The 57671-nt window shown below is 72.8% G+C and carries 55 protein-coding genes and 1 riboswitch; of the genes, 4 read left to right on the top strand and 51 right to left on the bottom strand.

The genetic code is table 11. From position 1 onward, the window contains the following. Positions 1–365 precede the first annotated feature (365 nt). The 8 genes from AC1DZC_RS02785 to AC1DZC_RS02750 are packed head-to-tail and all read right to left on the bottom strand — an operon-like array spanning position 366 to position 9365. Positions 366–2003, bottom strand: coding sequence for an amidohydrolase (locus tag AC1DZC_RS02785; RefSeq protein WP_477042174.1), 1638 nt, complete (start codon positions 2001–2003; stop codon positions 366–368). A gap of 17 nt (positions 2004–2020) precedes the next feature. Beyond that, a complete protein-coding gene (locus AC1DZC_RS02780) occupies positions 2021–4882 on the bottom strand; it encodes a DEAD/DEAH box helicase (protein WP_477042173.1) in 2862 nt (953 codons plus the stop codon). 48 nt (positions 4883–4930) lie between these two features. After that, complete coding sequence (locus tag AC1DZC_RS02775; protein WP_477042172.1) at positions 4931–5848, bottom strand: diacylglycerol/lipid kinase family protein; 918 nt, start codon at positions 5846–5848, stop codon at positions 4931–4933. After that, complete coding sequence (gene tatC / locus AC1DZC_RS02770) at positions 5845–6633, bottom strand: twin-arginine translocase subunit TatC (RefSeq protein ID WP_477039461.1); 789 nt, start codon at positions 6631–6633, stop codon at positions 5845–5847. Before tatC ends, AC1DZC_RS02775 begins: the two co-directional genes overlap by 4 nt. Positions 6634–6676: 43 nt before the next feature. Next, the gene (gene tatA, locus AC1DZC_RS02765) at positions 6677–6967 is read right to left on the bottom strand and encodes a Sec-independent protein translocase subunit TatA (RefSeq protein WP_477039389.1); all 291 of its coding nucleotides are present in this window, start codon (positions 6965–6967) and stop codon (positions 6677–6679) included. Between the two features lie 58 nt (positions 6968–7025). Continuing rightward, the gene (locus AC1DZC_RS02760) at positions 7026–7361 is read right to left on the bottom strand and encodes a hypothetical protein (RefSeq protein WP_477042171.1); all 336 of its coding nucleotides are present in this window, start codon (positions 7359–7361) and stop codon (positions 7026–7028) included. Further along, a complete protein-coding gene (locus AC1DZC_RS02755; protein ID WP_477042170.1) occupies positions 7358–8332 on the bottom strand; it encodes a helix-turn-helix transcriptional regulator in 975 nt (324 codons plus the stop codon). The genes AC1DZC_RS02760 and AC1DZC_RS02755 overlap by 4 nt, the downstream gene beginning before the upstream one ends. Further along, positions 8325–9365, bottom strand: coding sequence for a helix-turn-helix transcriptional regulator (locus AC1DZC_RS02750; protein WP_477042169.1), 1041 nt, complete (start codon positions 9363–9365; stop codon positions 8325–8327). The genes AC1DZC_RS02755 and AC1DZC_RS02750 overlap by 8 nt, the downstream gene beginning before the upstream one ends. A gap of 34 nt (positions 9366–9399) precedes the next feature. Between AC1DZC_RS02750 and AC1DZC_RS02745 the strand changes: the two genes are divergently transcribed. Beyond that, entirely contained in the window at positions 9400–10524 is a 1125-nt protein-coding gene (locus AC1DZC_RS02745; protein ID WP_477042168.1) for a DUF3866 family protein, read from the top strand. On the opposite strand, the gene AC1DZC_RS02740 is transcribed toward AC1DZC_RS02745, so the two are convergent. The 19 genes from AC1DZC_RS02740 to mihF form a co-directional block, all read right to left on the bottom strand. Then, a complete protein-coding gene (locus AC1DZC_RS02740; RefSeq protein WP_477042167.1) occupies positions 10517–11437 on the bottom strand; it encodes a 2-phosphosulfolactate phosphatase in 921 nt (306 codons plus the stop codon). The two genes, AC1DZC_RS02745 and AC1DZC_RS02740, sit on opposite strands and share 8 nt — an antisense overlap. A gap of 1 nt (position 11438) precedes the next feature. After that, positions 11439–11876, bottom strand: coding sequence for a PH domain-containing protein (locus AC1DZC_RS02735; RefSeq protein ID WP_477042166.1), 438 nt, complete (start codon positions 11874–11876; stop codon positions 11439–11441). 8 nt (positions 11877–11884) lie between these two features. Then, complete coding sequence (gene hisG / locus AC1DZC_RS02730; RefSeq protein ID WP_477039396.1) at positions 11885–12733, bottom strand: ATP phosphoribosyltransferase; 849 nt, start codon at positions 12731–12733, stop codon at positions 11885–11887. Between the two features lie 17 nt (positions 12734–12750). After that, positions 12751–13014, bottom strand: a complete 264-nt coding sequence (locus tag AC1DZC_RS02725; RefSeq protein ID WP_477039397.1) for a phosphoribosyl-ATP diphosphatase — start codon at positions 13012–13014, stop codon at positions 12751–12753. Further along, complete coding sequence (gene pnuC, locus AC1DZC_RS02720) at positions 13011–13718, bottom strand: nicotinamide riboside transporter PnuC (protein ID WP_477039398.1); 708 nt, start codon at positions 13716–13718, stop codon at positions 13011–13013. Before pnuC ends, AC1DZC_RS02725 begins: the two co-directional genes overlap by 4 nt. Beyond that, a complete protein-coding gene (gene ribH / locus AC1DZC_RS02715; RefSeq protein ID WP_477042165.1) occupies positions 13718–14185 on the bottom strand; it encodes a 6,7-dimethyl-8-ribityllumazine synthase in 468 nt (155 codons plus the stop codon). Before ribH ends, pnuC begins: the two co-directional genes overlap by 1 nt. Then, a complete protein-coding gene (gene ribB / locus AC1DZC_RS02710) occupies positions 14182–15537 on the bottom strand; it encodes a 3,4-dihydroxy-2-butanone-4-phosphate synthase (protein ID WP_477039400.1) in 1356 nt (451 codons plus the stop codon). Before ribB ends, ribH begins: the two co-directional genes overlap by 4 nt. After that, positions 15534–16139, bottom strand: coding sequence for a riboflavin synthase (locus AC1DZC_RS02705; protein ID WP_477042164.1), 606 nt, complete (start codon positions 16137–16139; stop codon positions 15534–15536). Before AC1DZC_RS02705 ends, ribB begins: the two co-directional genes overlap by 4 nt. Continuing rightward, entirely contained in the window at positions 16139–17206 is a 1068-nt protein-coding gene (ribD, locus tag AC1DZC_RS02700) for a bifunctional diaminohydroxyphosphoribosylaminopyrimidine deaminase/5-amino-6-(5-phosphoribosylamino)uracil reductase RibD (protein ID WP_477042163.1), read from the bottom strand. Before ribD ends, AC1DZC_RS02705 begins: the two co-directional genes overlap by 1 nt. A gap of 75 nt (positions 17207–17281) precedes the next feature. Beyond that, positions 17282–17414, bottom strand: a riboswitch (FMN riboswitch). An 80-nt stretch (positions 17415–17494) separates the two neighbouring features. After that, complete coding sequence (rpe, locus tag AC1DZC_RS02695) at positions 17495–18157, bottom strand: ribulose-phosphate 3-epimerase (RefSeq protein ID WP_477039403.1); 663 nt, start codon at positions 18155–18157, stop codon at positions 17495–17497. A gap of 31 nt (positions 18158–18188) precedes the next feature. Further along, entirely contained in the window at positions 18189–19688 is a 1500-nt protein-coding gene (locus AC1DZC_RS02690) for an RsmB/NOP family class I SAM-dependent RNA methyltransferase (protein ID WP_477042162.1), read from the bottom strand. Continuing rightward, complete coding sequence (locus AC1DZC_RS02685) at positions 19685–20623, bottom strand: methionyl-tRNA formyltransferase (protein WP_477042161.1); 939 nt, start codon at positions 20621–20623, stop codon at positions 19685–19687. Before AC1DZC_RS02685 ends, AC1DZC_RS02690 begins: the two co-directional genes overlap by 4 nt. 10 nt (positions 20624–20633) lie before the next feature. Then, entirely contained in the window at positions 20634–21248 is a 615-nt protein-coding gene (locus AC1DZC_RS02680; RefSeq protein ID WP_477042160.1) for an HAD family hydrolase, read from the bottom strand. Then, positions 21245–23323 carry a primosomal protein N' gene (locus AC1DZC_RS02675; RefSeq protein WP_477042159.1) on the bottom strand — a complete coding sequence of 693 codons (2079 nt, stop codon included), beginning with the start codon at positions 23321–23323 and terminating at the stop codon, positions 21245–21247. Before AC1DZC_RS02675 ends, AC1DZC_RS02680 begins: the two co-directional genes overlap by 4 nt. Before the next feature lie 77 nt (positions 23324–23400). Beyond that, entirely contained in the window at positions 23401–24603 is a 1203-nt protein-coding gene (gene metK / locus AC1DZC_RS02670) for a methionine adenosyltransferase (RefSeq protein ID WP_477039408.1), read from the bottom strand. Between the two features lie 37 nt (positions 24604–24640). Next, positions 24641–25837: a bifunctional phosphopantothenoylcysteine decarboxylase/phosphopantothenate--cysteine ligase CoaBC gene (gene coaBC, locus AC1DZC_RS02665; protein ID WP_477042158.1), complete on the bottom strand. Its 1197-nt coding sequence runs from the start codon at positions 25835–25837 to the stop codon at positions 24641–24643. Between the two features lie 9 nt (positions 25838–25846). After that, positions 25847–26110 (bottom strand): DNA-directed RNA polymerase subunit omega, encoded by a 264-nt coding sequence (gene rpoZ, locus AC1DZC_RS02660; RefSeq protein WP_028046344.1) that lies wholly within the window; start codon positions 26108–26110, stop codon positions 25847–25849. Between the two features lie 40 nt (positions 26111–26150). Beyond that, complete coding sequence (gene gmk / locus AC1DZC_RS02655) at positions 26151–26720, bottom strand: guanylate kinase (protein WP_477042157.1); 570 nt, start codon at positions 26718–26720, stop codon at positions 26151–26153. A 67-nt stretch (positions 26721–26787) separates the two neighbouring features. Continuing rightward, complete coding sequence (gene mihF / locus AC1DZC_RS02650; protein WP_028046342.1) at positions 26788–27099, bottom strand: integration host factor, actinobacterial type; 312 nt, start codon at positions 27097–27099, stop codon at positions 26788–26790. A gap of 189 nt (positions 27100–27288) precedes the next feature. On the opposite strand from mihF, the gene AC1DZC_RS02645 reads away from it, so the two are divergent. Further along, positions 27289–28911 (top strand): helix-turn-helix transcriptional regulator, encoded by a 1623-nt coding sequence (locus tag AC1DZC_RS02645; RefSeq protein ID WP_477042156.1) that lies wholly within the window; start codon positions 27289–27291, stop codon positions 28909–28911. Positions 28912–29028: 117 nt separating this feature from the next. After that, positions 29029–30123, top strand: coding sequence for a flavin-containing monooxygenase (locus AC1DZC_RS02640; protein ID WP_477042155.1), 1095 nt, complete (start codon positions 29029–29031; stop codon positions 30121–30123). Between the two features lie 5 nt (positions 30124–30128). Here the strand turns inward: AC1DZC_RS02640 and pyrF are convergent, their stop codons facing one another. The 9 genes from pyrF to AC1DZC_RS02595 all read right to left on the bottom strand — a co-directional run bounded on the left by pyrF (position 30129) and on the right by AC1DZC_RS02595 (position 41808). Then, a complete protein-coding gene (gene pyrF / locus AC1DZC_RS02635; protein WP_477042154.1) occupies positions 30129–30974 on the bottom strand; it encodes an orotidine-5'-phosphate decarboxylase in 846 nt (281 codons plus the stop codon). Continuing rightward, positions 30971–34312 carry a carbamoyl-phosphate synthase large subunit gene (gene carB / locus AC1DZC_RS02630; RefSeq protein WP_477042153.1) on the bottom strand — a complete coding sequence of 1114 codons (3342 nt, stop codon included), beginning with the start codon at positions 34310–34312 and terminating at the stop codon, positions 30971–30973. Before carB ends, pyrF begins: the two co-directional genes overlap by 4 nt. Then, positions 34312–35490, bottom strand: a complete 1179-nt coding sequence (gene carA, locus AC1DZC_RS02625) for a glutamine-hydrolyzing carbamoyl-phosphate synthase small subunit (RefSeq protein WP_477042152.1) — start codon at positions 35488–35490, stop codon at positions 34312–34314. The genes carB and carA overlap by 1 nt, the downstream gene beginning before the upstream one ends. Continuing rightward, complete coding sequence (locus AC1DZC_RS02620; RefSeq protein WP_477042151.1) at positions 35487–36032, bottom strand: PH-like domain-containing protein; 546 nt, start codon at positions 36030–36032, stop codon at positions 35487–35489. Before AC1DZC_RS02620 ends, carA begins: the two co-directional genes overlap by 4 nt. Beyond that, complete coding sequence (locus AC1DZC_RS02615; protein WP_477042150.1) at positions 36029–37348, bottom strand: dihydroorotase; 1320 nt, start codon at positions 37346–37348, stop codon at positions 36029–36031. Before AC1DZC_RS02615 ends, AC1DZC_RS02620 begins: the two co-directional genes overlap by 4 nt. Beyond that, on the bottom strand, positions 37345–38346 hold the full coding sequence (locus AC1DZC_RS02610) for an aspartate carbamoyltransferase catalytic subunit (protein ID WP_477042149.1): 1002 nt from the start codon (positions 38344–38346) through the stop codon (positions 37345–37347). Before AC1DZC_RS02610 ends, AC1DZC_RS02615 begins: the two co-directional genes overlap by 4 nt. After that, positions 38343–38939: a bifunctional pyr operon transcriptional regulator/uracil phosphoribosyltransferase PyrR gene (gene pyrR / locus AC1DZC_RS02605; RefSeq protein ID WP_477039419.1), complete on the bottom strand. Its 597-nt coding sequence runs from the start codon at positions 38937–38939 to the stop codon at positions 38343–38345. Before pyrR ends, AC1DZC_RS02610 begins: the two co-directional genes overlap by 4 nt. Positions 38940–39001: 62 nt before the next feature. After that, complete coding sequence (locus AC1DZC_RS02600) at positions 39002–40414, bottom strand: pyridoxal phosphate-dependent decarboxylase family protein (RefSeq protein WP_477042148.1); 1413 nt, start codon at positions 40412–40414, stop codon at positions 39002–39004. Next, complete coding sequence (locus AC1DZC_RS02595) at positions 40411–41808, bottom strand: MFS transporter (RefSeq protein WP_477039421.1); 1398 nt, start codon at positions 41806–41808, stop codon at positions 40411–40413. Before AC1DZC_RS02595 ends, AC1DZC_RS02600 begins: the two co-directional genes overlap by 4 nt. 189 nt (positions 41809–41997) lie before the next feature. On the opposite strand from AC1DZC_RS02595, the gene AC1DZC_RS02590 reads away from it, so the two are divergent. Further along, positions 41998–44211, top strand: a complete 2214-nt coding sequence (locus tag AC1DZC_RS02590) for a putative bifunctional diguanylate cyclase/phosphodiesterase (protein ID WP_477042147.1) — start codon at positions 41998–42000, stop codon at positions 44209–44211. A gap of 51 nt (positions 44212–44262) precedes the next feature. Here AC1DZC_RS02590 and nusB read toward each other — a convergent pair whose 3' ends face one another. The 15 genes from nusB to AC1DZC_RS02515 form a co-directional block, all read right to left on the bottom strand. Beyond that, on the bottom strand, positions 44263–44679 hold the full coding sequence (gene nusB / locus AC1DZC_RS02585; protein WP_477042146.1) for a transcription antitermination factor NusB: 417 nt from the start codon (positions 44677–44679) through the stop codon (positions 44263–44265). A 1-nt stretch (position 44680) separates the two neighbouring features. Further along, positions 44681–45244, bottom strand: coding sequence for an elongation factor P (efp, locus tag AC1DZC_RS02580; RefSeq protein WP_477039424.1), 564 nt, complete (start codon positions 45242–45244; stop codon positions 44681–44683). A 138-nt stretch (positions 45245–45382) separates the two neighbouring features. Beyond that, on the bottom strand, positions 45383–45823 hold the full coding sequence (gene aroQ, locus AC1DZC_RS02575) for a type II 3-dehydroquinate dehydratase (RefSeq protein ID WP_477039425.1): 441 nt from the start codon (positions 45821–45823) through the stop codon (positions 45383–45385). A 51-nt stretch (positions 45824–45874) separates the two neighbouring features. Then, a complete protein-coding gene (aroB, locus tag AC1DZC_RS02570) occupies positions 45875–46999 on the bottom strand; it encodes a 3-dehydroquinate synthase (RefSeq protein ID WP_477042145.1) in 1125 nt (374 codons plus the stop codon). Continuing rightward, positions 46996–47571, bottom strand: coding sequence for a shikimate kinase (locus tag AC1DZC_RS02565; protein WP_477039427.1), 576 nt, complete (start codon positions 47569–47571; stop codon positions 46996–46998). Before AC1DZC_RS02565 ends, aroB begins: the two co-directional genes overlap by 4 nt. Then, positions 47568–48758 carry a chorismate synthase gene (aroC, locus tag AC1DZC_RS02560; RefSeq protein ID WP_477042144.1) on the bottom strand — a complete coding sequence of 397 codons (1191 nt, stop codon included), beginning with the start codon at positions 48756–48758 and terminating at the stop codon, positions 47568–47570. The genes AC1DZC_RS02565 and aroC overlap by 4 nt, the downstream gene beginning before the upstream one ends. 121 nt (positions 48759–48879) lie before the next feature. Further along, on the bottom strand, positions 48880–49680 hold the full coding sequence (locus AC1DZC_RS02555) for a hypothetical protein (RefSeq protein WP_477042143.1): 801 nt from the start codon (positions 49678–49680) through the stop codon (positions 48880–48882). 1 nt (position 49681) lies between these two features. Then, complete coding sequence (locus AC1DZC_RS02550) at positions 49682–50386, bottom strand: PilN domain-containing protein (RefSeq protein WP_477042142.1); 705 nt, start codon at positions 50384–50386, stop codon at positions 49682–49684. Continuing rightward, complete coding sequence (pilM, locus tag AC1DZC_RS02545) at positions 50383–51450, bottom strand: type IV pilus assembly protein PilM (RefSeq protein WP_477042141.1); 1068 nt, start codon at positions 51448–51450, stop codon at positions 50383–50385. Before pilM ends, AC1DZC_RS02550 begins: the two co-directional genes overlap by 4 nt. A gap of 96 nt (positions 51451–51546) precedes the next feature. After that, on the bottom strand, positions 51547–52320 hold the full coding sequence (locus tag AC1DZC_RS02540) for a prepilin peptidase (RefSeq protein ID WP_477042140.1): 774 nt from the start codon (positions 52318–52320) through the stop codon (positions 51547–51549). Between the two features lie 14 nt (positions 52321–52334). Continuing rightward, positions 52335–53903 (bottom strand): hypothetical protein, encoded by a 1569-nt coding sequence (locus AC1DZC_RS02535; protein WP_477042139.1) that lies wholly within the window; start codon positions 53901–53903, stop codon positions 52335–52337. Then, entirely contained in the window at positions 53903–54583 is a 681-nt protein-coding gene (locus AC1DZC_RS02530; RefSeq protein WP_477042138.1) for a hypothetical protein, read from the bottom strand. Before AC1DZC_RS02530 ends, AC1DZC_RS02535 begins: the two co-directional genes overlap by 1 nt. Further along, positions 54580–56394, bottom strand: a complete 1815-nt coding sequence (locus AC1DZC_RS02525; RefSeq protein ID WP_477042137.1) for an Ig-like domain-containing protein — start codon at positions 56392–56394, stop codon at positions 54580–54582. The genes AC1DZC_RS02530 and AC1DZC_RS02525 overlap by 4 nt, the downstream gene beginning before the upstream one ends. A gap of 130 nt (positions 56395–56524) precedes the next feature. After that, complete coding sequence (locus AC1DZC_RS02520) at positions 56525–56980, bottom strand: prepilin-type N-terminal cleavage/methylation domain-containing protein (RefSeq protein ID WP_477042136.1); 456 nt, start codon at positions 56978–56980, stop codon at positions 56525–56527. Positions 56981–57258: 278 nt separating this feature from the next. Beyond that, on the bottom strand, positions 57259–57671 hold a 413-nt coding region (locus AC1DZC_RS02515; protein ID WP_477042135.1), incomplete at its 5' end, for a prepilin-type N-terminal cleavage/methylation domain-containing protein.

The following is a 57671-nucleotide window of genomic DNA, read 5'->3' as shown; positions in this document are numbered from 1 at the left end:
ACCGGTCGGCGTGCAGGCGCACGGACCGTTGTCTACTGAACACGCGGGCCCGGTCGGAGCCCTAGCTCTCCACCTTTGCCCCCCATGGCCCGACGTCGTCGTGGGCATGTCGCTCAGGTGGATCCCCTGAAACCTACCCAGTTCCCCGGGTGTGTCAAGGCCGCGACGGTGCAGGTGAGAGCCGTACCCGCAGGTCACCAGAGCCCCCCGCGTACGGTCTGTACCGTTCGGTTCGGCGTGTCGGTCCGCGTGTCGCGGGATCAGGCGGAATCGGACTGCGCTGTCCACCATCGGGCTCGGTTTTTTTCACCCGGTCAGTTGTCCAGGTTCTCCCGCGTGTCTCGGATCGCGGCGTCCGGCGTGTCTCAGAACGTGTCGTGCAGGACGGTCCCGCCGCGCACGGTGCGCAGACACTCCGGCAGCGGGGCGTCCTGCGACATGTCCGGCAGCAGCGGGATCCCCGCGCGCGCGTCGGCGCTCCACGACGAGAAGCGGCCGTCCGCCGACTGCACGGTCAGATGCTCCGCACGCCACACCGCGAGGTGGGCCGGCGACCCCACCCGCAGCTCGCCGGCGCCGGTGTGGTCGAGGCCCGCGAGCCGCCAACCGCCACGGGTCGAGGCCCGGAACGCGGCCCGCGCCGAGATCCGCTGGTCGGCGGAGCGGTGCTGGACCGCGGCACGGACCGCCGCCCACGGCGAGATCGGCGTGACGGGCGAGTCCGAGCCGAACGCGAGCGGGATCCCGGCCGCGGCGAGGTCGGCCAGCGGGTTGAGGGCGGCGGCGCGGCCGGCGCCGAGACGGGCGGCGTACATGCCGTCCGGACCGCCCCACGCGGCGTCGAACCCGGGCTGGACGCTCAGCTGGACGCCCAGGAGGACGAACGCGGCCAACGTCGGGGCGTCGACGAGCTCGGCGTGCTCGAGCCGGTGCCCGCGTCGCGCGATCGCCTCCACACCCTCCACGTCGACGGCGGCCCGCAGCCCGATCAGCAGCTCGTCCATCGCCCGGTCGCCGATGACGTGGAAGCCGCCCTGGACGCCCGCACGGGTGACCGCGGTGAGGTGGTTGCAGACCTGCTCGGCGGTCAGGTACAACGCGCCGTCGCTCGACGGGGCGTCCGTGTAGGGCGCCCGCAGCGCGGCGGTCCGCGAGCCGAGCGAGCCGTCGATGTTCAGGTCGCCACCGATCCCGGTGAGGCCGGGGATCGCCGCCAGGATCTCGCGCGCGTCGTCGACCGTGACGCACTGCTCGCCGCGGTAGCCCACGAGGTGCGGCAGGCCGCGCTCCTCGTCGGCGGTCAGCTCGAGCAGCTCGATCAGACCCTCGCGCGTGTCGATGAAGGGCGCCGACTGCTCGTGCACGGAGACGACGCCCCGGGCCGCGGCGTGCTCCAGCGCCTGGCGGTACAACCGGGTCCGCCGGTCCGGCGCGACCGTGCGCGCCGCGTCCCGGGCGGCGTGGTGCGCGTCCCGCTCGACGCGCCCGTCGAAGCTCCAGCCCGGCAGCACGTCGAGGCCGGCGCTCGCGGTCAGGGCGCTCGAGACGACCGCCGAGTGCACGTCGACGCGGGCCAGGTACACCGGAGCGCCACCCGCGGCCGAGTCGAGCTCCTCGCGGGTGGGCGGCCGCCCCTCGGGCCAGCGCAGCTCGTCCCAGCCGAAGCCGAGCAGAGGGCTGTCCTGCGCGCTCGCGGGCCGTTGCTGTGCCGCCCTGTGCACGGCCTCGAGCGCGTCCGCGAGCGAGTGCACGCCGCCCTCGGCCGACAGGTCGATGCTCTCGAGCGCGAGGCCGGTCTCCAGGACGTGCACGTGCGCGTCGACGAAGCCGGGGGCCACGAGCGCGCCGTCGAGATCGATCACCTCGTCGGCCCGGGAGGCGAGCCCGTCGGCGGTGTCGTCGGCGCCGATCCACGCGACCACACCGTCCTCGACGAGCAGCGCCTCGGCGAACGGGTCTGCGGACGTGTGCACCGCGCCGTGGCGGTAGAGGGTCGAGCTCACACGGGCACGATAGAGCCCTACACCGACGAGTACGCCACCACTCCGCGCCGCAACGCGTCCACGGCCTTGCGGGCGGTCTCGCGGACGCGGTCGTGCGGAGCCGCCTGGGACACCTGGTCGAGCACGTCGATGACCTGCTTGCACCAGCGGACGAAGTCCCCGGCGGACAGCTCGTTGCCCTTGAGCACCGCGTCGAGGCTGCGTCCGGCCGCCCAGCGGTGCACGGCCTCGACCAGGCCGGTGTCGAGCGGCTGCGTCGTCTCGACCTTGTGCGCGGACTCGAGGTCGTCGAGCTCGGACCAGGCCCGCACGGTCGCGTCCAGGGCGACCCCCAGCCTGCTCGCCGGTCCTCCCGGGATGCGCGGCTCGCCCTGGTCGTCGCGGCGGGACCGGTAGACCAGCGTCGAGACGGCCGCCGCGAGACCCGGGGCGTCGAGCTCGTCGAACACGCCGCGTCGCAGGCACTCCGCGAGCAGCAGGTCGTTCTCCGCGTAGATCCGGCGCAGCCAGCGGCCCTCGTCGGTCACCTCGAGCGTGGCGCGGCCGCCGCCCTCGGCGTCGGACTGCGCGAGGTAGCCCAGCTGCAGCAGCACGTCGCAGATGCGGTCGAACACGGCCGCGATCGAACCCGTGCGGCCCGCGATCCGGGCGACGAGCGCGTCGTGCTCGCCGGACAGCCGCGCCCAGCGCTCGGCCCAGCGCATGTGCTCCTCGCGGTCGGGGCAGCTGTGGCACGGGTGCGCGCGCATCCGACGCCGCAGCTCGGCGATCTCGGCGTCGTCGGTGGCCGCCGCCCGTCGGGTCGGCTTCACGCGGCCCTTGGACGACGTGTGGGCGTGCCCGTCCTCGCTGACGGCCGTGCGGAGCTGGGCGGCCAGGTCGCGACGGGCGGCCGGCACGCGGGCGGTGAACCCCTTGGGCACGCGCAGGAACCCGACGGTGCGGGCCCCCGTCCCGACGTCGGCCACCGTGAGCTTGCGCACCTGACGGTCGACGGTGAGCACGGTCGGCTTCGGGCCGTCGAACCCGGCCTCGCCGCCGGGGTCGATGACGACGACGTGGCCCGACCGACGCCCCACGGGGATCTCGAGCACGTCCCCGACCCGCAGGCCTTCGAGCGTCCGGGCGACCTCGGCCCGGCGGGCGGACGCCTCGGCGCGTGTGAGGTCCTTCTCGCGGGCTGTGATCTGCCGGCGCAGGGACGCGTACTCGGCGAAGTCGCCCTGGTGGCACTCCATCGCCTTCGCGTAGCCGTCCAGCGCCTCTGTGTGGCTCTGTGCCTGCCGCGCCAGGCCGACGACACCCCGGTCGGCCTGGAACTGCGCGAACGACGTCTCCAGGACCTCACGAGCACGGTCGCGACCGACCTGCGCCACGAGGTTGACGGCCATGTTGTAGGTGGGCCGGAAGCTGGACCGCAGCGGGTAGAGCCGCTTGGACGCCAGGCCGGCCAGCTGCACCGGGTCGAGCCCAGGGTGCGCGACGACGACCGCATGGCCCTCGGTGTCGATCCCCCGGCGTCCCGCGCGTCCGGTCAGCTGGGTGTACTCCCCCGGCGTGACGTCGACGTGGCTCGAGCCGTCCCACTTGACCAGCTTCTCGAGCACCACGGACCGCGCGGGCATGTTGATGCCGAGCGCGAGCGTCTCGGTGGCGAACACGACCTTGACCAGCCCCTGCGAGAACAGGTCCTCGACGGTCTCCTTGAACAGCGGGAGCATCCCGGCGTGGTGCGCGGCGACGCCCCGGCTGAGCGCCTCCGCGAACTCCCAGTAGCCGAGCACGGGCAGGTCCTCGGGCGGGACGGCGGCGCACTTCTCCTCGACGATCATCCGGATCCGCGACGACTCGGCCGGGCTCGTCAGCCGCACGCCCGCGGCGAGGCACTGCTGCACGGCGCCCTGGCAGCCCGCCCTCGAGAAGATGAAGACGATCGCGGGCAGCAGCCTGTCCGCCTCCAGCGCGTCGACGACCGCGAACCGAGGGGTGGGCTTCCCGCCGCCCGGGCGGTGGTTCGGGCGGCCCTGCTGCTGCCTGCCGCGGTGCGCGGGACCGCGTCGGGCCGGCACCTCCTCGCGGTTGCTGCGGCGCAGCAGGTGGCTGAGGTCGGGGTTGATCGGCGGGTCGACCCCCGGTGCCGTCGGGTCCACGTGACCCGCGTACAGGTCGAGCAGCTCGCCTCGTACAAGGACGTGCTGCCCGAGCGGCACGGGACGGTGCTCGCTGACCACCACGGTCGTGTCGCCGCGGACGGTGGCGAGCCAGTCGCCGAACTCCTCGGCGTTCGAGACGGTCGCGGACAGCGACACCAGCTGCACGTCGTCGGTGAGGTGGATGATCACCTCTTCCCACACGGGCCCACGGAACCGGTCGGCGAGGTAGTGCACCTCGTCCATGACGACGAACCCGAGCCCCTGCAGGGTCGTCGACCCGGCGTACAGCATGTTGCGGAGCACCTCGGTGGTCATCACGACGACCGGGGCGTCCCCGTTGATCGTCGTGTCCCCGGTGAGCAGGCCGACCTTCTCGGCGCCGTAGCGACGGACCAGGTCGCCGTACTTCTGGTTGGACAGCGCCTTGATCGGCGTCGTGTAGAACGCCTTGCGACCGGACTCGAGCGCGAGGTGCACGGCGAACTCGCCGACGACGGTCTTGCCCGCACCGGTCGGCGCCGCGACGAGCACCCCGCTGCCGCGTTCCAGCGCCAGGCACGCGTCCACCTGGAACTGGTCGAGCGGGAACCCCAGCAGCTCCCGGAACTTGGCGAGCTCGGTGCGTTCCTCGTCGGCCCGGCGGCGGGCCGCCGCGTAACGCTCGGCGGGCGAGGGCTCGGCCGGCGGGTCAGCGGGACGGGAGGACTTGCGTGTGCGGGCCACCACACGCACACCCTAGGCACACGTGGGCCGCCCACAGGCCCGGCGCGCGCATCAGCACAGGACGGAGAGCGCCCCGGGCTCGACGGTGACCCGCAGCGGGAGCGGTCCGACGCGCTCCCCGTCGGCGAACGCGGCGGGCGGCAGGCCGCCGAGGTCGGTCAGCGGCTCGATGAGCACGGACCGGCTGCGGAACACGTCGACGGACGGGTGGCCCACGTGCTTGCCCCCGTAGATGCCGGGGAAGATCTTGATCACGCCGGGCTTGCTGAAGGGTCCGGCGACGACGACGTCGAGCAGACCGTCGTCCACGACGGCGTCGGGCGCGATCTTCAGGCCGCCGCCGATCCACGGCACGTTCGCGACCGCGACGAGCGTGCCGGTGGACTCCCACACCTGGTCGTCCATGGTCACGCGGTACCCGTAGGGCTCGAACCTGGGCAGCTCGGCGAGCAGCGCCCGCACGTACCGCCCGGAGCCCTTGGGCCAGGTCATCTCGTTCGCCCGGGCGTTGATCGCGGCGTCGAACCCGCAGGACAGCACCCCGAGGAACCACTCGTGCGCGGCCGTGCCGGGCGGACCGACGCGCACCGCGTCCACCTGCCGGGGTCCCTCGCGCAGCCCGTGCTCGATGGCGGCGACGGACGCGTCGACGTCGCCCGGCTTCGGCAGCTCGAGCGTGCGCGCGATGTCGTTGCCCGTCCCCGCCGCGACGACGCCGAGCGGCAGGTCGGTGCCGGCGACGACGTTCACGCCCAGGTGCACCATCCCGTCGCCGCCCACGACCACCAGCGCGTCGAGGCCCGCCAGGACGGCCGTGCGGGCGCGGTCGGTGGCCAGCGCGAGCGAGGCAGCCGAGAGGTCCTGGACGTCGTGCCCGCGAGCACGCAGCAGTTCGTGCGTGCGTCGGCCGGCGGCGGTCCCCCGCCCCTTGCCCGCGGTGGGGTTCACCACGACGCCCAGACGAGTCACGCGGCCCCCCCGGGGGTGTCGTCGGGCAGGTAGCCGTCGAGCGTCGGCAGCCCCTCGGCCAGGCGACGCTTGTTGACCCGCCGGTCGTGCAGCTCGCAGACCAGCAGCGCGATGAAGTACAGCCCGCAGATCGGCAGCGCGACCATGAGCATCGTGATCGCGTCGGGGGTCGGGGTCATGACGGCCGCGAAGACGAACGCGATCACGACGGCCCACCGCCAGCTGCGGCGCCACATCGCCGCCGAGCCGAGGCCCGCGAAGTTGAGGGCGACCATGAGCACGGGCAGCAGGAACGCCAGACCGAAGGCCAGGGTCAGGCGCATGACGAAGCCGAGGTACGTCTGGGCGTCGATGAGGTTGTACGCGCCCTCGGGGGTGAACTCGGTCAGCAGCCGGACGGCGTTCGGCAGCGCCCACCAGGCGAGGTAGGCGCCCGCGAGGAAGAGCGGCACGGCGACGCCGACGAACCCGTACGCGTACGCGCGCTCGCGACGCGTGAGCCCGGGCGTGATGAAGCCCCAGAGCTGGTAGATCCACCAGGGGCTCGAGATGAGCACGCCGAGGAAGAACGAGACCTTGATCTGCATGTCGAACGAGGCGGCCAGGCCGTTGAAGTTCAGCCCGACGAGGTCGCCGCGCGCCTCGGCCACGTCCTGGATGGGCTGCTGCAGGGCCTCGAAGACCGGCGTGTACAGGAACCACCCGATGACGGCCCCGACGAGCAGGCCGATGACGGCGAGGAACAGCCGGTGACGCAGCTCGACCAGATGTGCTCGCAGCGGCATCCGGCCGCCGGGTTCATCCCCGCGGCGTGCGCTCACCTGCGGGTCAGACCTTCGGCGGGGCGGAACCCTCGGTCGGCTCGGGCCGGTCCGGGGTGACGACGGGCGTCTGCACGACGACCGGCGGGGTGACGACGGTGGTCTGGGCCACCGGGGTGGTGCCGGCCGGCGCGTCCGTCGTCGGCGCGTCGTCCTTGTTCAGGTCCTTGACCTCGTTCTTGAAGATCTTCATCGACTGCCCGACGCTCTTGGCCACGTCCGGGAGCCGCTTGGCCCCGAAGACGAGAAGGACCACGGCGAGCACGAGAACCACGTGCCAGGCGCTGAGGTTACGCACGGATCGAGCCTCCGTCGTTGAGTGATGACTCGGCAATCCTACGCGCGCGCGGAAACGGTCAGCGCCAGTAGGCCTTCCAGGCGCGTCGGGTCGCCTCGCGACGAGCCTGCCGGGCGACCCGGCGGCCGGCCGCGGCGACGCGGAGCTCGGCGTAGCGGTCGTACATCTCGGCGGGCTCGGCGAAGACGGTCGGACCGGTGTCGGGCCGCAGAGCGGCGGCCGCGGCCTGCAGCTCGTCGACGCGCACGGCCAGCTGCTCGGCTACCTCGGCGGCACGGCCGAGCTCCTTCGCCAGCGCGACGCCGGACCGCCACAGCCGCCGGCCGAGCAGGAAGGCGCCACCCAGCGTCGCCAGCACCAGCACGGTCCACACGGAGAACCAGAGCACCCTCACACCCCCGTCTCGGCGAGCGCACCGTAGGCCCGCAGCGCCGCTCGGGCCGACGACGCGACCTCCTCGGCGACGCGGGCGGGCTGGATCTCGAGCACGTCGTCGGCGACCTGGAGCACGAGGTGCCGCAGCCAGGACTCCTGCACCACCCGCAGGTCGACCTCGAACGAGCCGTCGTCGTGGTTGCGTACGGCGTCGACGGGCGTCGTCTCGGCGACCCACCGGGCCCGGCTGGTCAGGTGCAGCGTGACGAGCTCACCCTCGGGCCCGGGCTCGAACAGGTGCGCGCTCTCGCTCACCTGGTGCTCGAGGCTCGGCTCGTCCAGGACGTGGGCCTCCAGCACGCGGTCGATGCGGAAGAGCCGCTCGCCGTCCACGAGCAGGCACCACGCCAGCAGGTACGAGCGCTCGTCGTCGGTCGCGAGCCGGATCGGGTCCACGTCGCGCTCGGTGGTGATGTCCGCGGCGTTCACGTAGCGCAGGTGCAGCCGTCGCCCGTCGCGCAGGGCCGTCGCGACCGCGGCGGCCACGTCGGGCGCGGCGTCGACGGCGAGCCGCACGTCGACCGCCGCTGCGGCGTCGCCGGTCGCCGCGGTCAGCTTGCCCAGAGCCGAGCGCAGGACCGCGGCACGCTCGGGGTCCATGGCCGAGCCGAGGGCCGAGTCGAGCGCCCGCAGCGCCGCGACCAGCGCGACCGCCTCACGGGCACCCAGGCGCAGCGGCCGCGTCATGCCGCGCGACTCCGTGAGGCGCACGACGCCCTGCTCGTAGGAGGCCGCGTCGAAGTCGATGAGGTCGTGCGGGTAGTAGCCCGGCGTGCCTGTGACCCAGAGCGTGTCGATGTCCGACATCACCTGGCTCGTCGTCACGCCGAAGTGGTCGGCGATCTCCTCGACCGCGACGCCCTCGTGCCGGTCCAGGTAGGTGATCATCCCCAGCATCCGCAGGAGCCGGTCGCTGGCGCGCTCAGCCATCGACGCTCACCCCCTGCTGGTCGACGGACGAGTCGAGGACGGCCGCGGTACGCAGCAGGTGCAGGACGTGCTCGCGCAGGCTGACGGGCGCGAGCACGACGACGGCCGCGCCGTAGCCGACGAGCTCCTCGGCCAGCTCCCACTCGGCCCGGTACGGCACGTGCACCAGCTCGCGGTTCGCGACGAGGGGCGCGGTCGCGGGGTCGGCGGTCCAGTCCGTGGCGTCCGGTGGCGCAGGGACGGCGCGCGCCCGCGGGGCGCTCGCGCGCTCCGGGAGGATCGCCAGGGTCGCGATCAGCTCGGGTCCGGCTCCCCACGCGCGCATCGCCTGGGCGAGCGCCTCCGGCTCGGGGGGCGGGAACGACCCGGGCTCCCCCACCGACCGCACGGCACCCTCGATGCGGCTGAGCCGGTACGACCGGCTGGCGCCACGGTCCCGGTCCAGGCCGACGAGCACCCAGCCGCCACGCCGGGCGAGCAGCTTCCACGGCTCCACGACGCGCTCGCGGACCTCGCCGGTGGTCGCGGCGCGGTAGGTGAACCTGACCGGCTGCCGCGCCTGGACGGCGTCGACGAGCGGGCTGAACGCGCCGCCGCCCGCCCGCACGCGCGGGGAGAGGCCCGCGACGAGGTCCGTCGACTCGACACCCTCGCCGACGGCCCGCAGCTTGGTCAGGGCGCGCGACGTGTCCGCCTGGACGGCCTGGTCCTGCCACACCTGGGCGGCCATGGCGAGCACCCCGAGCTCGGCGGCGGTGAGGTCGAGCGGGGGCAGCGCGTAGGCGTCCAGGTCGACCCGGTAGCCGATGTCGTCGCCGTGGCCCGCGTCGGTGATCGTCAGGATCGGGATGCCGAGGTCGCGCAGGGTGTCCTTGTCGCGCTCGAACATCCGCTCGAACGCGTCGTCGGACGGTGCCTCCTGGTAGCCGGCGACACTTGTGCGCACCTGCTCCTTCGTCATGCGGCCGGCCGTGTTGACCAGGGCGATGACGAGGTTGAGCAGGCGCTCGGCAGGGGCGATCTGAGCGGCCATCGAGCACCACCGTAGTGGCCGGTAGCGTGGGCGCGTGATCACGTGGCGTGCTGGGGTCGTGGTGTCGCTCGGATCCACGTGGCCGGGCGCCGCAGAGGTGACGGTCGAGCTGGAGTCGCCGGTCGGGGCGGTTCCCGCCGGCGGGACCGTCCGGGCGCTGGCCTACCCCTCCCTCGTCGGGTCCCCCGTCATCGGCGACCGGGTCCTGCTCAACGTCTCGGCCCTGGCCCGTGGGCTGGGCACCGGCGGCTACGCACTGGTCGTCGCGCGGCCCGACACCCCGCCGGCCGACCCGCCCGAGGGTCCCGGCCACCTGGTCAAGGCTAGGTACACGCCGCTGCAGGCGATGGTCCTGGGGGTCGACGACCAGGAGTCGCCGCACCACGACGTGCTTCGCGACGCGGACGACCTCGCCGGGCTGCCGGTCGTCGTCGCGGACCTGCACTCCGCCCTCCCCGCGATCGTCGCGGGCGCCCGCTTTGCCGCCGCCCGCACCGGCCAGGCACCTCCGAGGGTCGCGTACGTGATGACCGACGGCGGCGCGCTGCCCGCCTGGTTCTCCCGGGCCGTCGCGGGCCTGCGGTCGGCGGGCTGGATCGACGCCTGCATCACGACCGGGCAGGCGTTCGGCGGCGACCTCGAGGCGGTCACGGTGCACACCGGGCTGCTGGCCGCGCGGCACGTCGTCGGCGCCTCTCTCGTGGTCGTCGCGCAGGGGCCGGGCAACCTCGGCACGGGCACGCGCTGGGGGTTCTCGGGCGTCGCGGCGGGCGAGGCCGTCAACGCGGCGGCCGCGCTGGGCGGTCGCCCGGTCGCGTCCCTGCGCGTCTCGGGGGCCGACGAGCGCGAGCGCCACCTCGGCATCTCGCACCACTCCCTGACGGCCTACGGACGGGTCGCGCTCGCGGCCGCGGACGTCGTCGTCCCCGTGTTCGACCCGGGTGCGCTCGACGGGCTCGGGCACCGGATCGACGACCAGGTCGCGGCGCTGTCGTCGCGGCACCGCCTGGTGCGGGTGCCCGCAGGAGCGGACCTGCTGAGCGCGCTGGCGGGCTCACCGGTTCGCCTGTCGACGATGGGCCGGGGGCTCGATGCCGACCCGGCGTCGTTCCTGACCGCCGCCGCCGCGGGCGTGCACGCGGTCGACCTGCTCAGCTGACGAAGACGCCGTCGACCAGCGTCGGCACCGACGTGCTGCGACCGACCTCTGCCGCGATGTCCACGTCGCCGGCGAACCCGGCACGGCCCAGCTCGAGACCGCTCGTGCACCCGTGCAGGGCGGTGCGCTCGTGGCCGCGCACCTCCCGGTAGGCCGCGGCCGCGGCGGCCGCCTCGGGCGACAGCACGAGTCCCTGCTGCTGCAGCGCGTCGATCACGGCGCCCGCACCCCAGAGGTCCTCGACCGCGGGCCGCAGCGATCCGTCCGGCCACTGTTCGCCGGCCGCCACGACCAGTACCCGTCCGAGCGGTCCGACCTCGGCGGCGACCGCGTGGGCGTTGCGCAGGCTCGCACCCACGACGGTCGTGCCGAGCTCCGCGAGCCGGCGACCGATCGTCGAGCCGTTGGGCGACGGCAGGACGAGCGGTCCGGGAGCGTCCCACCGCCGCAGGCTCGCCGGCGACAGTGACGGCCCGTGCGTGGCGGTCCGCGGACCGGCGAGCGTGGCACCCCGGTCGGCGGCGAGCCGCGCGGCGTCCTCGGCGCTGCCCGCGTGCGGCAGGACGTCGATCCGCAGGTCCGCGGCGACGGACAGCGTCGTGGTGAACGAGAGCACGTCGACGACCACCGAGACGGCCGCCGACGCCGCCAGGGATCGCGCACCCTGCAGCCCCCACTCGAAGCAGACCGGGTAGCCGGGCTGCGCAGCAGGGTCCTCCCCGAGGTACCCCGTCGCGGGGTCGATCCCGGCGAGGAACCCGCGGATGGTCTCCGCAAGCCGTCCAGGGTCGAGCGGCATGCCGCTCGAGGAGAAGCCGTAGCCGGGGTTCGGCCCGGTCAACCACGTCAGGTCGTAGCCGCCGGTCGCGCTCTCGACGACGCGGAACCGCTCGCCGTCGACCTCGATCTCCACCTCAGTCGTCCCGAGGCGTGGCCGTGTGCTGGGCGACGAGGGTCGAGAGGCGCCGGGCCTCGGCGTCGGCGTAGGCGCCGTCCGCCCGCTGGATGCCCATGACGGCCAGCGTGTCGCCGTCGGACAGGTCCAGCTGGACCCACGGCCGCCCAGAGCCGAAGCGCACCGAGACGATCTCGGCCCACTCCAGCCGGCGCGTGTAGACGAGGTTCCGGACCGTGACGCCCTCGTCGTCGACCCGGGCCTGGACGGTGGCCTGTCGCCAGCAGAACCCCGCGATGAGCAGCCCGACCAGCGCGAAGCCGACCTGGTCGCCGGTGTTCAGGGTCGGCATGAACACGATCAGCAGGCCCGTCAGGACGAGGACGATGACCGCGAGCGTGAGCGTCACCACCCGCGCGGCGCGAGGTCGGAACGTCCGGTACGACGATGCCGCCACGACGACGCTCAGAGTCGGCAGGCGTGGATCGACGTCACCAGGATCGCGCGCGCACCGATGTCGTAGAGGGAGTCCATGACGCGGTTCGTCTGGTCGCGACGGACCATGGCGCGCACGGCCGCCCAGTCGCGGTTGTGCAGCGGCGAGACGGTGGGCGACTCGAGCCCGGGCGTGATCGCGACGGCCTTGTCGACGAGGTCGAGCGGCACGTCGTAGTCCATCAGCACGTACTCGCGCGCGGTGAGCACGCCCTGGATCCGCCGGGTCAGCACGTCGAGGCCCAGGGGCTCGTCGACGTCGGACCGGCGGACCAGGACGGCCTCCGAGCGCAGGATCGGCTCCGCGAAGATCTCGAGGCCTGCCGCGCGCAGCGTCGTGCCGGTCTCGACGACGTCCGCGATCACGTCGGCGACGCCGAGCTTGATCGCGGACTCGACCGCACCGTCCAGCCGCACGACGCCGGCCGGCTCGATGCCGAGCGAGCGCAGGTACGAGCGCACCAGCACCGGGTAGCTCGTCGCGACCCGGCGGCCACCGACCTGCGCGACGTCGGTCCACTCCCCGGCCGCGCCGGCGAACCGGAACGTCGAGCGGGCGAACCCGAGCGGCAGGTGCTCGACGGCCGCGGACTCCGAGTCGAGCATCAGGTCGCGGCCGGTGATCCCGACGTCGACGGTCCCCGCGCCGACGTACACCGCGATGTCGCGCGGGCGCAGGAAGAAGAACTCGACGTCGTTGTCCGGGTCGGGCAGCACGAGCTCGCGGGAGTCGCGACGCTGCTTGTAGCCGGCCTCCTTGAGCATCTCGACGGCAGGCTCCGACAGGGAGCCCTTGTTCGGGACGGCAATCCTCAGCACAGCGAAGTCCTCGGGTCTCAGAGGTGCGCGTACACGTCGTCGAGCGTCAGTCCGCGCGCGATCATGAGCACCTGCAGGTGGTACAGCAGCTGGGAGATCTCCTCAGCCGTCCGCTCGTCCGACTCGTACTCGGCCGCCATCCAGACCTCGGCGGCCTCCTCGACGACCTTCTTGCCGATGCCATGGACACCGGAGTCGATCTCGGCGACGGTACGGGAGCCGGCGGGGCGGGTAGCCGCCTTGTCCGCCAGCTCGGCGAACAGCGCGTCGAAGGTCTTCACTCGGCCAAGAGTAGGGGCTGCTGCGGCAGCCCTCCGTCGCCGTCCGCGGGCCGGGCGCGTGCCTGCTGACGCCACCACACCACGAAGCCCCAGATCACGACGCCCGCGTAGACGAGGTAGAGGGCGGCCGACGGGTAGTAGCCGGCCGTGAACAGCAGCGGCACCCCGACGGCGTCGACGGCGATCCAGATGAGCCAGAACTCGATCCAGCCGCGCGCCATCCCGTACGTGGCCAGGAACGACCCCGTGAAGATCCACGCGTCGGCCCACGGTCCCCACGAGCCGAGCGCCTCGAAGATGTACGCGAACGCGACCGTCCCGACGACGCCGATGGTGACGAGCTGGATCCAGCCGTTGCGGCCCGCCCAGCGCGGCACGACCCCGGGCGCGTCCGGGTCCCCGTGCGCGCGTCCGGCCGCCCGCGCCTGGCTCCACCGCACCCAGCCGTAGACCGAGACGATGATGAAGAAGACCTGACGGCCCGCCTGCCCGTACAGGTCGCGAGCCTGCGGCGTGTGGAACACGCCACCGAGGAACACGGTGAACAGCAGGACGTTGCCGACGATGCCGACGGGCCACGCCCAGACCTTCCGGCGCATGCCGCCGATCGCCGAGCCCAGGCCGAAGCCGTTGCCGACGATCTCGCGCCAGAGGATGTCGTGGCCCGCGATGGTCCACGTCGCGTCGAAGAGCCAGTTGTGCACTAGAGCCCCCGCAGCGCCACAACCGTCGCCACGGCGGCCTCCGCAGCCTCGGCGCCCTTGTCCTCGTGCGACCCGGGCAAGCCGGCGCGGTCGAGCGCCTGCGCCTCGTCGTCGCAGGTCAGGACGCCGAAGCCGACCGGGATGCCGGTCGACGCGGCGACGTCCGTCAGGCCGAGCGTCGCGGCCTGGCACACGTACTCGAAGTGCGGGGTGCCGCCGCGGATCACGACGCCCAGGGCGACGACCGCGTTCGCGCCGGCCTCGACCGCGGCGCGCGCGGCCACCGGCAGCTCGAACGTGCCCGGCACGCGGATGACGGTCACGTCGCTGACGTGCGCGGACTCCAGGGCTCGCGTCGCGCCGGCGAGCAGGCCGTCCATGACGACCGTGTGCCAGCTCGCGGCGACGACGACGACCTTCAGGCCCGTGCCGTCGACGGTCAGGGTGGGTGCTCCAGCACCGCTCATGCCAGGTCCTCCAGGTTCTCGAACGCGTGGTCCTCGTGGTCGGCGCCGGGGGTGGCCGGCGTCGCGTGCACCGGTGCGACGGCGATGGGCTCGCGCTCGGTGCCGGCAGGCAGGTGGAGCAGGTGCCCCATCGACGTGGCCTTGGTGCGCAGGTAGGCCTCGTTCTGCGGGGTGCGCCCGACCTCGAGGCTGCGGATCTCCGCGACGTCGATGCCGTGCGCCCGCAGCCCGGCCACCTTGGCGGGGTTGTTGGTGAGCAGGCTGACCCGGCTCACCCCGAGGTCCGTGAGGATCGCTGCCGCGGCACCGTACTCGCGGCGGTCCGCGGGCCAGCCGAGGTCGAGGTTGGCCTCGACCGTGTCCCGACCGGCGTCCTGCAGCGCGTAGGCGGCGACCTTGGCCAGCAGTCCGATCCCCCGGCCCTCGTGACCGCGCAGGTAGACGACCGCCCCGCCCTGCTGCGACGCGAGCTCGAGCGCCGCGTCGAGCTGCGGACCGCAGTCGCAGCGCGCCGAGCCGAACGCGTCGCCCGTGAGGCACTCGGAGTGCACGCGGACCACGGGATGCTCGGCCAGGCCGCTCGTCGGCACCAGCGCGACGTGCTCGTCGCCGGTGCGCAGGTCGCGGTAGCCGTGGATGCGGAACTCGCCGTGCTTCGTCGGCAGGTACGCCGTGTGCGTCGCGTGCACCCGCTCGCGCGGCGGCGCGGCGACCGCGACCTCGCTGGTCACGTCGTCGCCGTGGCTCGTCCGCCAGGCGACGATGTCCTCGATGGTCAGGAGCACGAGCCCCTCGGCCTGCGCGAGCTCGGACGCGACGTCGAGCCGCGTCATCGTGCCGTCGTCGTTGACCAGCTCGGCGATCGCGCCGACCGGCTCCAGGCCCGCGAGCCGGCACAGGTCGACCGCGGCCTCGGTGTGGCCGGCCCGGTGCAGCACGCCCCCGGGGACGGCACGCAGCGGCAGGACGTGCCCGGGCCGGATGAGGTCCTCCCGGCCCGACGCCGGGTCCGCCAGCACCCGCAGCGTGCGGGCACGGTCGGACGCGGAGATGCCCGTCGTCACGCCCGTGGCCGCGTCGACCGTGACCGTGTAGGCCGTCCGGCGCGGGTCCTGGCTGTGGGGCACCATCAGCGGCAGGTCCAGGGCATCCGCGCGGGACGCCGGCATGGGCGCGCACAGGTACCCCGACGAGTGCCGGATGGTCCACGCGATCCACTCGGGTGTGGCGGACTGCGCCGCGAGGATGACGTCGGCCTCGTTCTCGCGGTCCGGGGAGTCGGCGACGAGCACGGGCCGTCCCTGCCGCAACGCCTCCAGGGCCTCCTCGACGGTGCCCAGACGGACGCTCATCGCAGCACCCCGGCCGAGGACAGCAGGCGTTCGGTGTACTTGGCCAGGACGTCCACCTCGATGTTCACGCGGGCCCCGGGTGCCAGGGTGCCGAGGGTGGTCGCCTCGAGCGTCGTCGGGATGAGCGAGACGCCGAATGAGTCGTCCGTGACGTGCGTGACGGTCAGCGAGATGCCGGACACCGCGATCGAGCCCTTCTCGGCGATGTACCGGTTGAGCTCGGGCGCGAGGCCGATCTCGACGTCGTCCCACCGCGGTCCGGGGGTGCGGCTCAGGATCGTGCCGACCCCGTCGACGTGCCCCTGCACGACGTGGCCGCCGTACCGACCGCCGACCGCCAGCGCGCGCTCGAGGTTCACCGGGCTGGACACACCGAGGTCCTCCAGCGCGCTGCGGCGCAGGGTCTCCGGCATCACGTCGGCCCAGAACGTCCCGTCGCCGGGCAGCTCGGTCACCGTGAGACAGACGCCCGAGACGCTGATCGAGTCCCCCAGGTGCGCGTCCGAGACCACGAGCGGGCCGCGCACGCGCAGCCGGGCGTCCTGCGCCCCGTGCTCGATGGCCTGGACGGTGCCGACCTCTTCGACGATTCCGGTGAACATCAGCTCTCCTCGCTGGTGGTGCTGGTGAGTTCGGGGGTGGCGACGACGAGCACGTCCGGGCCGAGCGGCAGGACCGTGCGCGTGGTCAGGCGGACGGCCTGGTCGATCGTCGTGACGCCGAGGTCGGCCAGCGCGGGCGGGCCGGAGCCGAGCAGGACGGGGGCGACGTAGGCATGCACCTCGTCGACGAGCCCGGCCCGCACGAACGCCGCGGCGAGGGTCGGGCCGCCCTCGACCAGGACGTGCCGCACCTCGCGCTCCTGCAGGCGCGCCAGGACCTCGGCCGGGTCGTGCGTCCGCAGCGCGAGCAGCTCCCCGCCCGGGCCGTGCAGGCGCGCGCCGGCCGGCACCGGCCGGTACCCGACGACCACGCGCAGCGGCTGGTCGCCGTGCAGCTCGCCCGCGGCGTTGCGGGCGGTCAGGGACGGGTCGTCGGCCAGCGCGGTCCCGGTGCCGACGACGATCGCGCCCACCTCGGCGCGCAGGTCGTGGGCGTGGTGGCGCGACACCTCCGACGTGATCCACCGGCTGGACCCGTCGGCTGCGGCGATCCGGCCGTCGAGGGACGTGGCGAGCTTGAGCGTGACGAACGGGCGCCCACGTTCGACCGACGGCAGCCAGGCGCCGAGCAGCTCGCGCCCCTCGTCGGCGAGCACGCCGGTCTGCACGTCGACGCCGGCGTCCCGGAGCCGCTGGGCGCCGCCCGCGGCCACCGGGTTGGGGTCGACGACCGACACGACCACGCGGCTGACACCTGCGGCGATCAGGGCCTCGGAGCACGGGCCGGTGCGGCCGGTGTGGTTGCACGGCTCGAGCGTGACGACTGCGGTCGCGCCGACGGTGTCGCTGCCGCGTGCCTCCGCGTCGACGAGGGCGGCGACCTCGGCGTGCGGGGTGCCGGCACCGCGGTGCCAGCCCTCCCCCAGGACCTCGCCGGACACGCTCAGCAGGACCGCGCCGACGCGCGGGTTCGGGCCACCGGCCGGGCCGCGTCGCGCGATCTCCAGCGCGTGCCGCAGGGCAGACAGCTCGGCGGGAGCGACGCGCTCGACCTCCGTGCTGGACATGCTCACCTCCGGGCGCGATGGCTCCGGGGTGTGGGCGGCAGGAAGGGTCCCGCAACCACGGCGCACAGGCGCCGCCACGTGATCCTCCCATCCGGACTTTCACCGTCGGTCCTGGAGTTCCACCAGGTCAACCGCCCGATCCTTGCGGACCGGTCGGGTCGCGGACTGTCACCGCCGGCTCGGAATTACACCGACCCCGGAGCACGTGTATGTGTTCGTACTGCGCCAACGATCATGCCACACGCGGCATTCCCGACAGCAAACCCGATCTGTTGGATCGGGATTCGTTCAGACCGCCGGGCCGTCCGCGAGCAGCCGCAGGGCGGAGATCTCGGCGGCGATGTCGGGGGCGCCGTAGACGGCCGACCCGGCGACGAAGACGTTCGCCCCGGCCTGCGCGATCCGCGCGATCGTGTCCCGGGCGACGCCGCCGTCCACCTGCAGCCAGGTCGACGCGCCGGTCTCCTCGATCGCCTGCCGCGTCCGCCGGATCTTGGGCAGCATGCCCTCGATGAACGACTGGCCCCCGAACCCGGGCTCGACGGTCATCACGAGCACCATGTCGAACTCGGGCAGCAGGTCCAGGATCGGCTCGACCGGCGACGCCGGACGCAGCGCGATCCCCGCCCGCACGCCGTTCGACCGCAGCTCGCGTGCCAGCCGCACCGGCGCCTGCGTCGCCTCGGCGTGGAACGTCACCGACGCCGCTCCGGCCGCCGCGTACTCGGGCGCCCACCGGTCGGCGTCCTCGATCATGAGGTGCACGTCGAGCGGCACCGCGGACACCTCGGCGATCCGCTGCACGATCGGCAGCCCGAGCGTCAGGTTGGGGACGAAGTGGTTGTCCATGACGTCCACGTGGACGTAGTCGGCGGTGGCGATCCGCGCGAGGTCCCGCTCGAGGTTGACGAAGTCCGCGGACAGGATGCTCGGGTTGATCAGCGCTGGCACGGCGACCAGCCTAGCCAGGGCCCCGCCGAGATCACGACGTGCGGCGCAGCAGGCTCAGGTGCATCGCGTCCGTGCCGTGCACGTGCGGCCACAGCTGCACGTCGAGGCGTCCCTCGGGCAGGTCGATCTGCCCGTCCGGGACGATCCCCCGGACCACGGCCTGGGCGTCGAGCACCTCGACGACGAGGTTCTCCTTGTCGGCGGCACGCAGCGCGTCCTTCACGACGAGCTGGGTCTCGACGAGGTGCGGCGAGCAGGTGACGTAGGCGACGACGCCGCCGGGGCGCACCGCCCGCAGCGCCGACACGAGCAGCTCGCGCTGGAGGGCGTTCAGCGGGGCGACGTCGGCCGCCGTCCTGCGCCACCGCGCCTCCGGCCGACGCCTCAGGGCACCGAGCCCGGTGCACGGTGCGTCGACCATGACCCGGTCGAACGACGCGGGCTCCTGCGTGCCGACCTCGCGACCGTCGCCCGTGCGCACGTCCTCGACGGCGTCGGCGGGGACCGCCCGCAACGCCTGCTCGACCAGCTGCGTGCGGTGCGGCTGCAGCTCGTTGGCGACGATCCGCGCCCCGCGCTCCCCCGCGACGGCTGCGAGCAGCGCGGCCTTGCCGCCCGGGCCCGCGCACAGGTCCAGCCATCGGTCGTCGCGACCGTGGACCGGGACCTGCGTCAGCGCGAGCGCCACGAGCTGGCTGCCCTCGTCCTGCACCCCGGAGCGACCGTCGCGCACACTCGGCAGGGCGGCCGGGTCGCCGCCTGCCAGGACCACCGCGGTCGGTGTCAGCGCACCGCGCGTCGAGCCGGGCGCGTCCGCGAGCACCTCGTCGGCGTCGGCCAGACCCGGCCGGGCCACGACGGTCACGTGCGGCGCCACGTTGTCCGCGACGAGCAGCTCCTCGATCTCGTCGGCAGACCGCCCGTGCCCGGCGAGGGCCTCCCGCAGCGCACGGACCACCCAGACGGGATGGCTCTGCACGGCGGCGAGGGCGCCGAGGTGGTCGGTCCCCTCGGTGATCCGCTGCTCCCACACGTCGAGCGGCTCGCGACCGATCGCGCGCAGGACGGCGTTCACGAACTGGGACGCACCGGTGCCGAGCTGCTCCCGGGCGAGACCGACCGTCTCGGACACCGCCGCGTGGGCGGGCACGCGCATGCCGAGCAGCTGGTGGGCGCCCAGGCGGAGCACGTCGAGGACGGGTGGGTCGATCTTGTCGGTCGGGCGCGACGCCGCCAGCGCGATGATCGCGTCGTAGCGACCCTGCAGCCGCAGCGTGCCGTAGGCGAGCTCCGTGGCGAACGCCGCGTCGCGCGCGTCGATCCGGCGCTCGCGGAGCAGCGGCGGCAGGACGAGGTTGGCGTAGGAGTCGGTGCCGGCGACCGCGCGCAGGACGTCGTACGCGGCCGTGCGCGCGGCGTCGCTGCCCTTGCGCCGCTGCGACGGCGCCGCCGACGAACGCTGCGTCCGGCCCTGCGCGCGAGCCGCGCCACGCTGGCGGCCGCTCGGGTCGCGCCGGTCGTCGGCGGTCATGCCGCACCGCCCAGCACGACCGTGCCCTCGAGGCGCGCACCGCGTGCCCAGTCGGCGGCCGCCATCGGACGCTTGCCCTGCGGCGTGACCTCGCCGAGCCGCACCGCGTGCCCGCCGGTGCCGACGAGCACCTCCCGCTTGCCCGCGCGCACCTCGCCGGGCGGGAGGTCGGTGACGTCGGGCACGCCCACGACCGGGCCCAGACCGAGGCGTGAACCGTCCGGCAGCGTGGTCCACGCGCCGGGCGTGGGCGTGCAGCCGCGGACCCGGCGGTCGACGGCGTGCGGCGGCTGGTTCCAGCGCACGCGCGCGTCCTCGGTCTCGAGCTTCGGGGCGTGGCTGACCCCGTCCGTACTCTGCGCCACCGGGCTCAGGATCCCGTCCTCGATCGCGTCCAGCGTCCGCACGAGCAGCCCCGCGCCCGCGACCGCGAGCCGGTCGAGCAGGTCGCCCGCGGTGTCGCGCGGGCGGATCGTCTCGGTGAGGAACCCGTAGACCGGCCCGGTGTCCAGCCCGGCCTCGAGCCGGAACGTGGAGGCGCCCGTGACCTCGTCGCCGGCGATCAGCGCGTGCTGCACGGGAGCCGCGCCGCGCCAGGCGGGCAGCACCGAGAAGTGCAGGTTGACCCAGCCGTGCGTCGGCACGTCGAGCAGCGCGGGCGGGACGAGGGCGCCGTAGGCGACCACGGGTGCGGCGTCGACGGCGAGCTCGGCCAGGCGCGCCTGGAAGGCCTCGTCGCGCGGGCGGTCCGGGGTGAGCACCTCGAGGCCCGCCTCCAGCGCGCGGGCCTTGACCGCGCTCACGCCGGACGTGCGTCCGCGGCCGGAGCGGGCGTCGGGTCGCGTGAGCACGGCGACCACCTCGTGGCGGGATCCGAGGAGTGCCTCGAGCGACGGCACCGCGGCCGCGGGAGTTCCGGCGAAGAGCAGTCGCATGGCCTCGATCCTAGGTGCGCGGCAGCGGCACCCCGCGCGCGACCAGGTCGAGCCGCAGGTCCTGCGCGGACGTGAACAGCACCGCCTGCAGGCCCAGCCGGGCTGCCGCCTCGACGTTCACCGCAGAGTCGTCCGCGAAGACGGTCGCCGCGGCGTCGAGGTCGAACCGGTCGATGAGCAGCCGGAAGATCCGCTCGTCCGGCTTGGCCAGCCCCACGGCCCCGGAGACCAGGACGTCCTCGAGCAGCCCGACCACGGGCGCGGCCGGCTCGGCCAGGTGGAACGTCTCCGCCGACCAGTTGGTCAGGCCCAGCGTGCGCACCCCGGCCGCGACGAGGTCGCGCACCAGCCGCTCCGAGCCGGGCACCGGGCCCGGCAGCGCGTCGGCGAAGTGGTCGACGTACACGTCGAGGGCGGCAGCGTGCTGCGGGAATCGGGCGCGCACCTCCGCCTTCGCCTGCGCCCACGGACGGCCCGCGTCCTGGTGGTGGTTGAACGACGGGAAGTCGACGTCCGCGAAGAACGCCTCGACGGCATCCCGGTCCATCCGGCCGACGAACGGTCCGAACGGGTCCCAGCGCACGAGCACCTGTCCGAGGTCGAAGACCACGGCGTCGACGGTCATCCGAGGTCCGCCGGGTCGAGCTGGACGCGGACGGTCCCGCCCTCACGACGCGCGGAGCGCACCGCCTGCGAGGCCGCGAGCGACCGGGCGAGCGCCGACCCGTGGGAGCGCGGGACGCGGACCAGGGCGCGGACCTCGGGCTCCAGCGACTCCTCGCGGGCGTCGACGGGCACCGGCCCGAGGACCTCCAGCTGCGGGACGTCGAGGCGGGCGACCAGCGTGTCGACGGCGTCGCGCGGACCGGTGACCGAGGCGATCCGGACGGTGGGCGGGAGGGCGAGCTCGGCCCGCTCGGCCAGCTCGCGCGACGCGTACCCGGCCGGGTCCCAGCGCACGAGCGCCTGGGTCGCCCGCTCCTCGGCGTCGCCGACCAGGAGCACCACTCCCCCGTCGGACGCGGCCCGCACCAGCGCGGCGGCGGCGAACCACCGGCGCAGCGCGTCCTCGCCGGTCCGCAGCGCCGCCCCTGCGGTGCTGACGGACGCGTCGAGAAGCAGCGCAGCGGCGTACCCGCCGGGCGCGACGGGCTCGGCCCCGGGCGTCGACACGACGACCGCGGGAACGTCCTTCACCGAGGCCAGCACGCCCCCGGCGGCGCGAGCACCGGAGACCCGCACCGGCACCCCGGGAAACGCGCGGCCGAGCTCCTCCGCGGTGCGCTCGGACCCGACCCGGACCGAGCGCAGGGAGCCGAAGCCGCACTCGGTGCAGCGCCAGTCGGTGGCGAGCCGACCGCACCAGCCGCACGTCGGCACGGCCGTCGCCGATGTCAGCCCGAGCGGTCCGTGGCACACGCCGCAGCGCGCCGAGGCGCGGCACCGTCCGCACGCGACCGCCGGCAGGTAGCCGGCTCGCGGGACCTGGACCAGCACCGGACCGTCGGCGAGCTTGTCGCGCACGGTGCGCCACGCCGGCGCGGGCAGCCGCGCCGCCGCCGCCGGTCCTTCCCGCGCCAGCTCGACCGACGTGAGCGCCTGCACCCGGGGCGCGCGCCGGCGGGTTGTCGCGCGGTCCGCGGCGACCTCGCGCGCCCACCCGCTCTCCACGAGTGCCTGCGCCTCGACGCTGCGACCGTGCGCCGCGACGAGCAGCGCGCAGGACTCGAGCTCGGAGCGCAGGGCCAGCACCTCGCGCACGTGCGGGTACGGCGCCCGCGGCTCGGCGTGCAGCGGGTCGCCGTCGTCCCAGACCACCGCCAGGCCGAGGTCGCGCACCGGGGCGAACGCAGACGCCCGGGTCCCGACGACGACGTCCGCCTGCCCGCGCAGCGCTGCGAGGAACGACCGGTAGCGCACCGCGGGACCGTCGTCGGCGGCGAGCCGCACGGCGCCGCCTCGGCTCCCGGGGGCCCAGCGCGGGATCCCCACCTCGGCCAGCGCCTCCAGCACCCGGTCGATGTCCCGAGCGTCGGGGACCACGACGAGCGCCCCGCGACCGCCCAGCACGCACGCGGCGACCGCCTGCGCGATCGCGTCGGGCCACCGGTCGCCCGCCGCACCCGGCAGGGCCGACCAGACTGCGCGCGGGGCGCCACGGGCGGTCAGGTGCTGCAGGAAGGCGGGTCCGCCCCGGTAGGGCACCCATGCCGTGGCGGTCGCCGTCGGCGGCGCCGGCTGCTCGGCCTCGACGGGGACCTCGGCCTCGACGCGGGCGTGCCGGGCAGGGACCGCAAGGCGCAGCACGTCCGCGAGGGTCCCGGCCCAGCGGTCGGCGACGGCGCGAGCCAGTCTTGCGACCTCGGGCGACAGCACCGGCTCGGCGGACACCACCTTGCGCAACGGCGCCAGGGTGCCGTCGTGCTCCGCCTCCTCGACGCGCTCGAGCACGTACCCGTTGACGTCCTGGCCCCCGAACCGCACCTTCACGCGCGTGCCCGGCACCGCCGTCTCCGCCAGGGCGGCGGGCACGAGGTACTCGAAGCTGCGGTCGAGGTGGGCGGGGGGCAGGTCGACGCAGACGCGCGCGACGGGCAGCTCGTCGGCGATCGGGACGCCGGACGTCGCGGCCCGCACGCGGCGCCGCGGCTTGGGCAGCCCGTCGAGCACGAGCTGCTCGCCGTCGGCCGTCACGTCCATGCGCTCATCCCATCATCCGCGACCGACGGGCCGGGCCGCGTCGTGCACAGACTGGTCCACCGGGGAAGGGATGCAGCTCAGCCGATCGCGGCGTGCAGGTCCGGGACGCGGTCGGCGCGCTCCCACGTGAAGTCGGGCAGCTCGCGACCGAAGTGCCCGTAGGCGGCGGTCTTCTGGTAGATCGGGCGCAGCAGGTCCAGGTCGCGGACGATCGCGGCCGGGCGCAGGTCGAACACCTCGCGGATCGCGGCCGTCAGGCGGTCGACCGGGACGGTCTCGGTGCCGAACGTCTCCACGTAGAGGCCGACGGGGTTCGCCTTGCCGATCGCGTAGGCGACCTGCACCTCGCAGCGGCGGGCCAGCCCTGCCGCGACGACGTTCTTGGCCACCCAGCGCATCGCGTACGCGCCGGAGCGGTCGACCTTCGACGGGTCCTTGCCCGAGAACGCGCCGCCGCCGTGGCGCGCGATGCCGCCGTAGGTGTCGACGATGATCTTGCGGCCCGTGAGCCCGGCGTCGCCCTGCGGGCCGCCGATGACGAAGGTCCCCGTCGGGTTCACGAGCAGGCGGAAGTCGCTCGTGTCGAGGTCGATGGTCGCCAGGACGGGTGCGATGACGTGCTCGGCGATCCCCGGGCGCAGCTGCGTCTCGAGCTGGACGTCGGGCTCGTGCTGCGTCGACAGGACGACGGTGTCGAGCCTCACGGCGCGGTCGCCGTCGTAGCCGATGGTGACCTGGGTCTTCCCGTCGGGACGCAGCCCGGGCAGGATCCCCTCCTTGCGCACGAGCGCCAGGCGCTCGGCCAGGCGGTGGGCGAGCCAGATCGGCAGCGGGAGCAGCGACGGCGTCTCGTCGGACGCATAGCCGAACATCAGGCCCTGGTCGCCGGCGCCCTGCAGGTCGAGCGGGTCGATGTCGGAGGCGTCGTCGCGGACCTCGATCGACTTGTCGACACCGGCCGCGATGTCCGGGGACTGCTGACCGATCGAGACCGAGACGCCGCAGGAGTCGCCGTCGAAGCCGATGTGCGACGACGTGTAGCCGATGCCCCGGACCACCTGGCGGACGATCTGCGGGATCTCGACGTACGCGCTGGTCGTGACCTCGCCCGCGACGTGCACCAGCCCGGTGGTGACCATGGTCTCGACGGCGACACGCGCCTGAGGATCCTGCTCGAGCAGGGCGTCCAGGATGGCGTCGGAGATCTGGTCGCAGACCTTGTCCGGGTGCCCCTCGGTGACGGATTCGGACGTGAACAGGCGCAGCGCAGGCACGGTCATGGCGGACAGCGTAGTGCGCGACGACGGCACGGCCGTGTCACAACCGGGCGCTGACCACATCCCAGACGGCGTGCGCGACGAGGTCCTTGCTGCCCGACGCGGTCGCGACGACGTCGCCCCTGCCGTCGAGGATCGTCACGTCGTTCGCGTCGGTGCCGAAGCCGCGACCGTCGCCCACGGCGTTCACGACGAGCAGGTCCGCGCCCTTGCGCAGCGCCTTGGCCCGGCCGTGGTCGAGCACGGAACCGTCGCCGTCGCCGGTCTCGGCCGCGAAGCCCACGACGACTTGGCCGGCGCGCAGCCGTTCGTGCGCGAGCTCGGCCAGGATGTCCACGGTCTCGACGAGCTCGAGGACCGGGGCGGCGCCGTCCGGGTTCTTCTTGATCTTCGTCTCGACGGCGGTGCGTGGCCGGTAGTCGGCAACGGCGGCGGCCATGACCACCACGTCGGCGTCCTTGGCGGCGGCGCGCACCGCGTCGCGCAGCTCGGCGCCCGTCTCGGCGTGCACGACGTCCAGGCCGGCGGGCGTCGGCACGGTGAGGTTGGCGGCGACCAGCGTCACCCGCGCGCCGCGGTCGCGGGCCGCACGGGCGAGCGCGACGCCCTGCCGGCCCGAGGACCGGTTGCCGAGGAAGCGGACCGGATCGAGCGGTTCTCGTGTCCCGCCGGCGGAGATCACGACGTGGCGGCCGACGAGGTCCTGCGCCGGGGTCGACACCAGGGCGAGGGCCACCTGGGCGATCGCCTCGGGCTCGGGCAGGCGGCCCGGGCCGGTGTCGGAGCCGGTCAGCCGACCGGCGACGGGGTCCAGGACGTGCACGCCACGCGACCGCAGCGTCGCGACGTTGGCGACGGTCGCCGGGTGCTCCCACATCTCGGTGTGCATCGCGGGCGCGAGCAGGACCGGGCACCGGGCGACGAGCAGGGTGGCCGTGAGCAGATCGTCCGCCTGGCCGGTCGCGGCGCGGGCCAGCAGGTCCGCCGTGGCGGGCGCGACGATCACGAGCTCGGCCTGCTTGCCGACGGCGACGTGCGCGACCTGGTCGACGTCCTCGAAGACGTCGGTGGTCACGGGCTCGCCCGACAGGGCCTCCCAGGTGGCACGCCCGACGAACTCCAAGGCCGCCCGCGTGGGCACGACGCGGACCGTGTGCCCGGCCTCACGCAGCAGCCGCAGCAGCAGCACCGACTTGTAGGCGGCGATACCGCCCGCGACACCGAGGACGATGCGCATGGGGGCAGGTCAGCCCTCGGTGGCCTCGGACGTCAGCAGACCGGCGTCGATCTCGCGCATGGCGATCGACAGCGGCTTCTCCTGCGGACGGGTGTCGACCAGCGGGCCGACGTACTCGAGCAGGCCCTCGTTGAGCTGCGAGTAGTAGGCGTTGATCTGGCGCGCACGCTTGGCCGAGTAGAGCACCAGGGCGTACTTGGAGTCGGCGCGCTCGAGCAGACGGTCGATGGGCGGGTCGGTGATGCCGGTGGGGGCTGCGACGGTTCCGGACACGGTGATCTCCCGAGGTAAAAGGTGTGGACTACCCCTCATCCTACCTGGTCGGGATGCCCATCCCGTGGACGAGCTCGTCGGTCGCCCGGTGCACGTCGTCGTTGACGATGATCTGGTCGAACTCGGCCGCCGCCGCGAGCTCGACGCGGGCGGTCGCCAGCCGTCGCTCGCGCTCCTCGGCGCCCTCGGTCCCCCGCCCGACCAGCCGCCGCTCGAGCTCCTCGAACGTCGGCGGCGCCAGGAACACGAAGTGCGCGTCCGGCATCGACGCCCGGACCTGCCGAGCGCCCTGCAGGTCGATCTCCAGGAGCGCCGGCTCCCCCGCCGCCAGCCGGGCCTCGACCGGGCGGCGGGGTGTGCCGTACTTGTTCTGGCTGTGCACGACGGCCCACTCCAGGAACTCCCCGTGGGCGACCATCCGGTCGAACTCGTCCCCGGACAGGAACAGGTAGTGGACACCGTCCACCTCGCCCGGACGCGGTGACCGCGTCGTCGCGGAGACGGAGAGCCACACCTCGGGATAGCGGGACCGGACGTCGGCGGACACGGTCCCCTTGCCGACGGCAGTCGGTCCGGCGAGAACGGTCAGCCGGGCGGGCGTCGTCGTCATGGGTGGTGCAGCACTCCTCGTCCAGGGAACCGGGTCGCGACGGATGTCCACAACCCGGTCGACCACGTCACCCGAATCGGTCGACGAGAGCCTTCACCTGGTGCGGTCCGAGGCCGCGGACACGCCGCGTCTCGGAGATTCCGATCTCGGAGATGATCGCACGCGCCTTGACCTTGCCGACGCCAGGCAGGGACTCGAGGAGGGCGAGCACCTTCAGCTTGCCGATCGTCTCGTCTGCCTGGCCCTGCGCGATCACCTCGGAGAGCGTGCCCTGGGAGTACTTCAGGCGATTCTTGACCTCGGCACGGGCCTGTCGCGCCGCAGCTGCCTTCTGTAGTGCTGCCGCTCGCTGTTCGGGAGTCAGCGGAGGGAGTGCCACGCGCGTCACCTTCTCGTCCTTGGGCCGGCGATCCTGCACGTCATGGACGCGGGACCTTGGATACGAAACTAGCGAGCGACCAGGTGAACGGCAACGCGGGCGGCTCAATCCGGGCCAATCCGCGGGCCACGGGCGTACCTCGGCGTAGCGTGAGTAGGTCTTGGGCGTCCATGGATCGAGGAGCCGGCGATGGTGGACGGCACGGAGCTCGGACGAGCCCACGCGGCCTGTGCCACCGGGGCGTGGTCGGACGCGTACGACGGCTTCGCGCTCGCGGCCGCCACCGTCCGCCTGGCCCCGACCGACCTCCTCGCGTGGTCGTCGGCGGCGATCCTCAGCGGTCGCGACGACGAAGGCTGCGACCTGCTCGCGAACGCCTTCGACTACTTCGTCGAGGACCGCGACGCCGCCCACGCCGGGCAGTGCATGCTTCGCGCCGGACTGAACCTCTCCAGCCGCGGGCGCGACGCCGCGCTCGCCGGCTGGATGGCGCGCGGCGCCCGGCTCGCGCAGGACGCGGAGCTCGGACCGGTCGTGCGCGGCTACCTGGCCGTGCCCATGGGGCGTCGCGCCGCTGAAGGGGGCGACGTCGCGGGCGCCGTCTCGCTCTTCGCGCTCGCACGCGAGACCGGAGAGCAGGTGGCCGACGACGACCTGGTGGCGCTCGCACGGATGAGCCAGGGATACGCCCTCCTCAGGCTGGGAAGGGTGCGCGAGGGGCTCGACGAGCTGGACGACGTCATGCTCGGGGTCACGGCGGGCCGGGTCTCGCCCGTCGTCTCAGGCATCGTCTACTGCGTGGTCGTCCAGATCTGCCGCGAGGCGCTCGACATCCGGCGAGCACGCGAGTGGACCTTCGCGCTCGACGCGTGGTGCGAACGTCAGCCGCAGCTGGTGCCCTTCCGGGGCACCTGTCGCATGCACCGCTCGCAGGTGCTGCTCGAGACCGACGCGTGGGACCGCGCGCTCGTCGAGGCCGACCTCGCGGTGGAGGCGCTGTCCGCACCACCGCAGGAAGACCTTGCCGCGGCGTGGTACCAGAAGGGCGAGGTGCACCGCGTGCGTGGTGAGCTCGACCAGGCGCAGGACGCCTACGGCCGTGCCCTGGAGGCCGGCGGTGACCCGCAGCCGGGGCTCGCGCTCATCCGCCTCGTCTCCGGCCAGGCGGACAACGCCCTGGAGCTGCTTCGCAGCGCGATGGCGACGCCTGGTCCGCCGCGGCCGCTGCTGCTCGCGGCTCTCGTCGACGTCGGTGTAGCGGCGGGCGATCTCCCGATCGCGCGGCGGGCGGCGGACGCGCTGGCGGGCCTGGCCGTCGGCCCGGACAGCGGGCCGTACCTGGAGGCGATGGCGGCGGCGGCGGAGGGCACCGTCCGGCTCGCCGACGCGGATCCGCGGGGTGCTCGCGAGTCGCTGCGACGCGCGCTGGACGTGTGGGTCGGGCTCACGGTGCCGTACGAGGTCGCGCGAGTGCGCGTGCGGCTCGCCGCAGCCGACCGAGCCCTCGGGGACGCAGCAGCCGGCGCGCTCGAGCTCGGCGCCGCGCGTTCGGTCTTCGAGCGCCTCGGGGCTGTCGCCGACCTTGCCGCCCTCGACCACCTCTCGGGACCGCAACCGGCGGGCCGACTGACCCCGCGAGAGGCCGAGGTGCTCCGGCTGGCGGCGACCGGCCGGACCAACCGCGCCATCGCGACGGAGCTGCACCTCTCCGAGAAGACCGTCGCCCGGCACCTGTCCAACATCTTCGCCAAGCTTGACGTCCCGTCGCGGGCGGCCGCCACCGCCTGGGCGTACGAGCACGACGTCCTCTGAGCACGCCTGGGCAGAACGACCCACGTGCGTGCACGCCCGATGCGCAGGACGCCCGATGTCGGCCGCTCCGGGAGCTCCTAGCGTCGATCGCACGGACGACGACGTGGAGGCAGGACCATGGACGAGCAGGAGACGATCATCATCGGGGCCGGTCAGGCGGGGCTGGCCACGGCGTTCCACCTCACGCGCCGAGGCATCCCGTGCCTGGTCCTGGACGAGCACGAGCGCGTCGGAGACGTCTGGCGGGACCGGTACGACTCGCTACGGCTCTTCACGCCGGCACGGCTCGACCGGCTGCCCGGGCTCGACCTGCCCGGCCCCGGTGGGGGGTACCCGACGGCGCGCGAGATGGGCGACTACCTCGAGCGGTACGCCGCAGAGATGCGCCTCCCCGTGCGTAGCGGTGTTCGCGTCGCCCGCGTCTCGAGCGACCAGGACGCCTTCCGCATCGCGACCGACACCGGGGACCTGGTCGCCCAGAGCGTCGTGGTCGCCGCGGGCGGTCACCGTGACCCGTGGACGCCCCGCCTCGCGCAGCAGGTCGATCCGTCGATCGTCCAGCTGCACTCGACCGCCTACCGCAACCCGTCGCAGCTGCCCACCGGGCCGATCCTGGTCGTCGGCGCGTCCCACTCAGGCACCGACATCGCGCTCGAGCTCGCCCTGGCCGGCCACGACGTCGTCCTGGCCGGCCGTGTGCACGGCGAGGTCCCGTTCGGACCAGGCGTGAAGGGGACGCTCGCCGCCCATCTCCTGCCCTTCGTCAGCCGGCACGTGCTGACCCTGCGGACGCCCGTCGGCCGCAGGCTGCGCCCTCGGGTGCGCGCCGGCGGTGCACCACTGCTGCGTGTCAAGCTGGCAGATCTCGCGGCAGCCGGCGTCCGGCACACGACGGCGCGCGTGGTCGCGGTCCGCGACGGCCGCCCCGAGCTCGACGACGGCTCGGTGCCCGACGTTCGATCGGTCGTCTGGGCCACCGGTTTCCGCGACGACCTCGGCTGGGTCGAGCCCGCACCTCGGGGCGACGACGGCTACCCGATCACCGACCGCGGAGTCGTCCCGTCCGTGCCGGGGCTGTACTTCATGGGCCTGCCGTTCCAGTACGCGTTCTCTTCGGCGATGGTGCTGGGCGTCGCTCGGGACGCGGCCTACGTCGCGCGCCACATCGCCGCTGCGAGCCGGGCGCGGGAACGAGTGCGTGCCGCCGCCTGAGGCGGTCAGTCGCGCAGCGCGGCGCCGGCCTCGTCGGACGCCTCACGAGCGGCCGCCCGCAGAGCGACGACCGCAGGGCCGGCTGCCAGGACACCGCGCGACGACGAGGCGAGCACCTGCCGCCGTGCGGAACCGAACACCTGCGCCAGCTCTCGCGGGCCGGCGCCCTGTGCGCCGACCCCGGGAGCGAGCAGCGGTCCGTTGACCGCGGCGAGGTCGACGCCCGTGCGCTCGGCCGCGTCGCCGACCGTCGCGCCGACGACCAGACCGATCGAGCCGAGCGGGCTCGCGTCCGCGTTCAGGGCCGCGGCGCGCGCCGCCACGAGGGCCGCGATGCTCACCCCGTCCGCCGTGCGGGCGTGCTGGACCTCGTGGCCCTCCTTGTTCGACGTCAGGCACAGGACGAACAGGCCGCGGCCCGACGCCAGCGCCAGGTCGACCGCCGGGTCGAGCGACCCGAAGCCCAGGTACGGCGAGACCGTGAGCGCGTCGCCGGCCAGCGGCGAGCCGTCGCGCAGGAACGCGTCCGCGTACGCGGCCATGGTCGAGCCGATGTCGCCGCGCTTGGCGTCGACGATCACCAGCGTGCCGGTGTCCCGGCCGGCCGCGACCACCTCCTCGAGCACCGCGACCCCGCGGGACCCGTGCCGCTCGAAGAACGCCGACTGGGGCTTCACGGCGGCCACGTGCCCGCCGACCGCCTCCAGGACGGTCAGCGCGAACCGGCGCAGCCCCTCGACGTCGTCGGCGAGGCCCCAGTCGTCGAGCAGGCCCGGGTGCGGGTCGATGCCCACGCAGAGGGGTCCGTGCTCGTCCATCGCGGCCGCGAGCCGCTGCCCGAACGACCTCATGAGGCCCGCGCCGCCGCCCGCGCCTCGCGACGCACCAGGGCGGCCGCGTCGTGCTCCTGCAGGCTGGTGACCTGGAACGGCCCGGCCTGCGCCGCCTCGATGGCCTGCACGGCCGCACCGAGCTGCTGCACGGTCGTGACCATGGCCTTGTCGGCCGCCGTCGTCGCGGCCCGGATCTCGTAGCCGTCGGCGCGCGCGCCCTGGCCCGAGGGGGTGTTCACGACGATGTCGACCTCGCCGGCGGTGATCAGGTCGACGATCGTCGGCTCGCCGTCGCTGCCCCGGCCCGAGGAGTACTTGCGCACCACCCGTGAGGCGATGCCGCTGCGGTGCAGCACGGCGGCGGTGCCCTCGGTCGCGAGGATCTCGAAGCCGAGCTCGGCGAGGCGCTTGACCGGGAAGACGATCGAGCGCTTGTCGCGGTCGGCCACCGAGATGAACGCGCGCCCGCCGCTGGGCAGACCGCCGAACGCGGCCTCCTGCGACTTGGCGAACGCGGTCGGGAAGTCGACGTCGAAGCCCATCACCTCACCGGTCGAGCGCATCTCCGGGCCGAGCACCGTGTCCACCACGACGCCCTCCTTCGTGCGGAACCGCTTGAACGGCAGCACGGCCTCCTTCACCGCGACCGGCGACCCGAGGTCGAGCACGCTGGCGTCGTCGACGGGCAGGATGCCGCGGGCGCGCAGGTCCGCGATCGAGTGGCCGGCCATGACCAGCGCCGCGGCCTTGGCCAGGGAGACGCCCGTGGCCTTGGAGACGAACGGCACCGTGCGCGACGCCCGGGGGTTGGCCTCCAGGACGTAGAGCACGTCGGAGACGAGCGCGAACTGGATGTTCAGCAGCCCGTGCACGCCCACGCCGCGGGCGATCGCCTCGGTGGACAGGCGGATGCGCTCCAGCTCGCTCTTGGAGAGCGTGACGGGCGGCAGGGTGCACGCCGAGTCGCCGGAGTGGATGCCGGCCTCCTCGATGTGCTCCATGACTCCCCCGAGGAACATCTCGGTGCCGTCGAAGAGCGCGTCGACGTCGATCTCGATCGCGTCGTCGAGGAAGCGGTCGATGAGCAGCGGCGGCAGCGTGCCCGCGCGGCCACCGTCGGCGGCGTTCTCCAGGGCCCGCTTGACGTACTCGTCGAGCTGCGGCTCGCTGTAGACGATCTCCATGCCGCGGCCGCCGAGCACGTACGACGGCCGGACGAGCACCGGGAAGCCGATCCGGCGGGCGGTGTCGCGCGCGCCGGCGAGCGTCGTGGCCGTGCCGAACGCCGGCGCCGGGAGCCCCGCCGCCTCGAGCACCTTGCCGAACTCGCCGCGGTCCTCGGCGGCGTCGATCGCGGCCGGGGACGTGCCGAGGATCGGCAGGCCGGCGTCCGCGAGCCGCTGCGCGAGCGAGAGCGGGGTCTGGCCGCCGAGCGTGACGATGAGGCCCTCGACCGGACCCGCCGCGAGCTCGGCGTGGTAGACCTCGAGCACGTCCTCGAAGGTCAGCGGCTCGAAGTACAGCCGGTCCGAGGTGTCGTAGTCGGTGGAGACGGTCTCGGGGTTGCAGTTGACCATGACGGTCTCGAACTCGTCCTTGAGCGCCAGCGCGGCGTGCACGCACGAGTAGTCGAACTCGATGCCCTGGCCGATCCGGTTCGGGCCCGATCCCAGGATCAGGATCGCCGGGCGCGTGCGCGGGGCGACCTCCGTCTCCTCGTCGTAGGACGAGTAGTGGTACGGCGTGCTCGCGGCGAACTCCGCCGCGCACGTGTCCACCGTCTTGAACACCGGCCGCAGGCCGACCGCGTGCCGGGCACCGCGGACCGCGTCCTCGGACGTGCGGCGCAGGGTCGCGATCTGGGCGTCGGACAGGCCGTGCCGCTTGGCGTGCAGCAGCACGTCGCGGGTCAGCGCGGACGCGGCCGCGGTCTGCGCGGCGACCTGGTTGATGAGCTGGATCTGGTCGATGTACCAGGGGTCGATGCCCGTGAGCTCGTAGACCGTCTCCAGCGAGACGCCGGCACGGAGCACCTGCTGCACGTCGACCAGGCGGTGCTCGGTCGGACGCGAGATCGTCGCGGTCAGCGCGTCGAGGGCGTCGCCGGTCAGGGCGTCGCCGGCCCAGTGGAACACCGAGCCCTTCTTGTCGAGCGACCGCATCGCCTTGCCGAGCGCCTCGGTGAAGTTGCGGCCGAGGGCCATGGCCTCGCCGACGGACTTCATGGTCGTCGTCAGGGTGTCGTCGGCCGCCGGGAACTTCTCGAACGCGAACCGCGGGACCTTCACGACGACGTAGTCGAGCGTGGGCTCGAACGACGCGGGGGTCGAGCCGCCCGTGATGTCGTTGGGGATCTCGTCGAGCGTGTAGCCGACCGCGAGCTTGGCGGCGATCTTGGCGATCGGGAAGCCCGTCGCCTTGGACGCCAGGGCGCTCGACCGCGAGACGCGCGGGTTCATCTCGATCACGACGACGCGACCGGTGGAGGGCTCGATCGCGAACTGGATGTTGCAGCCGCCCGTGTCGACGCCGACCTCGCGGATGACCGCGATGCCGATGTCGCGCAGGCGCTGGTACTCGCGGTCGGTGAGCGTGAGGGCGGGCGCCACGGTGACCGAGTCGCCGGTGTGCACCCCGACCGGGTCGACGTTCTCGATGGAGCAGACGACCACGACGTTGTCGTGCTTGTCGCGCATCAGCTCGAGCTCGTACTCCTTCCAGCCGAGGATGGACTCCTCCAGGAGCACCTCGGTGGTCGGCGAGTAGTGCAGGCCCTGGCCGACGATGCGGCGCAGGTCGGTCTCGTCGTAGGCGATGCCCGAACCCAGGCCGCCCATGGTGAACGACGGCCGCACGACGACCGGGTAGCCCAGGTCCTCGACCGCGGCGAGCGCGTCCTCGATGGTGTGGATGATCGCGGAGCGCGCGCTCTCGGCGCCACAGACCGCCACGACCTCCTTGAACTGCTCGCGGTCCTCGCCCTTCTGGATGGACGCGATGTTGGCGCCGATGAGCTCGACGTCGTACTTCTCCAGCACGCCGGCCTCGTCGAGGGCGATCGCCGCGTTGAGCGCCGTCTGACCGCCCAGCGTCGGCAGGATCGCGTCGGGTCGCTCCTTGGCGATGATCGTCGTGAGGACCTCGGTGGTGATCGGCTCGACGTACGTGGCGTCGGCGAACTCCGGGTCCGTCATGATCGTGGCCGGGTTGGAGTTGACCAGGATGACCCGCAGGCCCTCCTCCTTGAGCACGCGGCAGGCCTGCGTGCCGGAGTAGTCGAACTCGCAGGCCTGGCCGATGACGATCGGGCCGGACCCGATGACGAGGACGCTGCTGATGTCTGTGCGCCGGGGCATCAGGCGGCACCCTTCTCGTTGGTCATGAGTTCGAGGAAGCGGTCGAAGAGGTAGGCGGCGTCGTGCGGGCCGGCCGCGGCCTCCGGGTGGTACTGCACCGAGAACGCGGGCAGGTCGAGCGCCCGCAGTCCCTCGACGACGTCGTCGTTGAGGTCGACGTGGCTGACCACGACCCGGCCGTAGCGGCCGCCGTCGTGCGGCGCGACGGACTCGCCGTCGAGCGGGGCGTCCACGGCGAACCCGTGGTTGTGTGCCGTGATCTCGACCTTGCCGGTGAGGCGGTCCATGACCGGCTGGTTCACGCCGCGGTGGCCGTAGCCCAGCTTGTAGGTGCCGTAGCCGAGCGCCCGGCCGAGGATCTGGTTGCCGTAGCAGATGCCGAAGAACGGGATCCTGTTGTCGAGCACCTCGCGCAGCAGCTCGACCTCGTGCGTGGCCGCACCGGGGTCGCCCGGACCGTTCGAGAAGAAGACGCCGTCCGGCTCGGTGGCGACGACGTCGGCGTACGTCGCGCTCGACGGGAGCACGTGCACCCGGATGCCGCGCTCGGCGAGCCGCTGCGGGGTCATCGCCTTGATGCCCAGGTCGACGGCCGCGACCGTGGCGACGGGCGTCTCCAGCGGTTCACCGTCGGGGCCGAGCGCCTCGACCACGTACGCGACGTCGGTCGAGACCTCCCCGGCCAGGTCGGCGCCGGCCATCGCGGGCGCGCTGCGCACCTCCTCGAGGAGCTCGTCGTCGGGGCGGCGGTCGCCGTCCGCGCCGGTGAGTGCGGCGCCGGAGAAGATCCCCGCCCGCATCACGCCGCGCTCGCGCAGGTGGCGCGTCAGGGCGCGGGTGTCGATCTCGCTGATGCCGACGATGCCCTGGGCCACCAGGTCGTCGTCGAGCGTGCGCACGGAGCGCCAGTTCGACGCCCGGCGGGCGGGGTCGCGCACCACGTACCCGGCGACCCAGATCCGCGCGGACTCCGGGTCCTCGTCGTTCACGCCGGTGTTGCCGATGTGCGGCGCCGTCATGACGACGATCTGCCGGTGGTACGACGGGTCGGTGAGCGTCTCCTGGTACCCGGTCATCCCGGTGTTGAAGACGATCTCGCCGAGGGTCGAGCCTTCTGCGCCGTAGGTGCGGCCGGTGAAGGTCCGGCCGTCCTCGAGCACGAGCACGGCTGTGGTCATGAGTTCTCCTCCTGCGCGGGGGCCGGGGCGCCCGGGGTCAGACGAATGAGCGGGGCGATCGCGTCGACGAGCGGTTCGCGGTCGGACGTGTGGCGGGGGCGCAGACCGGTGTCCACGCCGCGGGGGTCGTCGGGGGTGGCCTGCCAGGTGAGCACGACGATGCCGTCGCCGCCCACGACCTTGCCGGCGATGCCCGGGCCGACGGTGACGTCGCGGAGCGCGGACGTCGGTACGAACAGGTCGGGGGCACCTGTACGGACGATCTGGACCCCGGCGTCGAACACCTCGACCTGCGCGCGGCTGCGCACCCCGAGGCCGTTCGCGGTGATCCGTTCGAGCCAGTCGCCCGCGCGCGTCGTCGAGACGTAGGTCATCGTGACCGGTCCGAACAGGGACCTGCCCAGCGACACCGGGGCGACCGGGAGCGTGGGGACGAACTCGGCGGTCCGCCGGGCTCGTGCGTTCCACCCGGCGCGCATGATCAGGAGGGCGACGATGACCATCCCGATCAGGATGATCACCGCGAGGGTCGCATTCCTCAAGAGCTCACCACCACCGACTCGTCGCACGCCGACCCGTCCATCACGGTGGCGCGGCCGCGCAGCCACGTCGCGATGACGCAGCCGGACAGCTCCCGGCCGCGAAACGGCGAGTTCGTGCTCTTCGTCGCCTGCTCCTCCGGCGCGACGATCCGGCGGATGCCCGGGTCGACCAGGACGAGGTTGGCGGGCTCCCCCACCGCGATCGGGCGGCCGTGGTCGCTGACGCGGCCGATCTGCGCGGGCGTCGTCGACATCACGCGCGCGACGTCCGCCCAGGTCAGGCGGCCGGTGTCGACCATCGTCTCCTGCACGACCGAGAGCGCGGTCTCGAGGCCGGTCATGCCGAACGCGGCCGCACCCCACTCGCAGTCCTTGTCCTCGCGCGTGTGCGGCGCGTGGTCGGTGGCGACGATGTCGATCGTGCCGTCGGCGAGGCCCTCGCGGACCGCCTCGACGTCCCGCTGCGTCCGCAGCGGCGGGTTGACCTTGAACACCGGGTCGTAGCCGCGGGCGAGCTCGTCCGTGAGGATCAGGTGGTGCGGCGTCACCTCGGCGGTCACGTCGATCCCCCGCGACTTGGCCCAGCGGATGATCTCGACCGACCCAGCGGTGGACAGGTGGCACACGTGCAGCCGCGACCCGACGTGCTCGGCGAGCAGCACGTCGCGGGCGATGATCGCCTCCTCCGCCACCGCGGGCCAGCCCGGCAGCCCGAGCTCGGCGGACACGACGCCCTCGTGCATCTGGGCACCCTCGGTCAGCCGCGGCTCCTGCGCGTGCTGCGCGATGACACCGTCGAACGCCTTGACGTACTCCAGCGCGCGTCGCATCAGGACGGGGTCGTGCACGCACTTGCCGTCGTCGGAGAACACCCGGACCTGCGCCGCCGACTCCGCCATGGCGCCCAGCTCGGCCAGGCGCTCGCCGTCGAGGCCGACCGTCACCGCGCCGACCGGGCGCACGTCGACCCAGCCGGCGTCGCGGCCGAGCCGCCAGACCTGCTCGACGACCCCCGCGGTGTCCTGCGTCGGGGAGGTGTTGGCCATCGCGTGCACGGCCGTGAAGCCGCCCATCGCGGCGGCTCGCGTGCCGCTGCGGACGGTCTCGGCGTCCTCTCGGCCGGGCTCGCGCAGGTGCGTGTGCAGGTCGACCAGGCCGGGCAGGAGGACCAGGCCGCTGCCGTCGATGATCACCGGGTTGTCACCCGCCTGCGCCTCGGCGTCCGCGCCGATCGCGGCGATGACCCCGTCGGCGAGCAGCACGTCGGTCGTGCCGTCGCCCAGGGGGCTGACGTCACGCAGCAGGTAGGTCCTCACGCGTTCACCTTCGCTTCGTCGTTCGTCGTGCGCGTGGGGGTGGTGTCGCCACCCGCCAGCAGGAGGTACAGGACGGCCATCCGCACCGCGACGCCGTTGGCCACCTGCTCCACGATCACCGCGCGCGGCGAGTCGGCCGCGTCGGCGGAGATCTCCAGGCCGCGGTTCATCGGACCGGGGTGCAGGACGATCGCGTGGTCGGACAGCGCGTCGAGCCGGCGGGCGTCGAGCCCGTACCGCCGGGTGTACTCCAGCGGGCTCGGGAAGAAGCCGCCGCCCGCGCTCGACATCCGCTCGCGCTGGACGCGCAGCATCATCACGGCGTCGGGCTTGTCGTCGGCGATGACCTCGTCGAGGTGGTACGAGACCTTGGCGGGCCACGCCTCGACCCCCACCGGCACCAGCGTCGGCGGGGCCACGAGCGTGACCTCGGCTCCGAGCGTGTGCAGGAGCTGGACGTTCGACCGCGCCACCCGGCTGTGCAGCACGTCGCCCACGATCGCGACGCGCAGCCCGGCCAGGTCCCGGCCGGTGACGTCGCCCGGGCCCATCAGGTGGCGGCGCAGCGTGTAGGCGTCGAGCAGCGCCTGCGTCGGGTGCTGGTGCATCCCGTCGCCGGCGTTGATGACGGCGCCGTGCGTCCACCCGCTGGTGGCGAGCGTGTGCGGCGCGCCCGACGCGTGGTGCCGGATCACGACCGCGTCGGCGCCCATGGCCTGCAGCGTCAGCGCGGTGTCCTTGAGGGACTCGCCCTTGGAGACGCTCGACCCCTTGGCCGAGAAGTTGATGACGTCGGCCGAGAGCCGCTTGGCGGCGGTCTCGAACGAGATGCGCGTGCGGGTGGAGTCCTCGAAGAAGAGGTTCACCACGGTGCGGCCGCGCAGGGTGGGCAGCTTCTTGATCTCCCGGCCCTGCGTCGCGGCCATCGAGCCGGCCGTGTCGAGGATCCGGACGGCGTCGGCGAGGCTCAGGTCGGCCGTGGACAGCAGGTGCTTCATCGCACCCCTCCTTCGATGAGCACGGCGTCGCGGCCGTCGCTCTCCTGCAGCAGGACACGCACCCGTTCGGTGGTGGAGGTCGGCAGGTTCTTGCCGACGTAGTCCGCGCGGATCGGCAGCTCGCGGTGGCCGCGGTCGACGAGCGCCGCCAGCTGGACCGCACGCGGGCGACCGAGGTCGCTGATCGCGTCGAGGGCCGCGCGGATGGTGCGGCCGGAGTAGAGGACGTCGTCGACGAGGACCACGACCTTGCCGTCCAGCCCGCCGCCCGGGATGTCGGTCTCGCCGATGGTCCGGGTCGGGTGGTGCGCGAGGTCGTCCCGGTACATCGTGACGTCGAGGCTGCCGACCAGGCGGGAGGCGTCGAGGCCGGGCTCCACCGCCTCCAGGCGCTCTGCCAGACGGCGCGCGAGCGGCAGGCCGCGGGTGGGGATACCGAGCAGGATGACGTCGGAGCCACCCTTGTTGCGTTCGAGGATCTCGTGCGCGATGCGCGTCAGCGCCCGGGCGATCTCCGGTGCGCCGAGGACCACGTTGCCCGCGTCGTCGTCGGGGGTGGTCGTGTCCTTCTCGGAAGGCACAGCAGGGCTCATGCAGCAGCTCCTTCCCCGCCTCACAGGACGGGTCTTAAAGGAATGTCTGTCGACGACTCACCCTACCGCCCGGAACGTCCCTCCTGAGCCGGGTCGACTGTGGCGGCGAGCACCTCCACGAGCAGCGGCCGCACCAGCTCGGCGGGCAGCGCCTCGAGCGTCGCCATGACGACGGCGAGGTCGTCGGGAAGGCCCTCGCTCAGGACGGTGGCCGCCAAGGACGGGTCCGGCGCGGCTGGCGCACGCCCCCGGACCTCGTCAGCCGCCGCGCCCAGGGCCGCGACGAGCTCCTCGACGACGCGCTGCGTCACGGGCGTCACGGTCAGGTGCGCGGTGCGCGGCAGCACCGACCCGTCCGCCTGGACCATCGCCGGCTGGGCCTGCAGCAGGAACCCCCGGCGGCGGACCGCGTCGATCAGCAGGAACGGGTCCACCCGGTCGCCCGCGTCCGCCGTCTCGTCGGAGGCGACCGCCACCAGCGGGCCGGTCGGGTCGCCGACGACGCGAAGCCCGTCGATCCCCGCCACCGCCGCGACCAGCACGTCGGTGGCCGACCGGGTCGCCGCGACGAGCTCGCCGAGACCGTCCGTGCCGAGCACCTGCAGGACTGCCCACGCGGCCGCCATCGACCCGACGCCCCGCGACCCGAGCATCGTCGGGTTCACCACCGGGTAGCCCGGCCAGGCCGTCGTCGCGAAGTACTGGGCGCGGTGCTGCTCGCGCGAACGGTAGAGCACGACCGACGCGCCCTTGGGGGCGAAGCCGAACTTGTGCAGGTCCGCCGAGATCGAGGCGACGCCGGGGAGCGCCAGGTCCCACGGCTCCTCGATCCCGCCCCACCACGGCAGGACCCAGCCTCCGATGCAGGCGTCGACGTGCACGGGCACGCCCGCGGCGGCCGCGACCTCGGCGACGGGGTCGATCACGCCGAAGGGGTAGCTCGGCGCGCTGACCACGACCAGCGCGGTCCGCTCGTCGACCCGCGCGAGCACGTCCGCGGCAGCCGGTGCGCCGGTCGCCGGGTCGACGGGGACCGCGAGGACGTCGAGGTCGAGGTACGCCGCGGCCTTGTGGAACGCGGGGTGGGCTGTGGTCGGCAGGACCAGCGTCGGTCGCGCCTGCGCACCGTTCGTCGCGCGCCACAGGTCCCGGGCGGACTTGACCGCGAGCATGCAGGACTCGGTGCCGCCCGACGTGACCGACCCGACCGTGCCGTCGTCGCCGTGCAGGACGTCCCGGGCGAACGCGACGATCCGGCTCTCGAGCGCGGCGACCGACGTGAACGTGGTCGGGTCCAGGCCGTTGACCGGCAGGAACATGCGGACGGCCTCGGCGGCGACCTCGTCGAGGTCCGGACGTCCGGGGTCGTAGACGTAGGACAGGATCCGTCCGCCGTGGGTCGGTGGGTCGCCCGCACGCCACGACGCCAGGTCGGCCAGGACCTCCTGCGACGGACGGCCGGTTCGACGGTTCACGGGTGGACCTCCTGCGGGGTGGTGCGGTCGACGACGTCCGCCGACAACGGGTAGCGGGACAGCGGCAGCAGGCTCAGCAGCGCCAGCGCGGCCGGAAGCAGCGAGAACGCGAGCGAGATCCCGGTGAGTGCCGACCCGGGCTGCGCGACGGTCTCGTCGGCCGTCTTGGAGACGAAGCCCGTGAGGGCCAGCATGCCGAGCACGAGCGTGGGACCGAGTGCCAGCCCGGCCGTCTCCCCCGCCGTCCACACGCCGCCGAGCACGCCGGCGCGGTCCTCGCCGCGGTCCCTCGCGTCCACGGCGACCACGTCGGGCAGCATCGCGAGCGGGTAGAGCTGCATCCCCGCGTACGCGACACCGGCCAGCGCCACCGACGCGTACACCCACCCGCCGGGCGCCCACCGCATCGGGACCAGCGAGAGCGCCGCCAGGCTGAACAGGACGGAGGCGCCGACGTACGACCGTCGCTTGCCGAACCGCCGGGCCAGCCTCGTCCCCACCGGCATGACCAGCAGGGCCGGCGCGACGAGCGCGACGAACAGGAACGTCACGGCGTTCTCGTCGCCCAGCGTGTAGGTGGCGACGTACTGCGCGCCGGCGAGCATCGCGCCGGTGGCGAGCGCCTGCAGCAGGAAGGCGCCGAGCAGGCGACGGAACGCCGGGATCTCCCGCAGGGCCGCCAGGCCGAGCCGCAGCGCGTCACCCCGCGCGTGCGGACGGACCGAGACGGGTGTCTCGGCGGCGACCTGTGCCTTGCGCGGCGCTCCCCACCAGGCGGCCAGCATGCCGAGCCCGATGGTGACGCCGCCGACCAGACCCATCACGACGTAGCCGGCGCGCCCGCCCCCCGCCGCGTCCCGCACGAGGGGTCCGCCGGCCCCGAACGCGAGGATCGCGACCGCGAGGACGGCGATCCGGGGGGCCAGGAGCCGGGTGCGCGAGGCGTAGTCCGGGGCGATCTCGGCGGGCAGCGCGATGTACGGCACCTGGAAGATCGAGAACGCGGTGGCCGCGGCGACGAAGGCCAGGACGACCCAGACCGCGGCACCGGCACCCTCCAGTGCCTGCGGCGTCGCGAACACCGCCGCGAAGAGCAGCGGGAGCGCCAGGGCCCCGGTGAGCAGAAAGCTTCGCCGGCTCCCGTGCCGCGCCGCCGACGTGTCCGACCGCGCGCCGATGAACGGGTCGATGATCACGTCCCAGAGCTTCGGGACCGTTACCACCAGGCCGGCCAGACCGGCCGCGACGCCGAGGGTGTCGGTCAGGTAGTACGCGAGCACCAGCCCGGGCAAGGTGCCGAACCCGCCGGTCGCCACCGAGCCGAGCGCGTACGAGGTGATGGTGCGCCGCGGCAGCTCGCTCGAGCGCACTGCCGGGTCAGGAGCCGTCGTCACGGGGACATGATGGCAGCCACCGGATCGAGTGCATGAACATGTGCTCCAGTGAAAAACCTGTGCCCATCACCCGGATGCCACGTCATCCGGGGGCCTGCGGGTGACGATGTCCCAAACGTGCTGGCTTCCGTACCGACATGGGTCACCGTCCTGCAGCTTCTCGCTGCGGGGGTCGTGGGTGGCTTCTGTGTGCTGCAGTGGGTCTGGTGGCGCGGGGAACGTCCCGCGAGTGCGGCGTGGTCGTTCGCCTGGTCCCTCGACATGTCCCTGGTCCTCGCCGTGGGAGGGCTCTTCGCCCTGACGCCACCGGGCGCGTTCCAGGACGTCCTGGTGTACCTCCACGCGCAGCTCGTCGCGGCATTCATCCTCATCGCGATCCCCGCGACCCGGGCGATCGCCGGTGGGCCGCCGGTCGGACCGTGGGTGTGGGCCGCGGGCGGCCTCTTCGCGATCCGGGCGATGGTCTGGTGGGTGCCCGACAGCCTGCTCCCAGGGAACCTCGACCCGGTCGGTCTGAGCGAGGCGCTCCTTCTCGTCCCGACGATCGTGGTGATCACCTACGTGGTCCTCGCCGTCGGCCGCACGCGGCTCACGCGGTTCGGGTCGCTGCTCGTCCTCGCCGGCGCCGAGTCGCTCGCGATCTTCACCGCCGGGGTCCTCACGCCCGACCGCGGGCTCGGCGGGATCTTCGCGGCGCTCTGGGCGATCCCGCTCGCCGTCGCGCTCGAGGTCGTCGCGCTCAGCCGCATCCGGGAGGCCCAGGACAGTGCCGCGCTGCAGCACCTCATGCGCGACGCGGTCGCCCGGCTCTCGAACGCCGCCTGGTTCGTCAAGGACGCCGACACCCTCCTGGTCACCGCGCGCGACGAGGCCCGGACGGTCCTGGCCGACCCGAGCATCGAGGCCTCGCTGCGACCCATCGCGCGCGACCGCTTCGTCACCGAGCTGTTCAGCGCCGAGAAGGTCGACCACGCTCCGCAGGCCCGCGCGTTCATGATCGACCTGGCCCAGATCGTCTCCGCGGCCGCCGAGCGCTACCAGCTCGCCGAGCGGCTGCACTCCACCGCTTTCGCGGACTCCCTGACCCGGCTGCCCAACCGCCGCTCGGTCGAGCGTCACCTGGGCGACGTGCTCGACCAGGCCAACGTCGAGCGCACCCGCGTCTCCCTGATCTACTGCGACCTCGACGGCTTCAAGCGCGTGAACGACGCGCTCGGGCACGCGAGCGGCGACGCCCTCCTGGTGCGGGTCGCCGACTACCTTCGGTCCGCCATGGCCGACCGCGAGGCCTACGTCGGCCGGTTCGGTGGCGACGAGTTCGTCGTGGTCCTGTCCCGTGCGCCCTCCGACGTCGACCTGGTCGCCCTGGCCCGGTCGCTGCGCGAGGGCTTCCTCGACCGCACCGTGGGCAGCCGCCCCGCGCGGCTCACGGTCGGCGTGGCCACCTGGCTGCCCGGCGACATCGTCGACGCCGACGCGCTCGTCCGGCACGCCGACACGGCGATGCTCGAGGCCAAGCGCACCCACTCGGGCTTCCGGGTCTTCGACCGGGTCCTGCGCCGCCGCGTCGAGGCCGAGCGCCAGCAGCGCGCCGCCCTGGAGACTGCCGTCACCGGCGGGCACTTCACGGCGTACTTCCAGCCGATCGTCGACGCCCAGACCCTCGAGATCGTCCAGGTCGAGGCGCTCGCCCGCTGGGACCACCACGGCCACCTGATCCTGCCGGCCGACTGGCTCGACCTCGCCGAGGAGACCGGCCTCATCGTGCCGATCGGCCTGTCGGTGCTCAGCCAGGCCCGGCAGGCGCTCGAGCGCTTCCAGATGCCCGTCGCCGTGAACATCGCGGCCCGCCAGCTCGCCGAGCCCGACGCGCTCGCGCAGATCGAGACGGCCTGGGGCGACGCGTTCTGGGAGCACCTGACGCTCGAGATCACCGAGAGCGCGCTGGTCCACACCACGTCCGCGGTGCCCGTGCTGTCCGAGCTCCGCGCCCGCGGCGCCCAGATCGCCGTCGACGACTTCGGCACCGGCTACAGCTCGCTGGCCCGGATCGCTCGGCTGCCCGTCGACCAGCTGAAGATCGACCGGTCCTTCGTCCGCGACATGTCCACCGAGCGCGGTCAGGGCGTGGTGCGCGCGATCGTCGCGCTCGCGCAGACCCACGGGCTCGACGTCGTCGCCGAGGGCGTCGAGACGCCCGACCAGCTCACGGCTCTCATCGCGATGGGCGTCACGCGCGTCCAGGGCAACTTCCTCGGCCGCGCCGCCCCCGGGCTCCCCGTCCGCGGTCCGCGCCCCACCACGGGCACCATCCCGGTGGTCCCCCAGCCGCGGTCGCTGCGCGCGGTCCCGACGCAGGGTCCCCGCGAGGGTTCGCTCGCCGCTATCCAGCGCAGCGTCTGACCGGTACGACGAAGGGCCGCCCACCACGGGCGGCCCTTCGTCGTGCGTGCGTCAGGCGAGCAGCGTCGGCTTCAGGTCGACGATCCGGCCGAGCAGGCCGTTGACGAACGTCGGCGACTCGTCCGTGGACAGCGACCGCGCGAGCTCGACGGCCTCGTCGACCGCGACCGCGTCCGGGACGTCGTCGTTGTAGAGGATCTCCCACGTGCCGATCCGCAGCAGCGCGCGGTCGACGGCCGGCATCCGGTCGACGGTCCAGCCGTGCGCGTGCGTGGCCAGCAGCTCGTCGATGCGGCCCTGCTCCGCGATCACGCCCTCGACCAGGTCGACGGAGTACTGCGGCAGGGACGCCTCGGTGCCCGGCTCGGCGATGCGCTGCGCGAGCAGGCTCACCGGATCGACGCCCCGCTGGTCCGCCTCGAACAGGACGTCCAGCGCGCGCTTGCGTGCCTTGGTTCGAGCACCCACCTCAGTCGTTCACACGGCCGAGGTAGCTCCCGTCGCGGGTGTCCACCTTGACCTTCGTGTTCGCCTCGAGGAACAGCGGCACCTGGATCTCGTAGCCGGTCTCGAGCGTGGCGGGCTTCGTGCCGGCCGAGGAGCGGTCGCCCTGCAGGCCCGGCTCGGTGTACGTGACCTCGAGGACGACCGACGGCGGGAGCTCGACGTACAGGGGCGCACCCTCGTTCGTCGCGACCATCGCGCTCTGGCTCTCGAGGAGGAAGTTGGCGACGTCGCCCACCGTGGCCTCGGGGATGTTGATCTGGTCGTACGTGTCCGTGTCCATGAACACGAAGTCGCTGCCGTCCTTGTACAGGTACTGCATGTCGCGCTTGTCGACGTTGGCAGTCTCGACCTTCAGGCCGGCGTTGAACGTGCGGTCAACGACCTTGCCGGACAGGACGTTCTTCAGCTTGGTGCGGACGAAGGCGCCACCCTTGCCGGGCTTGACGTGCTGGAACTCGATGACGGTCCACAGCTGGCCGTCGATCTTCAGCACGGTGCCGTTCTTCAGGTCGTTGGTGGTCGCCACGATCGTCGCTTTCCTGTCGAGTGATGGGGAGCTGTCTCCGCGGTCCGATCGGACACCCACGCCGCGAGGCGCGCACCCGTGATCGGTCGCAGACCGCCGACCATCCTATCCTGCGCTCGCAGGCGCCCCGACGACCCGTCAGAGGCGGGCGGCGACCGCCTCGAGCGCCAGCCGGTACCCGAGCGGGCCGAAGCCTGCGATCGTCCCGGTCGCGACGGGACCGATCACCGAGACGTGTCGGAAGGTCTCGCGTGCGTACGGGTTGGACAGGTGCACCTCGACGAGCACGAGGCCCGCGGTCGTGACCTGCGCGGCAGAGTCGCGCAACGCGTACGAGTAGTGCGTGAAGGCGGCGGGGTTGAGCACCACGTGCGCCCGGGCGTCGACGGCCTCGTGCAACCAGCCGACGAGCGTGGACTCGTCGTCGGTCTGGCGAACCTCGACCTCCAGGTCCAGCTCCTTCGCCCAGAGCTCGACGGCAGCGACCAGGTCGGCGTGGGAGTCCGAGCCGTAGATCTCCGGCTCTCGGACGCCGAGCCGACCGAGGTTGGGTCCGTTCAGGACCAGCACACGCGCCATGCCGCGAAGCCTAGGCGACGGGGAGCCTGACGCCCGGGCACCACGCGCGCGTCAGAGCGAGACGAGGCGCGACGGCGGGGCCGCACCCTCGCTCACCTCGGCGTAGGCCGCGGCGAGCAGGGTGGGGTCAGGGCCTTCGAGACGGACCGGCTTGCCGATGTCCTCGAGCACCACGAAGCGCAGCAGGTCGCCCCGGGTCTTCTTGTCGCGGCGCATGGCGGACATCAGCTGTTCCCACCGGTCGCCGCGGTAGGACACGGGCAGCCCGAGCGACGTCAGGACCGAACGGTGACGGTCGACGACCTCGTCGGACAGGCGCCCGGCCAGCCGCGCGAGCTCGGCGACGAACACCATGCCGACCGAGACGGCGGCACCGTGGCGCCACTGGAACCGCTCGACGTGCTCGACCGCGTGCCCGAAGGTGTGGCCGTAGTTGAGGATCTCGCGCAGGCCGGCCTCCTTGAGGTCCTCGCCGACGACGTCCGCCTTCACCTGCACCGACCGCTCGATCAGCTCGAGCAGCACGGGCGACGCAGCCGCGGCCGCCGGGTCCTGCAGGAGCTCGACGTTCTGCTCGACCAGCTCGAGGATCCGGGGGTCGGCGATGAACCCGCACTTGACGACCTCGGCAAGTCCGGCGACGAAGTCGTGCTTGGGCATCGATGCGAGCGCCGCGAGGTCGCACAGGACGCCGACGGGCGGGTGGAACGCGCCGACGAGGTTCTTGCCCTCGGCGGTGTTGATCCCCGTCTTGCCGCCGACGGCCGCGTCGACCATCGCGAGCACCGTCGTCGGCACCTGGACGACGCGGATGCCGCGCAGCCACGTCGCCGCCACGAACCCGCCGAGGTCCGTCGTCGCCCCGCCACCGACCGCGACGATCGCGTCGGTCCGCGTGAAGTCCGCCTGGCCCAGCACCTGCCACAGGAACGCCGCGACCTGCGCGGTCTTGGCCTCTTCCGCGTCCGGCACCTCGGCGATGAAGGCCTCGTACCCGTGGGTGAGCAGCTCCTCACGGATGACGTCGGCGGTCGCGGCGAGGGCCGCCGGGTGCACGACGAGCACGCGGCGCACGCCGGTGCCGAGCAGACCCGGCAGGGCTCCGAGGAGGTGGTGCCCGATCAGTACGTCGTAGGGCTGGTCGCCGTGCACCCGCACGGTCACGGGCTCGGTCATGAGGACTCCTCGTCCGCCTGGGGCGCCTGCCCGGTACGCAGGTCGGCCAGCTGGAGCTCGATCCGTTCCGCCACGTCGGCGGGTCGCAGGCCGTCGGTCAGGACGTGCAACGTCGACACCGCCTCATACACCGGGCGGCGCGCCTCCATCAGGGCCTGCCACTGTGCGCGCGGATTGCCCAGGAGCAGCGGCCGAGAGGTGTTGAAGCCGACCCGGGGTGCCGCGAACGCCAGCGAGACGTCCAGGAACACCACGACTCCCCCGCCCGACCGGTAGCCGTCCAGCGCGTCCTGCGTGCGCGGGTCGAGGACCGCTCCCCCGCCCAGGGCGAGGACGCCCTCGTGCTCGGCGAGCGCCGCAGCGACGGCGGCGGTCTCCAGCTCCCGGAACCGCGGCTCCCCGTCCTCGACGAAGATGTCGGCGATCCGCTTGCCGGCCACCGTCTCGACGTCGGCGTCGGTGTCCCGCACGGCGAGCTGCCAGCGCTCGCCGAGGGCGAGGCCGACGGTCGACTTCCCCGATCCCGGCGGGCCGACGAGCACGATCCGCGGACCGTCGGGCACAGCGCTCACGCGAGCAGGTCCGGGATCGAGGCGACGTACGCGTCCAGGTTGCGCCGGACCTCGGCGACAGAGTCGCCGCCGGTCTTCTCGAGGAGGGCGTCGGCGATCACGAGCGCGACCATCGCCTCGGCCACGACCGCGGCGGGGGGCACCGCGCACACGTCCGAGCGCTGGTGCTGCGCCTTGGTCGCCTCCCCCGTGGCGGTGTCGACCGTGTCCAGAGCACGCGGCACCGTCGAGATGGGCTTCATCGCGGCGCGGACACGCAGGGTCTCGCCGTTCGACATCCCGCCCTCGATGCCGCCCGCGCGGTTGGTACGCCGCGCGATGACGCCGGACGCGTCGCGCTCGATCTCGTCGTGCGCCTGCGAGCCTCGGCGCGCCGCGGTGCGGAAGCCGTCACCCACCTCGACGCCCTTGATGGCCTGGATGCCCATGAGCGCGGCCGCCAGCCGGCCGTCGAGCTTGCGGTCGGCGTGCACGTAGGACCCGAGGCCCGACGGCAGCCCGTAGACCAGGACCTCGACAACGCCGCCGAGGGTGTCGCCGTCCTTATGGCACTGGTCGATCTCCTCGACCATCGCGGCCGACGACGCGGCGTCGAAGCAGCGCACCGGGTCGGCGTCGAGCGCGACCAGGTCGTCGGGCGTGGGCAGGTCGGCGCCCTCCGGGACGGAGACGGGACCGATCGACACGACGTGCGAGACGAGGCGGATGCCCGCCGACTGCTCGAGGAACCGGGCGGCCACCGTGCCTAGGGCCACGCGCGTGGCGGTCTCGCGGGCGCTCGCGCGCTCGAGCACCGGGCGCGCGTCGTCGAATCCGTACTTGCGCATGCCGACCAGGTCGGCGTGGCCGGGCCGCGGCCGCGTGAGGGGCGCGTTGCGCGCGCGGTTCAGGACGTCGGCGTCGTCCACCGGGTCCGACGCCATGACGTCGACCCACTTGGGCCACTCCGTGTTCCCGATCTCGATCGCGACCGGGCCGCCCTGCGTCCGGCCGTGCCGGACACCGCCCAGCAACCGCACCGCGTCCTGCTCGAACTTCATCCGAGCCCCGCGGCCGTAGCCGAGGCGGCGGCGCGCGAGCGCCTCCTGGATGTCGGAGCTCTGCACCTCGACGTCAGCGGGGAGCCCTTCGAGGATGCCGACGAGCGCCGGGCCGTGGGACTCACCGGAGGTCAACCAACGCAACATGCCACGGATCCTCCCACGGTCGGCGGGCGCTCCGGGCAGCGATCCGACCAGTGGGCGCGCAACGACGACGGCGCCGCAGACGAGGGGTCTGCAGCGCCGTCGTCAGTGCTGGTCGCTGATGCTACGCGACCGGGACCAGCGGGTTCTTGTCGGCCGGCGGGACCGGCAGCGCGGGCGGTGCCGCATCCGGGTCGACGGGAGCGACGGGCGCCGCGTTGGTGTCCTGCAGGACCAGCACAGAGCCGGCGATGATCAGCTCGAGGTCGCCGACAGTCGTCGCCGGGCGACCACCGCCCGCCTCGGTGTCGACCTGGCCCGTGGCCGTGAGCGCCGAGACGACGAAGAGTCGACCAGTGCCGACCTGAAGGTCGTTGAGGAAGGCCTCCACGTTGGCGTAGGACCCGATCACGTCCATGGACACCGCGATCTGGTAGAAGCCCGCCACGCCGGCAGGGGCTGCCGGCGTAACCGTGCCGTCCTCCGCCGTTGTCCCCTCAGCAGGAGCAGCCGTATCGGTCGTCGCAGGGTCGGTCGTGGCCGGGTCCGTCGCCGGGGCGACCGGGACCAGGGGCACGACCGTCTGGGACGGCGACATCGACACCGACATGATCGTGACCGAGTAGGTCGCGGCCAGAGCGGAGACCTGGCGGTTGAAGTCCGCGATGGCGCTGACCGGCGGGACGCGCTGCTGCAGCCCCGCCAGCTCGGACTTGTAGTCGTCCAGCTTGAGCGACTGCTCCTTGAGCTGGGCGACCTGGGTCTGCAGCATCTCGTTCTGCTGCGCCGTGGTCTCGACCTGCTCGTTGGCCTCGGCCGTCGCCGTGGTGACGGGCGAGATCAGCAGGAACCACGCCCCCACGACGAGCAGCAGCGAGACGATGACGGTGCCAGCGATCCACGGGGCACTCTTGGAGCCGGTCATGTCAGCCCTCCTCGGGGTCGGCGAAGCGGGGCACGACCGCGGTCGCGTCGACCTGGACGTTCGTGGTGATCGCGAAGTAGGGCTCGCCCGTCTCGGCGGTCAGGGACGCCATGGACAGCGTCGGGCTCGAGAGGTTCGGGATAGCGTCGAGCGCGTCGAGCCAGGCCGCCGTGTTGGGCAGCGTGGTCGCACGCACCGTGAACGAGATGTTCGCGACGCCCGGCGTCACCAGCGGGTCCTGCGGCCCGACCGCGGCCATCCAGGGCGTGGTCTGCGACACGATGAACGAGTCGATGCTCACGCCCTCGGGCAGCACGGCGGTGATCGCGTCCAGGTAGGACTTCCACTGGATCTCGGTCGAGGTGCCGAGCTGGAGGGCGTCCTTGGTCCGCGCGAGGTTGGCCAGGACACGCGGCACCTCGTCGTACTTGGCGACCTCCGTCTGGAGCTCGGCGGTACGCGCCTGCTCGGTGGCGAGCGTGTTCTCGGCGGAGTTCCTCGCGAGCATCGCGAGCACGTAGACCAGGCCGATCGCGACGACGACGATCACCAGGGCGATCGCCAGCCAGCGCTTGACGTTGACGAGACCCCGCGCGGCGCGGACCTCGGGCGGCAGGAGGTTGACCTGGGGCAGCGACGAGGCTCCGAGGCCGGGCCCGGAGGCGCGCGACGGCGCCTTGGTCGCCTTGGTCATGGTGAGGCTCATGCTGCGACTCCGTATGCCAGGCCCACGGGCAGTGCCATGAGCGACTCGCGACCGGCGAAGGCCTCACGGCCACCGGCCGTGCGGGCGACCGAGATCGTGGACAGGGGGTCTCCGAGGGTGACCGGCAGGCGGCTCGCGCTCGACAGGTACTGGCCGAGACCCGGCAGGTGCGACCCTCCCCCAGTCAGCACGACGACGTCGATGCCGGCACCGGGATTGTTGGTCGAGTAGTAGACGAATGTGTTCCGCACGGCCTCGATGAGATTGCGGGTCACGGTTGCCAGGGCGTCGCTGGCCTCCTGGAGCTCGGGGCCGACGGCGAAGCCGACGCCGATCTGCCGCTTGAGCGCCTCGGCCTCGAGCCCCGAGATGTTCATGCCGCGCGCGATCGTGTCCGTCGCGTCCTGGCCGCCGTTCGGCAGCGTCCGGACGAACTGCGGGACACCGTGCGCGACGATCGTGACGTCCGTGACGCGCGCACCGATGTCGACCAGTGCGACCGTGCGCTGCGCGAGCTCGCCACGGGCGATGCCACGCAGGAGCGCGAACGCGTTGAGATCGACCATCGTGGCGCGCAGGCCCGCCGACTCCACGGCCATGACGTTCGCCGTGACCGTGTCCCGCACGGCGGCGACGAGCAGGCCGTTGACGATCCGCCCCTGCTCGCTCATGCCTTCGCCGGTCGGGTAGAAGTCGAGCAGAGCCTCGTCCGCCGCCATGGGCAGGAGCTCCTGGACCTGGAACGGCAGCGACGAGCGCAGCTGAGCCAGCGGCATGTAGGGCAGCGACAGGTCGCGGACGACGACGCGCTGGTTCCCGACGCCGATGACGACTTCCTTCGAGTCGAACTTGGCCGTCGCCCACAGCTGCTTGATCGCCTGCGTGACGGTTGCCTGGTCGGCGACCTCACCGTCGCGGACGGCGCCCAGCGGGAGCGCCACCTCGCCGAACCGCACGAGGGTGGGCGCAGTCTTTCCTCCCGGTCCGCCTGCGCCGAACTCCAGCTGTGCCGCACGTACGGCGGTCGTGCCTATGTCGAGCCCGATGACCCGCGTCTTAGCCACGCTCTACCCCTTCCGGTAAGCACTGCTGTGCTTCTACCGGTATCGGGTCACGGCACGGACGACTTGAGCGATTCGCCGCTCTCGGATCGTCGGGTCTCAGCCCAGGAGCGAGAGGTACGCCGAGCCGAGGGCTTCGCCCGCGACGATGCCGATGCCCGCGCCGATCAGCATGTACGGACCGAACGGGATCCGTGACTTGCGCGTCGCCCTCCGGCTCAGGAGCAGGACGATCGACACGATGCCGCCGACGAGGAAGGCGGCGAACGCACCCACGACGAGCGAGGACCAGCCGAGCCAGCCGAGGTAGAGGCCGAGCACCCCGGCGAGCTTGACGTCCCCGAAGCCCATGCCCCCGGGCCGCAGCACCATGAGGCCGAAGTAGAACGCGTACAGGGCGGCGGCACCGATCGCTCCCCGGCCGAGCGCGACCCAGTCGTCGTTCGCCCAGCTCGCGACGGCGAGCAGCACCAGGGCGACCGGGTACGACGGCAGGACGATCGCGTTGGGAAGTCGGTTGGTGTCGAGGTCGATCATCGTCAGCGCGACGCCGATCGCCGCCAGGTACAGGAACGCGGGTAGCTCCGCCGAGAACCCCGCCCACCAGCCGACTGCCGCGAACAGCACGCCGGTGGCGGCCTCGACCAGCGGGTAGCGCGCCGAGATGGGTGCGCCGCAGTCGCGGCACCGTCCCCGCAGGATCAGCCAGGACAGCACCGGGACGTTGTCGCGTGCACGGATCTGGGCGCCGCACCGCGGGCAGGCGCTCGGCGGCGAGACGATCGACTCGCCCCGCGGGACGCGCCAGATCACGACGTTCAGGAAGGAACCGACGAGGAGCCCGAGGACGCCGCAGAGGACTGCGACCGTCACGTCGTCGAAGGCACTCAGTTCTTCAGCTCCTTGTAGTCGCTCAACCCGGCGTCCTTGTCCACGACCGGAGCGTTCCACTTCTGCTCGGGTCCGCCGGTGCAGGTGACCATGATCAGCTTGGACCACGAGCTGTCCAGCTTGTCGCCGAGGCTGATGCACCGACCGTACTGGTCCGTGAACGTCCAGCTGCTCGTGTACACGCCGGTGTCCGCGGTGCGGGTCCACTTCTGGTCCGCCGCCGTCGAGCAGGGCGTCACGAAGGTGACGTAGGCGGGGTTCGCGGTCAGGGACGGGGTCTTGAGGCAGTACTTCGCCCCGGGGATGCCCTTTGCGGTGTCCGAGTTGCCGTTCACCACGGAGATCTGCTGACCGGTCTGCGTGCCGAGGAGCCCCGGGGGCTCGGTGTAGCTCCACTTGTGGTTCCAGTTGAGCTTCGAGCCACCGCTCGGGTCCTGCTTGCAGGGGTAGTCGATCATGAACAGCTCGATGACCTTCTCGCCGGTGACGTCCATGCAGCGGCCGAACTCGAGCGTGTTGACGATCTGCTGGGTGGCCTTGCTGGCGGCGCCGGCACCCACACGGGGGTCGGGGTCGAAGGCCGCGTAGGCCGTGTTGCCGGTCAGGCAGCCGCCGTACTTCAGCGTCTTGCCGATGAGGTCGGCGTCGCTGTAGGTGCTTCCCGAGTTGATGCAGTAGCCCGAGTAGTTCGTGTTCGCGGCGTTCTGCCCCTCCCACTGCGCGCCACCGCGCCAGCTGAACATCTGGTTGGTGCTCCCCGCGACGCACTGGGTGAGTGTGACGATGACGCCGCCGCCGCCGCCCGAGTTGCCGGTGAGGCACAGCGGCGTCGCTCCCAGGTCCGTGACGGACAGGTGGATCGCGTAGTCGGTGCCGTAGGTCCACAGCTGGCGAGGGTCGTCGTTTCCGCACTGGGCCGAGTCGACGTAGGTGACGGTCGAGCCGATCACCTGTCCGGTCGCCTGCAGGCAGTGCTTGTCACCGAACGCGTAGATCGTGCCGCCCTCGATGTTGTTGTGCGTCACCTTGAACGTGTACATCGTCTCGAGGAGCCGATCGCCCGCCGTGGTGGCCAGTCCGGACACACCCGCGTCGAGCCCCGACGCCGAGAGGATGGCGAAGCTCGGCGAGATGGTCACGCCCGTCCCCGGCGTGCAGATCAGCTTGTTCGCGGCGCGCCATGCGTCCGTCGTCCCGGTGGGGTCCTGGTCGAAGTACGAGACGTTGACCGAGTACGTCAGGGTGCTCGTCGACCCGTTCACCTTGCCCTGGACGGTGCAGGGCAGCTTCGTCGGGGCGCCGTAGATGTTGCCGTCGATGTCGACGGGCCCGAGGGCCGAGCGGATCTGGCTGAGCGCCGAGTCGATGCCGGTCTCCGCAGCGAAGACCGTCCGGGTGTTCTTGTCGGCGAACATCGTCGGCTTGACCTGCGCGACGATGACCCCGAGCAGCAGCACGCTCAACGCGCTCATCACCATGATGAGCATGATCACGGTGAGCATGGCCACGCCCTCGTCACCCGCCTCAGCGGCACGGCGACGCTCGAGAAGGGTGCGGATCGACATCACGGCCTCCCGGGCCCGGAGCAGACAGGGTTGGCGCTCTGACCAGGCACGGACGCCGACTCGGCGTTCGACTGCGAGGAGCCACTGGTGTTGCGAGCGATGAAGAAGGAGTCCAGCTGCGCGCCGGCCTTGGAGGTGGCGCCGGCGCCGGGGCCCATGTCGAGGAAGACCCTCAGCTGCTGCTTCTGGTAGGTGCTCCCTGCGGGCGTGAACACGAACGGGCGCTGGCTGACGACGGACAGGTCGTTGCGCACGTTGATCGCCATCGTGTTCCAGGCCGACACGACGGGTGTCGCCTGCACGCGCCAGGTGCGGACGTCGAGCTTGCGGGTCGAGGCCGTGTACCGCCACTGGGTGCACAGCGGCTGCTGGCCGGCGTCGACCGCGGAGATCAGGTACTCGACGTAGTACGTGCCGGTCGTCGCGCCGGCGCCCGGCCGGTTGATGCTCGACGAGTACCGGATCTCCTTGTCCATGCGCTGGAACACCTTGCGGGCCGCGTCTCCGGCGTTGCTGACGCCCTGCGCCCGCGAGGTGTCCTTCGTCATGACCACGACGCCGCCCATGAAGATCCCGACGATCACCGTGAGGATGCCCATCGAGACGAGCAGCTCGACCAGGGTCATGCCGCTCTCGTACTCGCTGGTGCGGCGCCGCAGCGCTGCTCGGAAGCGGGTCACGGCCGGTTCACCGTGATCGAGACCGCGGCCGGGTCAGAGGACACCGTGAGGGCTCCGTTCGTCCAGGTCATCGTGTAGGAGAACGTGCAGGTGCCGGTCTTGTCGCCGTTGTTCCAGGTCGGCGCCTTGAACGTCATCCCGGTCGCACTGCCTGTGGCGACCGCGACGTTCGGTGCCGTCACGGTCGCGCCGCCGCCGATGGTGCAGACGGGCGCCGTCGGGACGAAGGTCATGCCCGTGAACGACGTCGGCACGACGCCGGACGGCAAGGTGAGCGCCTTGGCCGGCTGCCCCGACGTGAAGCCGGAGGCGGCCGTGATGGGCTGAGCGATCGGCTTGATCTTGACGGTGATCGTCTTCTCGTCGGACGCCGCGCTCACGCCCTTCTTGATCGTGTACTTGAACGTGAACACGCCCACCTGGTTCAGCTGGCTCGAGGAGATCGTCCAGATGATGTCGGTCTTGGCCGCGTTGAGGCTCGGGGACCCGCCGTTGCTCGGCGTCGCCGACCCGCTCGAGAGCGTCAGGATGTAGGCGCTCTTCGGGGACAGGCCCAGTGCAGTGACGATGTCGATCGGGTAGGTCGTGGCGCTGGGGCTCGCGTTGAAGACGAACTCCTTGTCCTGCGAGACGGGCTTGGCGGGGACGCTCACGACGATCGTCATGGTCGCCTCGTCGCTCTCGAGCCCGCTCGAGTCCTTGACCTTGTACTTCACCGTCACGGTCCCGGGGCTCGACGTGGACGTGTAGTTCAGCGTCGTGCCGCTCACGGTCGCCGCGGCACCGCCCGTGCCGCCGGTGATGGTCGCGGTCATGCCGGTGCCGATGACGGGCAGCGCCCAGCTGCCGGTCGCGTTCGTCTCCATGGACAGGCTCTGCGCGCTCGCCTTGGGCCGGACGCTGTACGTGACGGTCGCCTCGTTCGAGGTGCGGCCGGCGCCGTCCTTCAGGCGGTACTTGATCGTGGTCTTGCCCGACGCGTTCGTCGGCGGCGTGTACTTGATCCGGCCGATCTCCGTGCCGGTCGTGATCGCCACCGCGGTGCCGAACGACGTGTTCTGCGTGATGGTCGTCGGGTTCACGCCGGCGGTGATGAAGCCGTAGACGTCGTTCGCGAGGGTGTTGGAGACATCGCCCACCGAGCCCGTGACCGTGGAGCTCTCGTCGTCGTACGCGACGGGCTTGGCCGTGAGGTTCCAGTTGGCGTCGACCGTCGGATCGACCAAGGTGGACACCCGGTACTCGCAGGACGAGCCCTTGCACTCGGTCGCCTTGCCGGGCAGCCAGCTCACGACGACGGTGACGCGGAAGAGCTGGGCGGACAGACCGGGGTCCGCCTTGGTGCAGTTCTGGTCGGACGCGCTCGCGGCCTTGGGGCGGAAGCAGGTGCCGATGAGGGTGGTCACGGTGTACGTGGCGTTGGAGACCTTGGTCGTGTACGTGATGGGGAGCACGGCGCCGCCGGGGCGGGTCGCGGCGGCGGTGTCGTATGCGCCGGTCATCTCGGCGACGTCGGTCGCCTTCGCGGCCGCGAACGAGGCGTTGACCGCCGTCTGAGTCCGCCCGAGGATCAGGCCGTTGACGGCGGGGGCGTCGCCCGTGAGGCGCGGGTAGACGGCGTGGACCTTCTCCATGGCCTGGCTGGCCACCGTGACGGCGGCCTGGTTGCGCTGGAGGTGTGAGGCACTCTGCATGCCGCGGACGAAGAACGTCAACGCGGCGGCGGCGACGACGCCGAGGAGGGTGAGGGCAACGACCACCTCGATCAGCGTCAGGCCCGCGTCGGACCCTCGCTCGATCGCTCGCTGCATGCGCCGCGGTGTCATCGGTTCCCTCTCGTCCGAACTCAGGGCCGGGGGCGGCGAGCTGCCGTCCCCGGCCCTGAGGTGATGCTGGTGTCCCGTGAGCCGGGCAGTGCTGGTGGCTTCTAGCTGTTCAGGCTCAGAAGGTGCCGGCGGCCGGGCAGACCGTGGTCGCCTTCGACTGGAGGCCACCCTTGCTGCTGATGTAGACCCAGTGCTGCGTGGCCTTGCCGGTCGGCGCGTTGCCTTCGAGGCAGTACGCGTTGGTGGCGGTGTTGAGGGTGCCGCTGACGGTGTTCTTCCCCGAGAGCGTGACGGTCACGGTCGTGGGGGCGTTGATCGTCGAGATGCCGCTGTCGGCAGTCGAGGAGACCGTGTAGTAGGCCTGCTCGTCGGTGTAGACCGTCTCGAGCTCGTTGGCGACCGTGCGCAGGTCGGACTTGATCGACGCGTCGACCGCCTTCTTGCGCTGGTTCAGGAAGACCGGGATGGCGATGGCGGCGAGGATGCCGATGATGATGATGACGACGAGGAGCTCGATGAGCGTGAAGCCCTGGTCCTTCTCGTCGATGGACTTGCGAACGCGAGCGATCATGCGACCGTTCCCCATTTCAGTGTCGATTCGAAGACTGCATCAGGTGCGTCCGCCGAGGCGGCTTGGCATGTGTTGTTTCTCGGCATCCACGGCGCCGACTTGAGGCGCCGGACCGGGCCAATAAAGGCAGTTCACTCGAACGGCCCAGATGTGCGATTCGCGTGTGTCCGGGCCGTTGCCGAGGACGACCGATGGCCATGCCCCGCGGAGGGGACATGGCCATCGGTCGAGTCGGTGGTCGGCCTGCGCAAGGCGCGCCAGACCAGCCGTCAGTCAGATCAGAAGCCGGCGCAGTCCTGGACGGCCTTCGCCTGCAGGCCACCCTTGTTGCTCATGTAGACCCAGTCCTGGGTCGCCTTGCCGGTGTCGCCGGTGCCCACCAGGCAGTACGCGTTCTTCTCGGTGTTCAGGGTGCCGACGACCTTGTTCTTGCCCGAGAGCGTGACGCTCACCGTCGGCGACGAAGCGATGACCGCCGTGCCAGCCGTGGCGGACGAGACCGTGTAGTAGGTCGTGTCGTCCGTGTAGACCGTCTCGAGCTCGTTGGCGACCGTGCGCAGGTCGGACTTGATCGACGCGTCGACCGCCTTCTTGCGCTGGTTCAGGAAGACCGGGATGGCGATGGCGGCGAGGATGCCGATGATGATGATGACGACGAGGAGCTCGATGAGCGTGAAGCCAGCGTGAAGCC

This window comes from Cellulomonas sp. P2_B4 (assembly GCF_056404795.1).
Note: the sequence above shows the minus strand (reverse complement) of the source record. Positions and strands in the feature narration are given on the sequence as shown.

Bases quoted from the DNA above. Each gene is read 5' to 3' on its own strand.
- AC1DZC_RS02550 (WP_477042142.1), bottom strand. From the start codon at position 50,386: ATGAGCCTCACCATGACCAAGGCGACCAAGGCGCCGTCGCGCGCCTCC.
- metK (WP_477039408.1), bottom strand. From the start codon at position 24,603: ATGACCGTGCCTGCGCTGCGCCTGTTCACGTCCGAATCCGTCACCGAG.
- AC1DZC_RS02690 (WP_477042162.1), bottom strand. From the start codon at position 19,688: ATGACCGCCGACGACCGGCGCGACCCGAGCGGCCGCCAGCGTGGCGCG.
- carA (WP_477042152.1), bottom strand. From the start codon at position 35,490: ATGACCACAGCCGTGCTCGTGCTCGAGGACGGCCGGACCTTCACCGGC.
- AC1DZC_RS02680 (WP_477042160.1), bottom strand. From the start codon at position 21,248: ATGACCGTCGACGCCGTGGTCTTCGACCTCGGACAGGTGCTCGTGCGC.
- gmk (WP_477042157.1), bottom strand. From the start codon at position 26,720: ATGACGACGACGCCCGCCCGGCTGACCGTTCTCGCCGGACCGACTGCC.
- coaBC (WP_477042158.1), bottom strand. From the start codon at position 25,837: ATGCGCATCGTCCTCGGTGTCGCGGGCGGTATCGCCGCCTACAAGTCG.
- AC1DZC_RS02755 (WP_477042170.1), bottom strand. From the start codon at position 8,332: ATGGCTGAGCGCGCCAGCGACCGGCTCCTGCGGATGCTGGGGATGATC.
- AC1DZC_RS02640 (WP_477042155.1), top strand. From the start codon at position 29,029: ATGGACGAGCAGGAGACGATCATCATCGGGGCCGGTCAGGCGGGGCTG.
- aroC (WP_477042144.1), bottom strand. From the start codon at position 48,758: ATGTTGCGTTGGTTGACCTCCGGTGAGTCCCACGGCCCGGCGCTCGTC.
- AC1DZC_RS02555 (WP_477042143.1), bottom strand. From the start codon at position 49,680: ATGACCGGCTCCAAGAGTGCCCCGTGGATCGCTGGCACCGTCATCGTC.
- AC1DZC_RS02610 (WP_477042149.1), bottom strand. From the start codon at position 38,346: ATGAAGCACCTGCTGTCCACGGCCGACCTGAGCCTCGCCGACGCCGTC.
- AC1DZC_RS02535 (WP_477042139.1), bottom strand. From the start codon at position 53,903: ATGTCGATCCGCACCCTTCTCGAGCGTCGCCGTGCCGCTGAGGCGGGT.
- ribD (WP_477042163.1), bottom strand. From the start codon at position 17,206: ATGTCCAGCACGGAGGTCGAGCGCGTCGCTCCCGCCGAGCTGTCTGCC.
- ribB (WP_477039400.1), bottom strand. From the start codon at position 15,537: ATGAGCGTCCGTCTGGGCACCGTCGAGGAGGCCCTGGAGGCGTTGCGG.
- AC1DZC_RS02645 (WP_477042156.1), top strand. From the start codon at position 27,289: ATGGTGGACGGCACGGAGCTCGGACGAGCCCACGCGGCCTGTGCCACC.
- AC1DZC_RS02705 (WP_477042164.1), bottom strand. From the start codon at position 16,139: ATGTTCACCGGAATCGTCGAAGAGGTCGGCACCGTCCAGGCCATCGAG.
- pyrF (WP_477042154.1), bottom strand. From the start codon at position 30,974: ATGAGGTCGTTCGGGCAGCGGCTCGCGGCCGCGATGGACGAGCACGGA.
- AC1DZC_RS02525 (WP_477042137.1), bottom strand. From the start codon at position 56,394: ATGCAGCGAGCGATCGAGCGAGGGTCCGACGCGGGCCTGACGCTGATC.
- AC1DZC_RS02520 (WP_477042136.1), bottom strand. From the start codon at position 56,980: ATGATCGCTCGCGTTCGCAAGTCCATCGACGAGAAGGACCAGGGCTTC.
- tatC (WP_477039461.1), bottom strand. From the start codon at position 6,633: ATGCCGCTGCGAGCACATCTGGTCGAGCTGCGTCACCGGCTGTTCCTC.
- carB (WP_477042153.1), bottom strand. From the start codon at position 34,312: ATGCCCCGGCGCACAGACATCAGCAGCGTCCTCGTCATCGGGTCCGGC.
- AC1DZC_RS02675 (WP_477042159.1), bottom strand. From the start codon at position 23,323: ATGGACGTGACGGCCGACGGCGAGCAGCTCGTGCTCGACGGGCTGCCC.
- aroQ (WP_477039425.1), bottom strand. From the start codon at position 45,823: ATGGCGCGTGTGCTGGTCCTGAACGGACCCAACCTCGGTCGGCTCGGC.
- aroB (WP_477042145.1), bottom strand. From the start codon at position 46,999: ATGACCGAGCCCGTGACCGTGCGGGTGCACGGCGACCAGCCCTACGAC.
- pyrR (WP_477039419.1), bottom strand. From the start codon at position 38,939: ATGAGCCCTGCTGTGCCTTCCGAGAAGGACACGACCACCCCCGACGAC.
- AC1DZC_RS02750 (WP_477042169.1), bottom strand. From the start codon at position 9,365: ATGGCCGCTCAGATCGCCCCTGCCGAGCGCCTGCTCAACCTCGTCATC.
- ribH (WP_477042165.1), bottom strand. From the start codon at position 14,185: ATGAGCGGTGCTGGAGCACCCACCCTGACCGTCGACGGCACGGGCCTG.
- AC1DZC_RS02685 (WP_477042161.1), bottom strand. From the start codon at position 20,623: ATGCGACTGCTCTTCGCCGGAACTCCCGCGGCCGCGGTGCCGTCGCTC.